The sequence below is a fragment of the Mesorhizobium sp. M0052 genome (assembly GCF_040323255.1).
Lineage (GTDB): Bacteria > Pseudomonadota > Alphaproteobacteria > Rhizobiales > Rhizobiaceae > Mesorhizobium.
The window spans coordinates 114,274-169,114 of the sequence record NZ_JAMYUS010000004.1 but is presented as its reverse complement, the minus strand read 5'-3'; the positions used below and the strand labels follow the sequence as shown (position 1 = coordinate 169,114).

The following is a 54,841-nucleotide window of genomic DNA, read 5'->3' as shown; positions in this document are numbered from 1 at the left end:
CAAGGTCTTCTTCGGTGTAACACTCAACGTCTTGTCGTCGCCCGATTTCGTATCGCTCATTCCATATCCTCTGCAGCATCATCTTCGTCAGCAACGGCCGCAAGCATTGCCAGATCGTCGGGGGTTCCGCCCCGATATCGGTCGAGCGCAACCATGCGCCTCTCAACCGCCTTGCCCGCGTCTCCCGCGAGAACGGCAGCATGTATCACATTTGTACCCCCCAATGCCAAGCTCAACTCGGCCTCGGAGAAAAGTTTGTAGGCAAGGACTGCCGGCCCGCCGAGGTGGACAGTTGCCCGCCGCGCCTGACTGATCTTGCGCACGCCATCGTCGGATGCCTCGGTCGCGTGGAGCACGAAAAGCGCCAACCCCGAGCGCACCGCGCTCTCGACCTTGGTTGCGCCGAGTGCGATCGAGCCAGCCTTGCGGGCAAGGCCAAGCATACCCAAAGCGGATCGTGCAAGCAGTCCGTCGACCATGCCGCCGAGATCGGGCGGCACGACGACCTGCGCCTTGAAGGCGCGGGCAAACAGGTTCTTCGCCGCCGCCTTGTCGATATGTAGGCGGTCGGCGCTCACCCAACAACCACGGCCGGGCAGATTTCTCTTCAGGTCAGGAACGACGGCCGAATCCGGGCCGACGACGAAACGGATCAGCTCATCCGGCTCGGCTTGCTTGCGCGTGACGATGCAGGTGCGATCGTTCATCTCGTCCTGGGGCGGGTTGTGTGCGATGCGGTTTCACCTCACACACCAACGGCTTCGTCAGCCGGGACCTGTTCGGCTGCAAGCTCGTCTTCGGTGATCCAGCCGGCCTTGAGGCGGGCTGCCAGAACCATCTGCTCGGCGTCGGCGCGCGACACGCCGTGATTGGCGAGCACACCCGGGAATACCTTGGTCTCGCCGTCCTTGCGTTCCTTCCAGCCGGTCAGGTCGTCGGCGGCATAGCCGGCGAAATCCTCGATCGTCTTCACGCCATCCTCGCCGAGCGTCACCATCATGGCGGTGGTGACGCCAGGGATCTCGCGCAGTTCGTCGGTGACGCCCAGCGCCTTGCGCTTGTCGTCATGCTCGGCTTCGATCTTCTCCAGATATTCGCGGGCGCGGGTCTGGATCTCCGAAGCGGTGTCTTCGTCGAAACCGTCGATCGAGGCGATCTCGCCCGAATCGACATAGGCAACTTCCTCGACGCTGGTGAAGCCTTCGGAGGCCAACACCTGGCCGACCATCTCGTCGACATCAAGGGCTTCCATGAACAGCGACGAGCGTTCGACGAATTCCTTCTGGCGGCGCTCAGACTCCTCGGCCTCGGTCAGGATGTCGATGTCCCAGCCGGTGAGCTGCGAGGCAAGACGCACGTTCTGGCCGCGACGGCCGATGGCCAGCGACAGCTGGTCGTCGGGAACCACCACTTCGATGCGCTCGGCATCCTCGTCGAGCACCACCTTGGCGACTTCCGCCGGCTGCAGCGCGTTGACGATGAAGGAGGCGGCCGAAGGCGACCACGGAATGATGTCGATCTTTTCGCCCTGCAATTCGCCGACCACGGCCTGGACGCGGCTGCCGCGCATACCGACGCAGGCGCCGACCGGATCGATCGACGAGTCACGCGAAATGACGGCGATCTTAGCGCGCGAGCCTGGGTCGCGGGCGACCGACTTGATCTCGATGATGCCGTCATAGATTTCCGGCACTTCCATGGTGAAGAGCTTGGCCATGAACTGCGGATGGGTGCGCGACAGGAATATCTGCGGGCCGCGCTGTTCGCGGCGCACGTCGTAGACATAGGCGCGGACGCGGTCGCCGTACTTGTAGTTTTCACGCGGGATCAGCTCGTCGCGGCGGATAATCGCCTCGCCACGGCCGAGATCGACGATGACGTTGCCATATTCGACGCGCTTGACGGTGCCGTTGACGATCTCGCCGATGCGGTCCTTGTATTCGTCATACTGGCGGTCGCGCTCGGCCTCGCGCACTTTCTGCACGATGACCTGCTTGGCTGACTGGGCGGCGATGCGGCCGAAATCCATTGGCGGCAGCTGTTCGGCGATAAAGTCGCCAAGCTGGGCGTCCGGATTGCGCTCGCGGGCCGAGGAAATGGCGATCTGGGTGGCGTAGTCGTCGACCTTCTCGACCACTTCCATCAGCCGCTGCAGCTTCATCTCGCCGGTGTTGGCGTTGATGTCGGCGCGGATGTTGGTTTCCTGGCCGTAGCGCGAGCGCGCGGCCTTCTGGATCGCATCAGCCATGGCGGCAATGACGATCGACTTGTCGATCGACTTTTCACGCGCCACCGCGTCGGCGATCTGCAGCAGTTCAAGTCTGTTGGCGCTTACAACCATCTTATTTCTCCCGAGCTTGTTGCCGAGCTTTTAGGCCCGGCCGCTCATCATAGTTCCTGTTCGATTTCGTCTTCCGCGCCGCCTTCAGCACCTTCGGGTGCATCATCAGCTTCGCCGCGGCGTTTCTTGGCTTCCTTGCGTTCCCGGTTGTCCTTCGAAAGGGCATCGCGAATAAGGTCGTCGGTGAGGATCAGCCGCACATCGGCGATCGCGTCATAAGGAATGCGAACCGTCGGCTCTTCGCCGTAGGCGGCCTTGTCGCGCTCGAGCAGCATGTCGTCTTCGCCGGCTTCGGCGATCTTGCCCTTGAAGCGCTTGCGGTCGGCGACCGGCACCGAGGTTTCCATCTTCACCAGATGGCCGGTCCAGGTGACGAAATCCGACTTGCGTACCAGCGGCCGGTCGATGCCCGGCGACGACACTTCGAGATGATAGGCCTTCTCGATCGGGTCATCGACGTCGAGCGCCGGCGACACAGCGCGGCTGACCTCTTCGCAATCCTCGACGGTCATGGTGCCGTCTTCGCGTTCGGCCATGATCTGCAGCGTCAGGCCGTTCTGGCCCGACAGATGCACCCGCACGAGGCGGAAGCCAATGCCTCGCAACACCGGCTGAACGATCAGCGCGATGCGCGCATCGATACCGCTTTCGCGGATGATGCGGTCGTCGGCTTCGCTTGCCGTTGCAGTCATGCGGTTCCTGTCGTTCTCTGGATCAGGATGATCGTCGTCCCGAACCATCTCTTTGCTGATGGCTGACCGGCAGGTAATAAAAAAGAGCGGGACCGGGTGGACCCACTCTTCGTCATACCGACCAAGAATTTGAGGCTGATATAAACGATCCCGGCCAGTGTTTCAAGTCTGTTGACGGGCCGGGCAGAGTGCAGCCGGCGACGGCTGGCAGGATTGCGCGGGGCGCATGCCGGCTATGCGGTAACGGCCCTGTGATCCCGGATGTCACATCGCTATCTATGGTGCACTGCACAAATCAAAGATGAGCGCGCGTTGGCGCGCGAAAGGTCAAGACAATGAGCAACCGTACCGTGTTTTCCGCCATAGGCGAGGCCTTTGCCCTGTTCGGCAGCGCCGTTGCCGCCTCGCGGGCCGTCGAAGCCGGCCGCAAGCCGCGCGCCAACGATCTGCGCCGGCTCGGCATGGACCCGACCGCTTTCGGCAAGATCGGCCGTTTCTGAAGCCAGACCGGCTGTCGATGCGGGACACTTTCCCGCATCGAACTATTTTCTGATGAAGGTGAGATAGGCCGGCCGTCGGCCCTCGCGAAAGGCTTTTGCCTCGTAGCGTGTGCCCGGCCAGCTCTCATAGGGCCGGTGCCAGTCGGCCGCGTCCTCCGCTTGCCATAGGAGCGCACCATGCGCCCGGCAGTGCAACAAGGTCCAGTTCACATAGGTGTCGATGTCGGATGCGAAGCGGAAGCTTCCGCCCGGCTTCAGCACGCGCGCGAACCGATCGAGGTTGAGCGGGCTGACAAAACGCCGCTTCCAGTGCTTTTTCTTCGGCCAGGGATCGGGGTAGAGCAGATCGATGCCGTCGAGCGACGCCTGCGGCAACCAATCGAGCAGGCGCGTGGCGTCGTCGTCATAAACGCGAAGATTGGCAAGCGGCTTTTCCCGCACCGCCATCATCAGCTTGGCCATGCCGTTGACGAACGGCTCGGCACCGATGAAGCCGGTCGCCGGTGCCTCCGTGGCACGGTACAGCAGATGCTCACCGCCGCCGAAGCCGATTTCCAGCCGAACCGTTGAAACATCCGCTGAGAATAGCGCGCGCAATTCTGCCGGTGCCTGGACGGAGAGGTCGAGGCCATACGCCCCAAGACCGCTTTCCAGCGCCGCGGCCTGCTGCGGGCGAATGGTCTTGCCGTGCCGGCGGCCGAAGAACCCTTCGGTCGCGCGGCTCCGCCTGTCCTGTGGATCCATGGCCTGGTCGCGCGCCGCGCTTAGATTGAGATGAGATTTGGGATTGAGATGAGATTTGGGATTGAGATGAGATTTGGCTGAAATCTCATCTCAATCTAATCCTTTGTTGGAGCATGATCTTTTCCAAAAAACCGGTACCCACTTTTTGGAATCATGCCTAAGCAGCGATCGCGTCCTTGAGCGCCTTGGCCAGATCGGTCTTTTCCCAGGAGAAGGACCCGTCTCGGCCGGCCTTGCGGCCGAAATGGCCGTAGGACGAGGTCTTTGCGTAGATCGGCTTGTTGAGGTCGAGATGCCTGCGGATGCCGGATGGCGACAAATCCATCACCGTGCGCAGCGCTTCCTCGAGCTTGGCCTCGTCGACCTTGCCGGTGCCGTGCAGGTCGACATAGACCGACAGCGGCTGGGCAACGCCGATGGCGTAGGACAGCTGGATGGTGCAGCGGTCGGCGAGCTTGGCCGCCACTACATTTTTGGCGAGATAGCGCGCCGCATAGGCGGCGGAGCGGTCGACCTTGGTGGTGTCCTTGCCGGAGAAGGCGCCGCCGCCGTGCGGGGCAGCACCACCGTAGGTGTCGACGATGATCTTGCGGCCGGTCAGGCCGGCGTCGCCGTCCGGTCCACCGATGACGAACTTGCCCGTCGGGTTGATGTACCACATGCAATCGTCGGCGATCTTGAGGTCGCCGAGCGCCTCACGGATGTAAGGCTCAACGACCTTGCGGACCTTCTTGGAATCCCAGGTCGCGTCGAGATGCTGCGTCGACAGCACGATCTGCGTCGCTTCGGCGGCTTTGCCATCGACATAGCGAACGGTGACCTGGCTCTTGGCGTCGGGTCCGAGCTTGCCGGCTTCGCCGTTGTTTTCGTGACGGGCAGCGGCGAGCAGTTCGAGAATCTTGTGGCTGTAATAGATCGGCGCCGGCATCAGGTCCGGGGTCTCGCGGCAGGCATAGCCGAACATGATGCCCTGGTCGCCGGCACCCTCTTCGCCCTGGCGGTCGGCGGCGTTGTCGACGCCCTGGCCGATGTCGGGCGACTGGCCGTGCAGCAGAACCTCGATCTTTGCCGTCTTCCAGTGGAAGCCGGCCTGCTCGTAGCCGATTTCGCGGATCGCCTTGCGGGCGACCGACTTGAACTTGGCCGGGTTGACGACCGAATGCCCGGCGGCGTCCTTGAGGATGTTGCCGGCTTTGTCCCGCTTCAGCAGAGTATCGGGAACCCTTACTTCGCCGGCGATGACGACGCGGTTGGTGGTTGCGAGCGTCTCGCAGGCGACGCGGACTTTCCATGGGTCCATGCCGGTCTTCTTGGCCTCGCGATAGACCAGATCTACGATCTCGTCCGAGATGCGGTCACAGACTTTATCGGGATGACCCTCGGCCACGGATTCCGAGGTGAAGAAGTAGTTCTGCCGCGTCACGGGTGTCCCCTCTTGAAAAAACGATCGGCAGGGCTGCCGATTTTGGCGCGCCACGTGTTAACGGTGCCGGGCGCCGCTCGTCAAGCGGTGCCGCGGTTCTGGCATGAGTGTCGCAGCAATATATCTTGTACCACCGGCGGCTTGGCGCCGCCGGCAGTCGAGCCTCTGGGCTACTCGGGCCCAGGGGATTACTGGGGCCAATGGGTCAATCGACCCACCGAATCACTCGGCATCTTCGGCAGAAAGGGACTTCACAAGGTCGATAATCCGGCGGCGCACCTTTACATCCGCGATCTTGACGAACGCGCGGTTGAGCTGAAGCCCTTCCGGACTGCCGCAGAATTCGACGGCGAAAGCCATCGAAGTGTCCTCGGCAAATCCTCTATTACCCACCGGCTCCTGCCCTGGCGCATCCTCGAAAAAGAAGGCGACAGGCACGCTGAGTATCGAGGCTATTGCCTGCAGACGGCTGGCGCCGACGCGGTTCGTTCCTTTTTCATATTTTTGGATCTGCTGAAACGTAATACCGAGATTTTCACCAAGCTTTTCCTGGCTCATTCCAAGCATATTGCGCCGAAGGCGGACGCGACTTCCGACATGGATGTCGATCGGATTCGGTTTCTTCTTGTTTTCTTCTGTCATTTTTTCCTCGCCGAATTTTTCCGGCCTTTTCTATTTTTCTCGCCCAAACGAAGCCGGAGCCAACTGCCCCAACAGAAACACCAACCGACTTCGAGAAAATTAGGCGGTAACAGTATGAGTTTCTAATGTGTCGACTGTCAATTCACCCGTAGCCGTTGCCTTACGTTCAAGCTGAGGGCGATTGCGGCAAACACCAACATGATCAGCATTCCGTTAATGCGCCGCCCCGCGGCGGAGATGAAGGCTTGGCCGGAGATCGGCACCCGCACGTCGATGGCGCCACGTGCATCGACCGCCAATGCGTCGACGATGCGTCCCCGCGTATCGACAACGGCGGAAATGCCGTTGTTGGCGGCGCGCAACAACGGCAATCCGTTTTCCACCGCGCGAATCTGAGCCTGCCTGAAATGCTGGTACGGCCCGGGCGTGTCGCCGAACCATGCGTCGTTGGTGACGTTCACAATAAGCTGGGATGACGTGGCGTCAACAGCCACCAGATCAGGAAAGATCACCTCGTAGCAAATAAACGGCAAGGCGCTGATGCCGCCGGGCAGAGCGATCGGATGGCGCTCGTTGCCGGCGGCGAAGTTCATCGGCCCGGCGACGAGTTGTCCGATGCCGAAGCGGCTGAGCAGACCGGAAAACGGCAGATACTCGCCGAACGGCACCAGATGGACCTTGTCGACGGCATCAGCGATTTCGCCCTTGTCGTCGATCGCCACCACCGAATTGTAGTAGCGGCTGTCGGAATCCGCCCCCGATCCGCGCTCCTCGCGCACGACGCCGGCAATCAGCATCTGACCAGGCTGCAGCATGTCGCCGAGCGCGGTCAGCGCGTCCGGACGCTCGGTGAACAGGAAGGGTACCGAGGTCTCCGGCCACAGGATCAACTGCGGTTTGTCATGACCGGGATCGGGCGCTGCGACCGACAGGCCCATCATGGTGGCGAAGATGCGGTCGCGCACCGAGGCGTCCCATTTTTCGCTGAGGTCGACATCCGGTTGCACGATGCGGACATCGAGAGTGCGGGTTGCCGGCTTGTCGGGGGTCGCGAGCCTGACATAGCCGAAGCCGGCATGAGCGGCGACGAGAATGGCAAGCAGGACCACACCGAGACGGACATGCCGGCGTGCTGCAAGCAAGGCCGGCATGGCGAAGACAAAGACCGCCAGCGCGTTCATGCCGACCATGCCGGTCACCGACACGCTTTGCATCAACAGCGGCACGGGCATCGCCGCGTAACCGACGGCATTCCAGGGAAAGCCGGTGAACAGGAAGCCGCGCAGCCATTCCGTCAGGCCAAAAGCAAAGGCAAGGGCGGCAACGCGGCCAATATCGTTGGTCCATAACAGCCGCGCGACGACGGTGGCGAAGCCGTAGAAAAATGCCAGCGCCAAAGGAATGCCTACGACCGCGAAGGGTAAGGCCCAGGCGAAACTGTCGGCCTCCACCAGAAGCGCCTCGCCGATCCACCATAGGCCGGCGAGGAAATAGCCGAAGCCGAACCACCAGCCGATGGCAAAAGCCGGCCGCAGGCGCCTGAGCCAGCCGTCGGAAGCCTCGCCGGTGGCGCCGTCGAGGAGCCAGACCAGCAGTGGAAACGAGACGAAACAGACGGCGAAGAAATCGTAAGGCGCCTGGGCGAGCACCGCCAGCGCCCCGGCAAGAAACGCCACCAGCGCGCGCCGCCAGCCCCAAAGCAGAATTATCCGGCCGGCAAGGCGCTCCATACAGACTTCCCAGGTCGCGCGAATCAAGAGCCAAGATTTATCAGATTTATTGAAACGCGAACCGGCCGATCGCTGCGCTATCGGTGCCATCCCTCGATGGGTAGCCCGCTCAGGTGCTCGGCCTCCTCGCGCGGCACGGTGCGCAAGGTCTGGGAGAAGGTCCAGACATGGCCTTCGGGGTCGCGTGCCCGATACTGCCGTTCGCCGTAGAAATGGTCGGCAGGCTCCTCGACGATTTGGGCTCCAGCCGCCATTGCCCGCCCACAATGCACGTCCAGGCCGTCTTTCAGACGCACACAGACCGACTGAGTGTTCTTGCCGCCGACGCTTACCGGACTGGCAATATGATCGGCCCATTCGGAATCGACGATGATGTAGCCGTCGCCAAAGCGCATTTCGGCATGGACCAGCCGTCCGTCGGCATCGCTGACCACCATGCTCGGCTCGAAGCCGAAGGCCGTTTCGAGCCATTTCAATGCGGCTCGCGGGTCCTTGTAGAAGACACCCGAGCCAAAGGTTGAGTGCTTGAAGGGATCGTCGATCGTCATCGGCCGGGCAACGTTCTGTCCTAGGCCTGCTCGGTGCGGGGGGCGGTCACGCGGCGGCGACGCTCGCCCTTCTGGTTCTGGACGATGCGCACCCGCTTGACGCGGCGCGGATCGGCGTCGAGCACGTGGAATTCGAAGCCGGGGATGGCTTGCACAACCTCACCACGCGCCGGCACGCGACCGAGCGTGTTGAAAATCATGCCGCCGATCGTGTCGACATATTCACCATGCTCACCGGCGGTAAAGTCCTCGCCGATCATCTTGGCGACCTCGTCGATCTCGGCCTTGCCGTCGACGACGAACACGCCCTCGCCGGTCTGGGTGATCAGCGGCTCGTCCTCGTCATGCTCGTCCTCGATATCGCCGACGACCATCTCGACGATGTCTTCCAGCGAGGCGAGACCATCGGTGCCGCCATATTCGTCGATGACCAGCGCCATCTGGGTTCGCGTCGTCTGCATATGGCCCATCAGGTCGGAGGCAAGCATCGAGGGCGGCACGAACAGCACCGGGCGGATCAGATTGAGGTCGCCGATGGTGCGGCCGAGATCGACCTGGGCGAGGTCGAGAAGCGTCGTTGCCGGCGTCTTCCTGGATGTTCTGCCCTTCTTGACCCGGGCGACGTTGGTGATGTGGGCCAGCACGTCGCGGATGTGAACCATGCCGCGCGGATCGTCGAGCGTCTCGGAATAGACCGGCATGCGGGAATGGCCGGACTGCTCGAACAGACCGAGCAGATCGCCCAACGTCGTGGTGATCTCGACGGCCTCAATATCGGCGCGCGGCACCATGACGTCCTCGACGCGTACCTCGCGCAGGCGCAATATGTTGTTGAGCATGGCGCGTTCGCCGGGCGAGAAAGACCCGGCATCGCTGGTCGTTTCGGCAAGCGCGCCGGCGATTTCCTCGCGCAGGCTGGTGCCGTTCCGCTGCCTGAAAAGGCCCAAGACGCGGTCGAACAGGGACGGACCGGCAGGCGATGGCTCGCTGGCAATACCACCAGAAGCGGGGCTGCCGGAACTGGGACTCGGACTCGATCCCTCTTCCGTCGTATCGGAAGGCTTTGTCGCACTGCCAGCCTCGGGGCGGGCGGCAGTTTCTGGTTTGTCGTTCATCGTCGTCCGGTCAATTGGTCTTTTGTCATTACGTGTAGGGATCGGGAATGGCAAGCCTTGCGAGCGCTGAGCGCTCGATGGCTTCCATCTCCTCGGCCTCTGCATCGGTCTCGTGATCGTAGCCCAGCAAATGCAGCAGGCCGTGGATGACGAGATGGGTGATATGGTTCTCGAAGGGCTTGTCTTCCAGGGCTGCTTCGCGCGCCACCGTCTCGGCGGCCAGCACGATGTCACCCAGCATGGGCGGCAGCTTGCCACCCCTGGGGAACGGAAAAGCAGGGAAAGACAAGACGTTGGTCGCCTTGTCCTTGCCGCGCCAGCCGGCATTGAGGGTACGGATATGGGCATCGTCGGAAAAGACGATGCTGAGTTCGGAAGGACCGGCAGCAGCGGTTTCGGCAAAGGCAGCCGACACGGCGCGATTGACCAGACGCGTCAGCGCCGCCTCGTCGGGCCAGTCGCCGGCCCCGACCGACATATCGATCTCGACGGGAACCGAACTATCCCCGCCGCCAGGTCTTATGTCTTCAGGCATGAGCCCGCATCGTCACATCAGCTCTCGGCGCCGAGGCCGCGCGCCAGCTTGGCGTCGCGGTCATAGGCCCTGACGATTTCGGCCACCAGCGGGTGGCGCACAACGTCGACATCGTTGAAGCGCACGGTTACCGCGCCCGCCACGCCGTCAAGGACACGCAAGGCTTCGACGAGGCCCGACTTGGTGCTTGGAGGCAGATCGATCTGCGTCGGATCGCCGGTGACGATCATGCGCGAATTCTCGCCGAGGCGGGTCAAAAACATCTTCATCTGCATCGGCGTGGTGTTCTGCGCCTCGTCGAGGATGACGGCGGCATGCGCCAGCGTGCGGCCGCGCATGAAGGCCAGCGGCGCGATTTCGATTACCTCGGCAGCGATAGCACGCTCGACCTTGTCGGCCGGCATCATGTCGTAGAGCGCGTCATAGAGGGGCCGCAGATATGGATCGACCTTTTCCTTCATGTCGCCGGGCAGGAAGCCCAGCCGCTCGCCGGCCTCGACCGCCGGCCGTGACAGAATGATGCGCTCGACCATGCCGCGTTCGAGCAGCATCGCCGCATGCGCCACCGCCAGATAGGTCTTGCCGGTGCCGGCGGGGCCAATGCCGAAGACAAGTTCCGAACGCTCCAGCGCCCGCATATAGGCGTCCTGGTTGAGCGAACGGGCATAGATCGTCTTCTTGCGGGTGGAGATCTGGGCGGCCGAAACCTTGCCCTTGCGTTCCAGCGTCGGCAGCGTCAGCTGGTCGTCGGCGGCAATCGCCATGCGCACGGCGCCATCGACGTCGGACTGGCCGATATCGGTGCCCTTCTGGAGAATGCCGTAGAGATTGTCGAGTGCGCGGCGCGCCTGTTCGGCCGCCGAGGCCGAGCCCTTGATGGTCAACTGGTTGCCGCGCGAGCGGATGTCGACGCCGAGCTTCTGCTCGAGCCGGGCCAGGTTCTCGTCGAACTGGCCGTACAGGGCGCTGGCAAGCTTGTTGTTGTCGAAAGTCAGAACGATGTGCGCCATGTCAGAGGCCCCGGATGTCTGGTTCTGGGGCAGAGTCTTCACTTCAGCAGCGCTCAACCGTCTCTCCTCATCTGCCGAGGCCATCAAGCCAACTCGGCGAACAGGCTATTGTACCCCGTCTTCGTGATTCGCACCCGGATAATGTCACCGATTTCGCCGGCCTTTTCATCAACAATAACCGGCTGCAGCCAGGGCGAGCGGCCGACCTTCTGGCCGGCCTGACGGCCGGGCTTCTCGATCAGCGTGTCGATGGTGCAGCCGACCAGGCTCAGGCCGAAATCCTGCTGTTGTTTCAGCAGCAGCGCCTGCAGGCGTTGCAGGCGCTCGTCCTTGACCGCTTCCGGCACGTGATCGGGCATATCGGCGCCCGGCGTGCCGGGACGCGGCGAATATTTGAACGAGAAGGCCGAGGCGTAGTTCACCTGGCCCACCAGATCCATCGTCGCCTCGAAATCGGCGTCGGTTTCGCCGGGGAAGCCGACGATGAAGTCACCGGACAGCGCGATGTCGCCGCGTGCAGCGCGGATGCGCTCGAGCAGCGCCAGATAGTCCTTGGCCGTGTGCCTGCGGTTCATCGCCTTGAGGATGCGGTCTGACCCGGATTGCACCGGCAGGTGCAGATAAGGCATCAAAGCCGGGAGATCGCGATGGGCAGCGATCAATTCGTCGTCCATGTCGCGCGGATGGCTGGTGGTGTAGCGCAGCCGCGCCAAGCCGGGAATCTCGGCTAGCCGGAACAGCAGACGGCCAAGCCCCCATTCCATGCCATCCTCACCCTTGCCGTGCCATGCATTGACGTTCTGCCCCAGCAGCGTCACCTCGCGCACACCGGCATCGGCCAGCCGCTCGGCTTCGGCGACGATCTGCGCCACCGGCCGCGACACTTCCGAGCCCCTGGTATAGGGCACGACGCAGAAGGTGCAGAATTTGTCGCAGCCTTCCTGCACCGTGAGGAAGGCGGTGACGCCGCGCTTGATCATTTCGGCACGCTTCGGCTGCGGCAGATGCTCGAACTTGTCCTCGATGGCGTATTCGGTCTCGACGATCTTCTCGCCGCCACGCACCCGGGCCAGCACATCGGGCAGCCGGTGATAGGTCTGCGGGCCGATGACCAGATCGACAGCAGGCGAACGGCGGATGATTTCCGCGCCTTCGGCCTGCGCGACGCAACCGGCGACGCCGATCAGCATTTCGCGCCCAACTGCTGCGCGTTCAGCCTTCATGTCGCGGATGCGGCCGAGCTCAGAATAGACCTTTTCCGCCGCCTTCTCCCTGATATGGCAGGTGTTGAGCAGCACCAGGTCGGCGTCGGCGATGACATCGGTCGCGGTGTAGCCGTCGGCTGCCAGCGCATCGGTCATGCGCTGTGAGTCATAGACATTCATCTGGCAGCCATAGGTCTTGACGAAGACCTTTTTGGCCGAGGCGGACGCCACAGCAGCGCTTTGCAAGGCGCTGTCGGTTTCGTTCCGCTCTATCGTGTTCAAATCCATCCGGCGGCTTCTAACGCCTTTCCGTGACAAAAAACAGACGATTCTAGGTTGCGCTACCGACTCTGGCGCGGGTCGGCGAGCGCGGCCTGCATCATGGCGCGCACCTGGCTTTCCATCAGCCTCGACGTTTCCTTGCGGTTCGAGCCCTTGGAAAAGGCGATGGGCTCGCCGAAATGCACCTCGACGTCAATGGCGCCTTCGGCCATCAGCACCTTGAGATGCGGCATCAGGTCCTGATCGCCGATCCAGGCAGCGAGCGGCCGGTGGCGACGGCCGAGAGGCACGCCGTGCACCCGCGTGTAGGCAATCGCCAGCGGCTGGATGAAGACCTGCTCGGCCGCGCCTTCCGAAATCGCCATCGAGGCGGCGCCGAACAAGGTGCTCTTGAACGGCAGGATGGTGTTGCCGTCGCCGGTAGAGCCCTCGGCAAACAGCACCATGGCGTCGCCCTTGGCCATGCGGCTGGCGATCTCGCTGGCCTGGTCGCCAGCTGTCCGCTTGCGCTCGCGTTCGATGAAGACCGTACGCTGCAGTTTCGACAGCCAGCCGATCAGCGGCCATCCCTCCATGTCCGCCCGAGCGATGAAGGTCACATCGGCAAAGGAGCCCAGCACCATGATGTCGGTCCAGGAGATATGGTTCGAGGCGACCAGCAGCGGGCGCTGGCTGGACAGCGCACCTTTGACATGGATGCGCAGGCCGAGCGTCCGGACGATGAGGCTGTGCCAGGCCTTCAGAATGACCGTCTCGCGCCAGATTCCGGTCTTCATCGACAGCAGCTGCAAAGGCACAAGGACCAGCGAACCGATGACAACGAGGCTCAGCGCCAGGAAAATCCTGATTTTTCCGATCATGCAGCTTGGCCCTGCCCCAAAACTTTGGCTAGCGAAGATCGCGGCGCATGACAAGCGCGCCGGTAGGACCATGTTCGGTCGAGCGGTAATAATTGGCGCGGTGGCCGACCTGGCGGAAACCCAGCCGCCGGTAGAGGGCGATGGCAGCGACATTGGTCTCGTCCACCTCAAGGAACAGCGCCTCGGCCCGCTGCGCATGCAATTCGCGCAGTACCGCGTCCATCAACTGCCAGCCGAGCCCCTGGCGGCGATGCGAGCGCGCCACCGCCACGGTCAGAATCTCGCCCTCGCCGGCTGCAAGCCTGGCCAGCACGAAGCCGACCGGCGGCTTGGCGCCCTGGCCGATTTCGCGCGCGGCATAGCCGAACACGGTTTCCTGTTCGAGCAACGCGGCGAACTCGCCATCGGTCCAGGGCCGGACGAAATCCTCGCGGTGCAGCACCGACGCTGCCGGGCTGTCGGCGATGGTCAGCGGCTCGAGCGCATAGTCCCTGCGGCGCGGCTGGAGGAAAGGGATGCGCATCACTTTTCCTGCCTCAACAGGATGAACCCGGCCTGCGCCTTGGCATCGGCGCCGCGCAGATAGAGTGGCTTCGGCTTGTCGCCCTCGCCTTTTGCAGCGGCGAGCCGGGCGTAGACGGCAATGTCGGCGGTGGCAGCCGTCGGGCCGATATCGAAATCGCGACCGGCCGCGGCTGCGATCTGCACGGCGGCCGTGCCGGCAAGCACCGGACGATTGTCCGCCGCCATTCCCGCGGCTTGCGCAAGTGTGGTCACCGCCGGACCATAGCGCAAAATCGCTTCCGCATCGTAAAGCGCGGCATGGATTTCCTCGCGGCCGGCATCGAGAGCGGCCAGGACCGGGCGGCCGGGAAATGCCGCCCTCGCCTCGGCCGCCAGCGCCTCCAGTGTCGTTACCCCGATCGCCGGGATCTTCAGCGCCAGCGCCAGGCCGCGCGCCGCCGAGACGCCCACCCGCAGGCCGGTGAAGGAACCCGGACCGATGGAAACCGCAACGGCGCCAAGGCCGGCATAATCGGTGCCGTCCGCTTTCAGCGCTTCGTCAATGACAGCCATCAGGTGTTCGGCATGGCCTTTGCCGAGATCGAGTACCGAGCGGCCAAGTTCTCTGCCGCCCGATGCGTCATAGACGCAAGCGGCGCAGAGATTGGCGGCACAGTCGATGGCGAGCAGTTTCATGGGCGACCGGTTCGAAAAACAGTCTCCCTCTGCCCGCCACGGCGCGCCGCCGCAAGAGCCAGCGCGTAAATTGTTAAGTGGCTTCGCTTCGATGCAGGCCGGACGGCTTACGCCGCCGGCGCGATGCGCAGCATGTGGTTGTCCCAGACATAGTCGGGCTCGGAGCGCGTCGCGCCGCTGCCTTCGATGATTTCGCCAGCACCCGTGGTTGCCATGAAGCCCGGGCCGTCGGGCGCCAGGCCGCAGACCTCGACCAGCGCCTTGGTGGCGACGATCTTGCCGCTGGCGGCGTCGATGACGGCCAGCGAATTGCCTTCCGGCGAAGACACCGCGACCGTGCCGGCAATCGGGTTGGCGGCGACCGAGCCGATGTAATTCCGGAAGCCGGATAGCACGTCCTGCGGCATGTCGAGCAGCTGCAGCCCCTTGCCGCGCGTGGCGCGGCCGACCAGCGGTGGCCGCTCGGTGCCCGGCCCGCGGTACTGGCAGCCGAACCAGATGGTGCCTGTGGGGTCGGCATCCATGTGGCGAATCGACAGCTGGTGCAGAGCCGGCGGCAGTTCGTGCTTTTCGATGAGATCGCCGGTTGTGCGATCGACCAGCACATAGGACGGCTTCATGGTGGCGATGTTGAGCTCGGCGCGGCCATAGTCGGGATGGGTCTCGATGCCGCCATTGGCGATGGCGATCGTCCGGCCGTCTCCGAGCAGCAAGAGCTCATGCGGCCCCATGCCATAGGTCGGAAACTCGCCGATGCGGCTGAACTTGGCCCGTGCGTCGTAGATCCCGACGACGCCGGCGGCATTGTCGAAATTGTTTTCGGTGGCGTAAAGCAGCGCGCCGTCGGTGGAAAACACACCGTGGCCGAAGAAATGCCGACCGGTGATGCTGGCGATGGTCAGCGGCGGCTCGCGGCCGGCATGGTCGAAGACCACGGCGAAGGTGCCGGGTTGCCGGGCGAAGACCACGGAGCGCTTTGAGGCCGGATCGAAGGTGACGTCGTGGCCACGGTCGGGCAGGTCGATCGCATGCAATACTTTTCCGGCTTCCGACAACACAGCGGCGCCAAAGCTGCCGTCGCGCTTGCCGAAGGCGGTGGCAAAGACGGCATCGGCGGCAAGCGTGTCCGCCCAGGCCCGCGGCGCCATTGACGCGACGAAGCCGGCGCCGGCAGCCCTGAGAAAATCGCGGCGGTCGATCAGCGGCGTCCTCATGATCAGTCTCCGTCGAGCGAGGAGAAGCCGGCGGTCAGGCCGAACTCGGCGGTCAGCCTGGTTCCGATCAGGCCCGACAGGCTGGAGGTGATCAGCGCGAAATGCTCGAGTTTTCCGCGCTCCGCGGGATCGGCCAGCGTCTTGTCGATCGGACCCTGGATGGATTTGGCAGTGGCAACGCCATTGATGAGCTGGATATGGATGGATTCCGCCATCCATCTGCTATCCTCGGGCAGCGCGTCGCCGAGCTTCGAGGCCTGGAACAGCGCATCAATGCCGGAGAGGTTGCCGGCTAATGACAGGCCGGTGTTTTGCGACCGCCAGTAGATCGCCTGCCTTGGCTTGTCAGCCTCCGGCTTGGCGCCGAAAAAACCTTTGAGGCGCACGTCGCGGACCATTTCCAGCTCGTTGATGAAGACGCCGACCAGTTCGGTCACCGCTTCGGTGCCGTCGCGGTAAAGCGCATTGTCGGGTCCGGGATTAGCCCACGAGGCTGCAAAACCGTCCGGTTTTTTCCAGGCCGCGTCGACATCGGCCGCCATGGTCTCGATGTTCTTGGCGACTGCCGCGCCATAGGCGCAGCGATAGGGCTCGTCCTTGCCGACGAGCGTCTCGGCGCCGTCGCCGTAAAGCACGAACTCAAGCGCCCCTAATCCCTGCATCGCGACACTCTTGCCCGCCAGCTGCGCCGGATCGGTGGCGGTCGGATCCTTGCCGGCCAGCGCCGCCTGCACCTGCTTCAGGCCGATGCTCTTTCGGTCCGGCCAGTAGAGCATGCGCTCCAGCCGGTTGTTCTCCTTGATTGGCCCGAAGCCGATGATTTCAGCCGACGACCAAGCTGCGACCGTGGCCGAGAATCCGGCATGCGCGGCATCGAGGTTGCCCTGCGACGGCGCCTGGCAGAGCGCGTCCATGGCCTTCGCCAAGGTGCCGGCATGGCCATGCAGGCTGGCATAGGCGGGGCGGACAAAGCCGTCGATCGCTCTTTGGATCACGTCGGAGGCTTTCACCGAGGCCGATGCCGGGGACGCACCGAACAGAGCCAATGGGAGGAGGAGAACAGGCAAAACCCGCTTGAGCATCAGAATGACTCCAGGAATTTGATGAGAGCATCGCGGTCGGCCGTATTGGCGGCGGCAAAGCGATCGCGCGCCTTCTGCCCCTCGCCGCCATGCCACAGGATCGCTTCGGTAAGCGTGCGCGCACGCCCGTCATGCAGGAAGAAAGCGTTGCCGTTGACGGTCTTTGTCAGGCCGATGCCCCATAGCGGCGGGGTGCGCCATTCACTGCCCGTGGCATCGCCCACCGCCTGGCCGTCGGCAAGGCCAGGCCCCATGTCGTGCAGCAGAAAGTCGGAATAGGGCCAGATCAGTTGGAACGCCTGCGCCTTGTTCCCGCGCATGGTGACGAATTTCGGCGTATGGCAGGCAATGCAGCCCATCTCGTAGAACAGCTTCTTGCCGGCGAGCACGGCGGGTGCGCCGACATCGCGCCGCGCCGGCACCGCAAGGTTCTGTGAATAGAAGGTGACGAGGTCCATCACCGGTGGTGGCGCCTCGACCGGGCCGAGCCGCTTCTGCACGCCATTGGGCATGGCTAAGCAGGCCTCTTCGGCTGCGGTGCAATCGCCCCAGTGGCTGGGCTCTTCCGGCGTCGAAATGCCGATATCGCCGGCAAAGGCGTCCGCCGCCTGCTGGCGGATCGATGCGGTCTGCGCCTTCCAACCGAAGCGGCCAAGCGTCAGTTGCCCGCTGCTGAGGTCACGCACCATGTTGGGCTTGCCGGAAATGCCGTCGCGGTCGTCGGGATCGGCATGGGCAAGGATGTCGGCCGGCGCGATCTGTTCGATCAGGCCAAGGCCGATCATGGGCGGGGTCAGACGTGGCGACAGCGTGGTGCGCGGGTCAAGCGGGCCGTAGCCAAGCCCGTCGAGCGAATAGCTCGGCTTGCGCAGCGAAACGATGCTACCGTCGCCGAGCGTGACCTTTTCCTTGCGATAATCGACATACATGCGGCCTTCGCCCTTGAGGCCGGGCACCGCCAGTTCCTGCAACTGCGCGCCGTAGACCGGATCGGGGAAGTTCAGCACCTTGTGCACGGCAATCTCGGCTTTTTCCTCGGCCGTGCTCGCATCGCGCGCCAGCCGCAGGAACATCGACGTGGTGCGGCTGTCGGCGGCCGGCGGGCGGCCGCGGCCATCCTTCAAATGGCAATTCTGGCAGGCGCGCTCGTTGAACAGGGGTCCGAGACCGTCCGAGGCCTGGGTCGAGGATGGCGACGACACCCAGTTCTTGCGGAAAAGCGCATTGCCGAGCTTGAAATTGCCCTGTTCCTCGAAGGTAATGTTTTCAGAGGGTTGCGAGAAGGCGTCGCGGTCGACCTGCTTGCGCGACGTGCCGGCGCCGCCTTGCATCGTTTCGAAGGATTCGGGCTTGGAGAAATCCTGGGTTGGCCTGGTAACTGCAAGGACGCGGGCCTGGTCCTTCGGCGTCAGGTCGGTGCGGCTCGTGGCGAGGCCGACCGGTTCCGACGATCCGGCCAGGGCCGGGGCCAAAATTGCCGCCAGGGTTACAACCGAAAGCCCGCGAAAGGCCTGATATCGCGGGTTTTTGAGGAGCAGCGGGCCGGCGGCCCGCCGCAAGCGGCGCAGAATATCTATGGGGCGCCGCATTCCTGCATGGTCCTATTCCGCCTCGTCCGCCGATGCGGCGTTGAGCTGGCCGTATTTTTCCTCGCCGATCGAGGCAAGGAGGTCGAGCTGCGTCTCGAGGAAGTCGATGTGACCTTCCTCATCCGCCAGCAATTCCTCGAACAGCTTCATCGTCACGTAGTCGCCGGCTTCGTTGCAGATCTCGCGCGAACGCTTGTAGGCGGTGCGTGCGTCATATTCGCCGGCGAGATCGGATTCGAGCACTTCCTTGACGTTCTGGCCGATGCGCAACGGCGCCACGGACTGCAAATTGGGATGCCCTTCGAGGAAGATGATACGGGCCACCAGCCGGTCGGCATGGTGCATCTCCTCGATCGATTCGGCGCGTTCCTTCTTTGCCAGCTTGGCATATCCCCAATCTTCGAGCAGGCGGAAATGCACCCAGTATTGATTGACGGCGCCAAGCTCCAGGAACAGAGCCTCGTTAAGCCGCTCGATGATCTGCGGTTCGCCTTTCATGGATTCTGCTCCCATATTGGACGCGCAGGCCTCTGACGCGATCCAGGTGTGAAACGATGTCCACGCCGCTCGCCTCCGAACGGGTGTGGTAATTTTCGGTGACCCGAATGATCGTTTCGACCACATTTGGGAAGCAGCCGCAACAGCGACCGCGCTTTTGCATCGTGTGATAGACCTTCGCCGGCACGATCAGTTGCCAGGGGTCCTGATCCAGCAGATCGACGATCGTCTGCTCAATCTCCTTTTCGGTGATGATGTTGCAATGGCAGATCAGCATGGATTGGCTCTGGCTGACGGCGCCCCTCCGCGCCGTTTGGCTGGTAGTTGGTTGGGGTGCTACTTGAACACCTTGTCCGGTGCGTCGAGGCTGTCGGACCCCTCGAAGGCTATGTTGTTCAGCTTCAGCGCGCCGACGGCGCGTTCGATCGACTTGGTCTGGTCGACCAGCGCGTCGATTGCCGCCTGCACGGTAGCATTGCCTTCGGTGTTGCCCTCGGCGATCTGCTGGTCGTAGGCCTCGCCGGCCACTTCCCGCGCCTTGATCGCCTCCATCTTGCCGACCGAGACATCGAGCTTGTCGGACAGTTCCTTGTCGATCGCCGGATCGGCCGCCTTGACCATATCGTGCACCGACGGGCCTGAAACGACGGTGCCGTCGATGCGCGTGTAGCTGGCGAGATAGGCGGCGCGGATGCCGATGGCGTCATAGAGATGCGAGTTGTAGGTATTATCCGAGAAGCAGTCGTGCTCCTCTTCGGGATCGTGCAGCAGCAGGCCGAGTTTCATGCGCTCCCCGGCCAGTTCGCCGTAGGACAGCGAGCCCATGCCGTTGAAGATCACCGAGATAGCGGTGTTCGGCTGGCCATCGACGAGGTTCTTGCGGGCGGCGCCGTCTTCCTTCCAGTTGCCGACCATCTCCTGCAGGTCGGAGACCAGAAGATCGCTGGCCGACTTCAGATACTCGGCCCGGCGATCGCAATTGCCGCCGGTGCAGTTCTTGAGGTCGTAGTCGGTGTACGGACGCTCGCCGGCGCCCGGGCCGGTGCCGTGCAAATCCTGGCCCCAGAGCAGGAATTCGATGGCGTGATAACCGGTGGCGACATTGGCCTCGATGCCGCCGGCCTCCTGCAGCGTGCCGGCGAGGAACTCCGGCGAAAGCTTCGAGGCGTCGACCTTCTTGCCGTCGATCTCGATGTCCTTGTTGGCGATGACATTGGCGGTGTAGAGCGCGTTGGCGTCGGACTCGGTGCCGTAGCTCTTGGCGACGTAGTCGATCAGGCCTTCGTCGAGCGGCCAGGAGTTCACCTTGCCTTCCCAGTCGTCGACGATCTTGTTGCCGAAGCGGTAGACCTCGGTCTGCTGGTAGGGCACGCGCGACGCCTTCCAGGCATCGCGGGCGGCATTCAGCGTGTCCGCCGACGGGTTGGCAAGCAGCGCGTCGACAGCCTTGTCGAGCGCCTGCGCCGTGGTCAGCGAATCCTCGTACTTGGCCAGCGCGATGTCGGAATAGGTCTTGATGACCGCCTTGGCATCGATCTCCGCCGCCTTGGCCGGCAGGATGAAAACCGCCGCCGTCAACATAGCCGTGGCACCGATCGCAGCCAGTCTGCCGCCATATCGCGCTGTCATCATCAGTCTCCAGTTCAAAGGGGATTCGGTAAAAGGCGCGCGTGCCAAACGGTGCCGGGACATAGGCATGCCGTAGGACACCACAGATGCCGCGCCGCTCTGCGGCTCACGGGAGAAAGACACCAAATGCCTCCAATCGAACGGGTTCAAGGCCCAAACATCAAAGGGATGCGCTGACGCGCGAGCCTCCATAAAACGATGGCGAGGCCGGAAGTCAACTGGTGAACCCTAGAAAATTCAATTGAAACAACAGTTTAGAATTATTCTAAACTAGGACTGTCAACTTTAAATCGTATAGCCAGCAGCCAAGATGAGAGACGCCGCGATTGACAAGCGACCGTTCCGGGTGCGACCCGGACCGGGGCTCTTGCGACGGCGGCAGACAATCGCCATCTGGCGGAACGGCTCACAATCAAAGCATGATGTCGTCCGAAAACCGCTTCACACTTTCGGCATCATGCTCCAGATTTGAAACAGGAATTCGGTTTGCGATGAAGAACGGGGTCGTCATTCTCGGTGCGGGTCATGCGGGCGTGCAAGCGGCCGCCAGCCTGCGCGAGGAAGGCTATGACGGGCCTGTCGTACTGATCGGCGACGAAACCGATCTGCCCTATCACAAGCCACCGCTGTCGAAGACCTTCATCAAGGACGCCGATGCCAAGCCGCAACCCTTGCGCGGCGAGGCCTTTTACACCGGCAGCGCCATCGACTTCAGGCCGGGCGTCCGAATCGACAGCATCGATACGGCAGGCCGCAAGCTGGACATAGCAGGCGGCGGCGTGCTGCCGTTCGACCGGCTCATCCTGGCCACCGGTTCGCGGCCGCGGCTCCTGCCGCTGCCGGGCGCCGACCTCTCGGGCGTGCTGTCGCTGCGCTCGATCGCCGATGCGCGGCTGATCCGCCAGCTCAGCGCCCAAAGCGAAGACGTGGTCATCCTCGGCGGCGGCTTCATCGGGCTGGAGATCGCGGCTACGCTGAGGGCCGCCGGCCGCAACGTCACCCTGGTCGAGGCTGTCGACCGGCTGCTTGGCCGCGCCGTGGCGCCGGTGGTGGCGAGCCATGTCCGCCAACGGCTGGAGGCGATCGGCGTGCGTATCCTCACCGGCACCACCATTGCCAGGCTGGAAGGGGAAAACGGCCATGTCTGCGCTGCCATCACCTCCACCGACGAAAGGCTGCCCGCGCGCATGGTCATCGTCGGCATCGGCGCCGTGCCGAATGTCGAACTTGCTCAGGCTGCCGGACTGACTGTCGCCAATGGCATCCGCGTCGACCAACAGATGCGCACCTCAGTGCCTGATATTCTGGCCATCGGCGACGCCGCTTCCTACCGCCACTGGTCGACCGGCGGCGACGTGCGGCTGGAATCGGTGCAGAACGCCACCGATCAGGCGCGGCTTGCCGCACGCACGATCACCGGCCATACGGACGCCTATGCGGCGGTGCCGTGGTTCTGGTCTGACATCGGCGACATGAAACTGCAGATGGTCGGGCTGACCTCGGGCGGCGACAGCCATGTCGTGCTGGGCGACCTCGCTGAGAACAAGTTCTCGATCTACCACTATGCTGGAAGCCGGCTGCTCGGCATCGAATCCGTCAACAGGCCGGGCGACCATATGCTGGGCCGCAAGATGCTCGGGGCCGGGTTTTCGCCGATGGCGCAGACTGTTGCGGAAGGGCCTGATGGGCTGAAGGCGGCGCTGGCCGCGTTCCAGCAGGATGAGCCGGCACGGGCTGCGGGCTAGACGCACTTACCCTCCCCCTTGTGGGGAGGGTAAGTGCGAAGCAGCGGGGTTGGGGTCGGCGCGAGGCCCCCACCCGGACCTGCGGTCCGACCTCCCCACAAGGGCGAGGTAGGGGTTTGCGCTAGGCAGCGCAGACTTCGCGGATCGAGCTTTCCAGAATGTCGAGCGCCTCGTTCATGACATTGTCCTGGATGGTGATCGGAGCCAGGAAACGGATGACGTTGCCGTAGACGCCGCAGGTCAGCAGGATCAGCCCCTTGTCGAGCGCCTTCAGCCGGATCGCGTTGGCGATCTCGGCCGACGGCAGGCCCTTCTTGACGTCGTTGAACTCGACCGCGTTCATGAAGCCGAGACCCCTGATGTCGACAATCTCGGGCACATCGTCGCGGATCGACTGCAGCCGCTGTTTCAGCCGGGCGCCCAGCGTATTGGCGCGGTCGCACAGCTTTTCGTCCTCGATGACGTCAAGCACGGCGTGTGCTGCGGCGACACCGATCGGGCTGCCGCCATAGGTGCCGCCGAGCCCGCCAGGACCGGGCGCATCCATGATGTCGGCGCGGCCGGTGACCGCCGCCAGCGGGAAGCCGCCGGCCAGGCTTTTCGCCATGGTGGTAATGTCGGCCGCGACCTCATGATGATCCATGGCGAACATCTTGCCGGTGCGGGCAAAGCCGGTCTGCACCTCATCGGCGATCAGCAGCATGCCGTGCTGGTCGCAGAGCTTGCGCAGCGCCGTCAGGAATTCGCGCGGCGCGTCGTAGAAGCCGCCCTCGCCCTGGACCGGCTCGATGATGATGGCGGCAACGCGAGCCGGATCGACATCGGCCTTGAAAAGTCTGTCGAGCGCGGCAAGCGAATCGGCAACCGACACGCCATGCAGCGGCACCGGGAAGGGCGCGTGGTAGACGTCGCCCGGCATGGCGCCGAAGCCGACCTTGTAGGGCACGACCTTGCCGGTCAGCGCCATGCCCATGAAGGTGCGGCCGTGGAAGCCGCCGGCAAAGGCGATGACGGCTTGGCGGCCAGTGGCGTTGCGGGCGATCTTGATGGCGTTCTCGACGGCTTCAGCGCCCGTGGTGACGAAGATGGTCTTCTTCTCGAACTTGCCGGGCAGCATGCCGTTCAGCCGTTCGGCCAGCCGCACATAGCTCTCATAGGGCACGACCTGGTGGCAGGTATGGGTGAAGCGGTCGAGCTGTGCCTTGACCGCCTCGATCACCCTGGGATGGCGGTGGCCGGTGTTGACGACGGCGATGCCGGAGGAGAAATCGATGTATCGGCGGCCTTCTACATCCCAGATCTCCGAATTCTCGGCGCGGTCGGCATAGATCTGCGTCGTCATGCCGACGCCGCGCGAGATCGACTGGTTCTTGCGCTCGGAAATGGCTGCGTTCTTCATTTCGTCCCTCATCGGGCCGACGCCCGTTCTCGTTAGATGAATGCCAAGGCCTCTTCTGACCTTATTTCACGTTTTCCTCAAGTTGGCACCGCCGCCGGGCGATTGGGCCTGTCGTCGATGCGGGCCACTTCGACAGACCGGTCTTAACCAGCCGACCGATACACGTACGGCGCAGTCCGTGACAGCTCACCCGTCACCGGGAACGGCGAAGCGATCCCGCTCGCGGCAGTGGCGACTTCCGCTACGACCTCGAACAGCCGACGGTGTGGCGGCGCAACCGCATCCCGACGATCACCGTTCGCGCCTCGTTGGCGACGTGCTGCCGGCCACCGTCGTCAACGAATTGAAGCCGTCGGTCGACGCCTTCATCGCCAAACTGCCGCCCGGCTATTCCGTTGCAACCGCCGGCTCGGTCGAGGAAAGCGCCAAAAGCCAGGGACCGATCGCAGCGGTGGTGCCGCTGATGCTGTTCGTGATGGCGACCATCCTGATGATCCAGTTGCAAAGTTTTCAGCGCCTGTTCCTGGTGGTGCGGTGGCGCCGCTCGGCCTGATCGGCGTGGTCGCGGCCCTGGTGCCGAGCGGCGCACCGCTCGGCTTCGTCGCCATTCTGGGCGTCCTGGCGCTGATCGGCATCCTGATCCGCAACTCAGGTGATCCTGATCGTGCAGATCAAGGATCTGGTGGCCGAGGGCCAAGACCGCTGGGAAGCCGTATCGAAGCGACCGAGCACCGCATGCGGCCGATCGCGCTGACGGCCGCGGCCGCCAGCCTGGCGCTGATCCCGATCGCGCGCGAAGTGTTCTGGGGCCCGGTGGCCTACGCCATGATGGGCGGCATCATCGCCGGCACGGCGATCACGCTGCTATTCCTGCCGGCGCTTTATGTGACGTGGTTCAGGATCAAGGAGCCTAAGCAGGGGGACGAACCATCTGTTCCGGAGAACGGCGAACTGGCGCAAAGCTCGACTTAGCCCTGCTGCATCACTCGTTGTCGTTGGAGGGTACAGGGAGTGATTTAGCGCGCTGCCAGGGCGACAATTTTGAATCGCGCCAAGCATGCCAGCCTTTTGGCAAATCGGCCAATTCCAGGATGCTCTCATCCCGCTGAACCACATTCTGGAGGCTGACGAGCATTATCTCGGGTTCATCTCGATTTTTCTTGTCGCTGCTATGAAATTGCCAACTGCCACCCTCATCGTTGTGGTTATCGTCGTCATCAGCTTCGTGCACAACGTATGCGATCCAGTCACCACGTTTAAATATGCTTGTGTCCGACCACACCGCGACGTTGGGTGGGTCTTCGAACTTCCATTCCGCCATAGGAAACCCCAGATTCAAGCGGTCCGCACAAACCCCTCGCTCGCCCTCAACAGATTGCGCGTATAATCCTTCTCCACCCGATGCCCGATCAGCTGGCCCGCGGTGAGATTTTCCACCGCTTCGCCATTCTGCATCACCATCAGGCGCTCGCACATATGGGTGATGATGGCGAGGTCGTGGCTGACCATCAGGAAGGTCAGCTTGCGCCGCCGGCGAATTTCTTCGAGCAGGTTGAGCACTTCGGCCTGCACCGAAGCGTCGAGCGCCGATGTCGGTTCGTCGAGCAGCAGTATCGACGGTTCGAGGATGAGCGCCCGCGCGATCGCCACGCGCTGACGCTGACCTCCGGAGAGCTGGTGCGCGTAGCGGAAACGGAAACCGTTGCCTAATCCGACCTCGTCAAGGGCGCGCTGGATGCGTTGCTCGCCATCGGCAAAGCCGTGAATGGCGAGCGGTTCCTGCAGCAGGCGGTCGACGGTCTGGCGCGGGTGCAGCGAACCATACGGGTCCTGGAAGACCATCTGCACTTCGCGATAAAAAGCCTTGTCGCGGCGCGCTCCCAGCGTCTTGCCGTTGACCGTGATAGTGCCGGATTTGGCCGGCACCAGGCCGGCAATGGCTTTGAGCAGCGTCGACTTGCCGGAACCGCTCTCGCCGACCAGGCCGAAGGATTCGCCGGACTTCACCTCGAGGTTCGCCCCTTTCAGCGCGCGAAAACGGTCGAACACCACCTCCAGCCCTTCAATCGAAATGGCTGGCGTCATGCCGCCCACTCCGGCTTGCGGTCGAGCACCGGCAGCGGGTGGCGTTCGTAACCGATCCTGGGCATGCAGTTGAGCAGGCCGCGCGTGTAGGGATGCTGGGCGTCGCGCAGCTCCGACGCCTTGAGCTGCTCGACCACCTTGCCGGCATACATGACGATGACGCGGTCGCAGAAGGAGGCGACCAGCCGCAGATCGTGCGAGATGAAGATCAGACCCATGCCGCGCTCACTGACCAAGCGGTCGAGGATGCCGAGCACATCGAGCTGAACGGTGACGTCGAGCGCCGAGGTCGGCTCGTCGGCGATCATCAGTTCCGGTCCGGCGATCAGCATCATTGCGATCATGGCGCGCTGGCCCATCCCGCCGGACACCTCGTGCGGATGCAGGTCGAAGACACGCGAGGGATCGCGGATCTGCACAGCTTCCAGCATGGCCAGCGCCCGCTCGCGCGCTTCGGCCTTGGAGACCTTTTCATGCGTGCGCAGCGTCTCGACGATCTGGCGGCCGATGCTCATCACGGGGTCGAGCGAATATTTCGGATCCTGCAGGATCATGGCGATGCGTTTGCCGCGCAGCGCCCGGCGCTGACGGGCCGGTATGTCCAAAAGATCGATGCCGTCCAAGGCAAGCTTCTTGGCCGACACCAGAGCCTGCGGCGGCGTCAGCCCCATGATGGCGCGGCCGGTCTGCGACTTGCCGGAACCGCTTTCGCCGACAATGCCCAGCCGCTCTCGGCCGAGCGAAAAAGTGACGCCGCGCACCGCCTGGATGAGGCCGGTCCGAGTCGGGAAATCGACGCGCAGGTCGTCGACATCGAGAAGTGCGCCACTCATTGGTCACCGCTCATTGGTCGCCACTCCGGGGATCGAGCGCATCGCGCAGGCCGTCGCCAAGCAGGTTGAAGCCGAGGCTGACGATGAGGATGGCGAAGCCCGGCGCGCCGGCCACCCACCATTGGTCGAGCACGAAGCGGCGGCCGGACGCGATCATCGTGCCCCATTCCGGCAGCGGCGGCTGGGCGCCGAGGCCGAGGAAGCCGAGGCCGGCGGCGGTGAGGATGATGCCGGCCATGTCGAGCGTCACCCGGATGATGAGCGAAGAGATGCAGAGCGGCATGATGTGGCGCAGCACGATGCGGAACGGCGAGGCGCCCATCAATTGCACCGCCTTGATGTAATCGGAATTGCGCACGGTCATCGTTTCGGCGCGGGCAATTCGGGCGTAAGGCGGCCACGAGGTGATGGCGATGGCCATCACCGCGTTTTCGATGCCGGGGCCAAGGGCCGCGACAAAGGCCAGCGCCAGGATCAGCTTGGGGAAGGCGAGGAAGATGTCGGTAATGCGCATCAGAATGGCATCGGTCCAGCCGCCGGCATAGCCGGCGACGGTGCCGACCAAAAGGCCGATGGGGGCCGCTATGACGGCGACGAGAATGACGACATAGAGAGTCCAGCGTGAGCCGAAAAGAATGCGCGAATAGATATCGCGGCCGAGATCGTCGGTGCCGAACCAATGCGCCGCACTCGGCGCCAAAAGCCGGGCATTCTTGAGATCGCCGATGGTCGGCGAATAGGGCGCCAGCACATCGGCAAAGGCGGCGACCAGCAGCAGCGCGATGATGATGAGCAGGCCGAGAAACGCCAGCCGGTTGGCGGAAAAGCGCCGCCAAGCGACGTAGGCGCGGCCGAGCCGTGCCTGCATGCGCGAGGCCGGCCGATCGCTGAGCAGCCAATCGCGGCGCGTTTGGATTGCTTCGGCGCTCATCCTGTCTTCGTCCTCGGATCGAGCACCTTGTAGAGAACGTCGGACAGGAGATTGATGCCGATGAACACCGAACCGATGACGATGGTGCCGCCGAGCACGGCGTTCATGTCGGCGTTCTGCAGCGAATTGGTGATGTAGAGGCCGATGCCGGGCCAGGAGAACACCGTCTCGGTCAGCACCGAACCTTCGAGCAGCCCGGCATAGGACAGCGCGATCACCGTGACCATCGGCACCGCGGCGTTGCGCAGCGCATGGCCCCAGATGATTCGCGTTTCAGACAGGCCCTTGGCGCGCGCGGCGACGATGTATTCCTGCGACAGCTCGTTCAGCATGAAGGAGCGCGTCATTCGGCTGATGTAGGCGAGCGAGAAATAGCCCAGCAGCCCTGCCGGCAGGATGATGTGGCGGTAAGCGTCGTAGAAGACATCCCACTGGCCCTGCAGCGCGGCGTCGAGCAGGTAGAAGCCGGTGATCGGTGTGAATGTGTACTCGTAGACGATGTCGAGGCGGCCGGGAAAAGCTACCCATTGGAGCTTGGCGTAGAACAGGACAAGCCCCAAAAGCCCGATCCAGAAGATAGGCACGGAATAGCCGATCAGGCCGACAATGCGAACGATCTGGTCGATGAGACTGCCGCGTTTTACCGCTGCCAGCACGCCGAGCGGCACGCCGATCAACGAGCCTATCAGAGTGCCCAAAGTCGCCAGTTCGATCGTTGCCGGAAAGGCACGGCGGATGTCGGTCATCACAGGATTGGTGGTCAGCACAGAGGTGCCGAAATTACCGTTCAGCGCATGCTTGAGATAGATATAGAATTGCTCGATCAACGGCAGGTCGAGCCCCATCTCGCGGCGGGTGCGCTCGACGACATTGGCCGGTGCGCGGTCGCCGAGCACCGCCAGCACCGGATCGATCGGGATGACGCGGCCGATGAAAAAGGTCACCGCGAGCAGGCCGAGATAGGTGGTGACGGCGATGACCAGGAAGCGGCCGATCGCCAACAAGATAGCGACGGCGCGGGCGCTTCCCTGCCCCGCCGTCGCCTGGTTTTCAATCGCGCTCATCAGGGCGCATCCGCCGGCGCTATTCCTTGGAGACCGGGCCGACGAAGTTGGTGTCGAAGCTCGGACCGAGCGCAAAGCCTTTCAGGTTTTTGCGCAGGCCTGCCACTTCCAATTGCTGGTGGATGATGACGAAGGGGCTGGTGTCGAGGATCGTCTTTTCAAGGCTCTTGTACATATCGGCGCGCTTGCCGGCATCCTTCTCCAGCAAGGCTGCTTCGGTCTGCTTTGTCAGGTCCGGGATGTCCCAGGCATTGCGCCAGGCCAGCGTCTTGGTCTTGCCTTCATCCGAATTGTCCGGGTTTGAGGCAAAGGTCTGGGCGTTGGAGTTCGGATCGAAATAGTCCTGGCCCCACTGGCCGATATAGATGTCATGATTGCGGGCGCGGTATTTGGTCAGCGTCTGCTTGCCGTCGCCCGGGATAATTTCCAGCTTGATGCCGGCTTGGCCAAGCGTCTGCTGGATCGATTCCGCCATGCCCGTTGTCGGCTGTCCCGTGCGTACGTCCATGGTTACGCTGAAGCCGTCGGCCAGGCCGGCCTTGGTCAGCAGTTCCTTGGCCTTGGCGACGTCGAACTTGAACGGATTTTCGTCCAGTTCGCCCAGCACGCCCTTGGGCAGGAAGGTCTGGTGAATCTCGCCAATGCCCTTGAGGATGGTCGTGCTCAGCGCATCGTAGTCCACCAGATATTTGAACGCCTGGCGAACCTCGGACTTGGCGAGGTTCGGATTCTTCTGGTTGAGACTGATGTAATAGACCGTGCCCTTCGGCGCGCTGGTCGTGGTGAGATCGGCATTCTTGGCGATGGCGTCGAGATCGTTCGGCTCGAGGTTGCGGGCAACGTCGATGTCGCCTGCTTCGAGCGCCAGGCGCTGTGCCGAGCTTTCCTTCATGTTGCGGTAGATGACGCGGGCGAGCTTGGCCTTCTCGCCATTGTAATTGTCGTTGCGCTCCAGCACGACGACCTCATTGGCCCGCCATTCGCGCAGCTTGTAGGCGCCGGAGCCGGCATAACCGGTCTTCAGGAAGGCGTTGCCGAAATCGTTGTCCCATTTGTAGTCGGCACTCGGCGTCACCGCGGCGACATGTTCCTTGACCAGCTTTGCGTCGACGACCGAAGCGACCGTTGCCGACAGGCAGTTTAACACGAAGCTCGGCGCATAGGCCTTGTCGACGGTGAACTGGAAGGTGGTGTCGTCGACGGCCTTGGCCTTGTCGGCGACGTTGTCGCCGCTGATGCCGAACTGGTTGATGATGAATGCCGGCGGCTTGTCCAGCTTGATGGCGCGCTCGAAGGAATAGGCGACATCGCCGGCCGTCAGTGGATTGCCCGAAGCGAACTTTAGGCCGGGCTTGAGCTTGAACGTATAGACCAGGCCGTCGTCGGAAACGGTCCAGCTCTCGGCAAGGTCGCCCTTGACCTTGGAGGTGTCGCTGAGGTCGAGTCGGACCAGCAGATCATAGGTGTTGCCGGTGACCTCTGCGGTCGACAGTTCGAACGCCTCGCCCGGATCCATGGAGATGATGTCGTCGATGGCAAAACCTTCGACCAGCGTGTCGGCGGGGGTCACGGCAAAGGCCGGCGCGACGCCAATGAGCAGAGCGGACATGGCAGCACCTGCGAGCCAGACGCGCGAACGTAGAGCAAACTTTTCCATCATCATGATGATTGTTCCCTGTTTTGTTGATTGTTGACCCCGAGTTCCCGGCTCAGGGCTGCAGTAATCTTTTTCGCGGCCGGAGGACGACCGTTAGACCCCATACCGTGTTGATTTTTTTCCAGTTGGTCAACACCCTATCCGGCAGCCCTCCAACCGGCAACGGGCATTTTTGCGAGCCGGCATACTGGACCGGAATATGCTGTGCGCGTCTAAGCATGGGCGAGCCAATTGCAGCCGCCGATGGGGAAAAATCTGCTCTTTTCGGTGTTACTTGATGGCAGCAACCAGATCGGCGTCGGGGAAGCAGGTGGCGGGGCGGCCATTCTTTTCCTGCCAGCTGCCGATCGAGCGGCGGGTCTTGAAGCCGGGCAGGCCGTCGGCGCTGCCGACATCGTAGCCCTTGGCCTCCAGCGCCCGTTGCAGCGCGGCGATGTCGGAACGATGCAGGCCGCCAACCGCACCCCAGCTGCCGACGAAATCAGCATCGCCATGGGCGATGCGGTCAGCGCCATGGCCGATGAACAGGGCGTACAGGTCGCTGGTGTTGTACTGTTTCAGCACGTAGAAATTGGGCGTGGCGATGAAGGCGGGGCCGCTGCGTCCGGCCGGCATCAAAAGGAATCCTTCCGCTTTCAGTTCGCCGGCCGGAAAGGCTTTGCCGCCGACGCGGCTGATTCCCATCGCCGCCCAGGCTGAGATTTTCTTGCCCTGGTCGGGACCTTCGAGCGAGCAGGAAACGCTTTCCGGCACCGTCACCTCGAAACCCCAGCCACGCCCCTTCACCCAGCCATAGTGGACGAGATAGTTGGCGATCGAGGCCAGCACGTCCGGCGTCGAATTCCAGATGTCGGGGTGGCCGTCACCGTCGTAGTCGACGGCGTGCTTCAGGAACGAGGTCGGCATGAATTGCGGCTGGCCGAGCGCGCCGGCCCAGGACGATTTCATGGCGCCGACCGGCGCCAACCCATGCTCGACGATCTCGAGCGCCGCCAGCACTTCGGTGCGGAAGAAGTCTTTCTTGGTCGACATGAAGGCCTTGGTGCCGAGCACTTCGAAAGCGTCGTAGGGCATTTTCGCCGCGCCGAAGCCGGTCTCGCGGCCCCAGATCGCCAACAGTATCTCGCCCGGGACACTGTAGCGCTTTTCGATCGCAGCCAGCGTCTTGGCGTTGGCCGCCTCGCGCGTGCGCCCACCTGACGTGACGGCGCGCACCGTCTTTTCGGCGAAATAGGCGCCGGGCGAACCGAACTCCGCCTGATGCTGCTTCTGCGGCGTGTTGGGCTTTTCGCCGGGCGGAACGAGGTCGGGCAGTTTGAGGTTCGGCTTCACGCCGTCGAAAGCGGCGTCGAAGGTGGATTTGGAGATGCCTTTGTTCTGGGCTTCCGGCCAGAGATCGGTTTGCAGCCAGGCGCGGAACTGGTCGTCGATTTTGGCCGCGGAGGCTGGGGAGATGAGGAAGAGGGCGAGCAGGGCTGCAAGGAATGAAAATAGTAGCAGCCTTGGAAGCTTGCGTTCCTTCACACCCCCCTCTGCCCTGCCGGACATCTCCTCCTCAAGGGGGGAGATCAGCAGCTTCTCGGACGGCATCATTCTTTCAACGCTGGTGGTTGGCGAAAACCGAAGCGACAGCCAATCTCCCCTCTTGCGGGGGAGATGTCCGGCAGGACAGAGGGGGGCCCGAAGGAATGCTGTCATCTCCGGAGCATCCCCGCCATTTGCGTCAAAACGCCGTCCGCGATCGCAACGCGGCTGCCAGCGTACCCTCATCCAGATAATCAAGCTCGCCGCCAACCGGCACGCCATGGGCAAGTCGTGTCACCTTGACCTCGAAGCCCGACAACTGGTCGGTGAGATAATGCGCCGTCGTCTGGCCCTCGACCGTGGCGTTGACGGCGAGGATCACCTCCTTCACCTCACCGCCGGCAACGCGGTCGACCAGCGAGCGCACGTTGAGCTGTTCGGGACCGATGCCGTCGAGCGGCGACAGCGTGCCGCCGAGCACGTGGTAGCGCACATTCATGGCCGCCGCCCGCTCCAGCGCCCAGAGATCGGAGACATCCTCGACGACGATCAGCGTCGAGGCATCGCGGCGCGGATCGGTGCAGATCATGCAAGGGTCGGAGGTATCGACATTGCCGCAGGTCGTGCAGATGCGCACCTTGTCGGCGGCTTCAGCCATGGCGGCGGCGAGCGGTGACAAAAGCTGCTCCTTCTTCTTGATCAGGTGCAGTGCCGCACGCCTGGCCGAACGAGGCCCTAGCCCCGGCACCTTGGCCAGGAGCTGGATCAGGCGTTCGATCTCGGGACCGGCGATTCGCTTTGACATCGCACTGATCTAGGATTTTTCCGCGCGCTTTGAAACATGCGCATACGCACCGAGCCCGCCATGCTGCCATGGCGGGCTCGGAAAATGTTCTGGGCGTCAGTAGGCTGAGAGCGGCCGGGTTTGATCGACGATCATTGCGCCGATATCGTCGGTGTTCTCAGGCGTCGACTGGAAGCCCATCGACGCTTCCTGCGTCGCCGATGGCACCAAGGTGACGTAGCGGGCGTTCAGCGTGCCGCCGAAACGCGAGGCATCCGGCTCGGCCATCGGCTCCTGCATCGCCACCTCCGTCTGCTTGGCGGCGACGCGGGCGCTCTTGGCGGGCGCCGCGGAAGCCGTCACATAGGTCTGCTCGGCCGGGGCACGTGTCGCCTTGGCTGCGCGAACCGCCGCGGCCTGCTTGGCAGGATCTGGACGGACAATGGTCTTCACCACCGGCTCGGCGTAGGCAACCTGCACCGGCGCTTCAGGCACAGGAGCGCGCGGCTGCGCCGAGGCAACCATGGTCGTGGATTCATCCGGCAGCGGCTGCCAGTTGCGGCCGCGCTTCTCGTAGAAGGCGTTGCCGCCGGCAACCATGGTGTAATGCATGTTCTTGTAGGGGAACCTCAGGCCGGCGGTGTGGAAGTACATCGTGTTCTTCAGCTTGGCCTTGCGCTCGCCCTTGAGCACCGCATCGGCGGCCTCCTCGACATCGGGCATCGCTTTCGAATTCATCGCCCGCGTCATCACGCCGGGCGCGAACTGGCCCGGTTCGCCAACCACTTGGCAAATGGTGCTGCCATGATTGCCGGAGCGCAGCCGGTTCATCACCACCGTGCCGACAGCGATCATGCCGTCACGGCTCGAGCGGTTGGACTCGAAGAACATCGCCCGCTCCAGGCATTCCTTCTCCTTCGGCGTGTTGCGGTAGGCGCGCGTCGAAAGGAAGCTGGGCGTGATGGCGTCGGTCAGGCTGGCGACCGACAGGCCGTGCGAAGACGTGGTCTGGCTGCAACCGGCCAGGAACATAGGGGAGAAGATGATGCCGAGCAGAAGCGGCGTCTTCCATCGCGTCGCGATCAACAAAAATGCCTCATTGTCCAGATGCCAGCCCGCCCCGAGAGGAGGCAAGAATGAGACTCTTAAAGGCAAAAAGATGGCTAAAGGATTAGCTTTCGTGCAGCATAGGTAAAACTTTATAAATGCCCGGATATGTCCGCGTGAGCAAAGCCGGAGAAAGTCTTAACAACAGCCTCCGCAGCCGATTTCCCTTCATAATCAATTAACTGGTTGGAGCCGGCTCAGAACGGCAATTTCATTCCGGGCGGGATCGGCAAGCCTGCCGTCAGCGCCTTGGTCTTCTCCTGCATAATCTGCTCGACCTTATTTTTGGCGTCATTGTGAGCGGCCAGCAGCAGGTCTTCGAGAATCTCGACCTCGTCCTCCTTGAACAGCGACGGATCGATCTTCAGCGACTTCATTTCGAACTTGCCGGTCAGCGTGACATTGACCAGCCCGCCGCCCGCCTGCCCGCTTGCTTCAATCGTCGCGATCTCGTCCTGCATGGCCTGGAACTTGGCCTGCATTTCCTTCGCCTTGCCCATCAGGCTGAGAAGATCTTTCATGGTCGGGTCCTTTGCGGATTCGTGGCTATGGTCAGGTTTCGTCGTCGTCGGACGGCGGCTCGACCGGCGCTTCGGCCTTGTCGGTGTCGACTTCCGGTGCGTCGGGAATGCGCACGTCGATGATCTTGGCGCCGGGAAAGCGCGCGAGGATGGCGGCCACCGCCGGATCGCTTTTCGCGTCGGAGAAAGCGGTCTCGCGCCTGGTCGATTCCATCTCGGCTAACGTCTGGCCGCCCTCTTCCTTTGACAATGACACCAGCCAGTTGCGGCCGGTCCAGGCCCGCAGCTTCGTCGTCAAGTCGTTGAGCAGCATCTTGGGCGCATCGGCGGTCAGGCCGACGTCGATACGACCGGGCTCGATGCGCACCAGGCGAATACAGCTCTTGACCAGCACCTTGAAGGCGATGTCACGCTGCGCGTCGGCAAGAGCGACAATATCGGCCAGCGATTTCAGCGGCGGCGATTGCGGCTCGACGACCGGCTGCGGAGGCGCGACAAAGGCGACCGGGGGCGCGTCGACCAATCGCATGGTTTGCGCACCGGCTGGCCCGGACGGCATCCGGGTCTGCGCTACCGCGCTGGCGCCGCCGCCATTGCCGTAATTTACCGGCGCACCATTCGGGCGTGAAACACCACCGGACGCCGGAGCGCCGCTCTCTAGAGATTTCAGCGCCTCGTCCAGCGTCGGCAGGTCGGCGGCATGCGCCAGCCGGATCAGCACCATCTCGCCGGCGCTGACCGGTCGGTTGGATGACTGCACCTCGGGAATGCCTTTCAAGAGCATCTGCCAGGTTCGCGACAGAACCTTGACCGACAGCGTGCTGGCGAAGTCGGCGCCGCGGCGGCGCTCATCCTCGGACAGGGAAGCGTCGTCGGCAGCCGTCGGCACGAAGCGCAGCCGGGTGACGAGGTGGTTGAATTCGGCCAGATCGGTCAGCACGGCAGTCGGATCGGCGCCGGTGTCGTACTGGTTGCGGAATTCGGCAAGGGCGGCCGCCACATCGCCCTTCATGACATGTTCGAACAGGTCGACGATGCGGGCGCGGTCGGCGAGACCCAGCATGGCGCGCACCGCTTCGGCGCTGACGGCGCCGCCGCCATGGGCGATCGCCTGGTCGAGGATGGAGAGCGAATCGCGGGCCGAGCCTTCGGCGGCGCGCGCGATCATCGCCAGCGCGTCGTCGTCGACCGATATGCCTTCCTTGCCGGCAATCGAGGAGAGGTGCGCGACCAGTGCGCCGGCATCGATGCGTCTCAGGTCGAAACGCTGGCAGCGCGACAGCACGGTGATCGGCACTTTGCGGATTTCGGTGGTGGCAAAGATGAATTTGACGTGCGGCGGCGGCTCTTCCAGCGTCTTCAACAGGCCGTTGAAGGCCTGGGTGGAGAGCATGTGCACTTCGTCGATGATGTAGACTTTGTAGCGCGCCGACACCGGGGCATAGCGCACGCGCTCGATAATGTCCCTGATGTCGTCGATGCCGGTATGCGACGCGGCGTCCATCTCGATGACGTCGACATGGCGGCCTTCCATGATCGCCTGGCAGTGCTCGCCCAGGAGGGCGAGGTCGACCGAGGGATGGTCGACCGTCGGCGTCTTGTAGTTGAGCGCCCGCGCCAGGATGCGCGCCGTCGTGGTCTTACCGACGCCGCGCACGCCGGTCAGCATCCAGGCCTGGGCGATGCGGCCTGTGGAGAAAGCGTTGGTCAAAGTGCGGACCATCGGCTCCTGGCCGATCAGTTCCGAGAAATTCGACGGACGATATTTTCGCGCCAGCACGCGATAGGCGACGGCCTTTTGCTTCTCCAGGTTTTCGGGGTCCGAATTTCCGGCTTCGCTCATTCGCCCGTAAAGCTCCAAAAGGCCGCGTCTCAGCGTAGCCGATTCTTGCTAGATCGTTTCACCGTTTTCTGAAACGGCAAACCGCTCTACCCTTTGCTTTAACGCAATTCCGGACGGGAAACCGCTCACACTTTCCCTGGAATTGCTCCAATAGTCTCGCCCGCGCTGCAATGCGTCGTCAATGTCGCGAGAGGGGCCGATGAGGTGGGAGGCTGGAACAATGACCCGTTCCGGGCTCGTTAGGGCTGCTTCCTTCCGGACCTGACCCGGTTGGCGAGTGGATCGTCCACCACCAACCTCCCGCGTTCCATATCGGCAATTCAGCGATCAAATGCAAGGGTGCATTGAGAATCGGATGCCCTTGAACTCCGCCGCTCAATGAATCGCTTGCAGCCCCCGTGCAGCCGCTCTAGCGTCATGAGTTTGGGAATAATGCGAGAAGCGCAAGGGAAACGCCAATGCTACCGGGCCTCAAGGCCGGATTCACGCTCGACTCCAGGCTGGAGGCGGATAGCGAGCAGCTGATGTGGCTCGGCCTGTGCGAGCTCAGGGTGATGAACGATAGCCGCTGGCCATGGCTTATCCTGGTGCCGCAGCGGCCGGGGGCCGAAGAAATCCACGACATGACGCCGCTCGACCAGGCGATGTTGACCTTCGAGACCAACATGGTGGCGCAGGCGCTGAAAAGAACCACGGGCTGCACCAAGATCAACACCGGCGCGCTCGGCAACATCGTTCGGCAATTGCATGTCCATGTCATCGCCCGCTCGGAAGGCGATCCGGGCTGGCCGGGGCCGGTGTGGGGGCACGGCATGCGCGAGCCCTATGAGCGTTCAGGCATCCGCCAGTTTGCGCAACAGATCAAGGCGGCGCTATAAGCCGCCTGTGTCCATTCCTAGACGTTCGAGCTTCCATGACCTTTCGCCTTTTTGACGCGCCCTTGCGCGAACCGAGCCAGTTCGTCGGCTTCGCCGGAAACACGATTGATCGGCAATCCGAGAACCGCGCCGACGATTCCGTCGAAAAGGCGTTGGCCGATCCCTCGGCACGTTTTTTGCCGATGCATGGCGGACGGCTGTATCTGAAATTGCACGATGGCAGCTTCGACCCTTGGTTCGATCTGGCTGAGGGCCAGAAGCTGCAGCCATCACTCGCACAAGGCGTGCTGCTTGGCTTTGCCGAGAGCGGCCCGGTACTTGCCGTGCCGGTCGGCCTCGATCCCGAACAGCTACCGGAGACCATGAAGGCGATCGATTATCGCTCGGTCTATATGCAGGGGCTGATCGACGAGGCGGCAGCGGGCGCGCTGGCGCAAGGCGCCGCCCTGCTTGCCTGGCATGCCACCCATCGCTTCTGCAGCAAATGCGGCCATGAATCGCAAATGCGGGCCGGCGGCTACAAGCGCCATTGCCCAAATTGCGGCACCGAGCACTTTCCACGCACCGATCCGGTGGCGATTATGCTGACGGCGACGCGGGAAAAATGCCTGCTCGGCCGCGGCCGGCATTTCGGGCCCGGCATGTACTCGGCGCTTGCCGGCTTCATCGAGCCGGGCGAGACGATCGAGGCGGCGGTGCGCCGCGAAACGCTGGAGGAAGCCGGCATCCGGCTCGGCCGCGTCGTCTACCATGCCAGCCAACCCTGGCCGTTCCCCTATTCGCTGATGATCGGCTGTTTCGGCGAACCGCTCAATGACGACATCCAGGCCGATCTCAACGAGTTGGAAGATTGCCGCTGGTTTTTTCGCGACGAGGTGCGTTCCATGCTGGAGAGGACGCACAAGGACAATCTGGTCACGCCGCCGAAAGGCGCGATCGCGCATCATCTGATCCGCGCCTGGGTCGACAGCGAATAAGACTTGTTATTTTACGCAATTCCGGACGGAAAACCGCTTCACACTTTTCCTGGAATTGCTTAACGGGAGCAAAAAATGATCCGTCACACCGTGGTTTTCACCCTGAAGCACCCGCAGTACTCGCTGGAGGAAAAGCGGTTCCTCTCCGATGCCAAGCGCATTCTCAGCGCAATCAAGGGCGTCACCCATTTCGAGCCGCTGCGGCAAGTCAGCCCGAAGAACGACTACCACTTCGGCTTCTCGATGGAGTTCGTCGATCAGGCCGCCTACACCAGATATAACGAGCATCCCGACCACGTTGCCTTCGTGCGCGACCGCTGGATCCCGGAAGTCGAAACCTTCATGGAAATCGACTATGTGCCGCTGACCCTTCTGGTTTAGGGGAACCTTAGTCCGCGACCTTCCACTGCTCGCGCGACTCGCTGGCGGGATAGACACCCAGAATGCGCACTTCGCGCGAGAAGAAGCGCAGTTCGTCCAGCGCCAGCTTGACCAGTGGATCGTCGGGATGGCCCTCGATATCGGCGTAGAACAGCGTCGCGGTGAAGGCGCCCAGTTGATAGCTCTCCAGCTTCGTCATGTTGACGCCGTTGGTGGCGAAACCGCCCATTGCCTTGTAGAGCGCAGCCGGCACGTTGCGGACACGGAACATGAAGGTCGTCATCATCTTGGTGTCGGCCGAGGGCCGTTCGGCCAACCGCTTGTCCTTGGTCAGGACGACGAAGCGGGTGACATTCGAGTCCGTGTCCTCGACATTCTTCTCGATGATGTCGAGGCCATAGAGTTCTGCGGCGAGCGCAGGCGCCAGCGAGGCCATGCTGCGGTCCTTGAGCTCGGAGACCAGCTTCGCCGAACCCGCCGTGTCGCCGGCAATCACCGGCTTCCAACCATTCTTGCGGATGTATTTGCGGCACTGTCCCAGCGCATGGATATGGCTGTGCACGGTCTTGATCTCTTCGCGTTTAACGCCGGGCAGCACCATCAGCTGGAAATGGATCGGCAGGAAATATTCGCCGACGATGTGGAGTTTCGATTCCGGCAACAGATGATGGATGTCGGCGACGCGGCCGGCGATGGTGTTTTCGATCGGGATCATGGCGAGGTCGGCCTTGTTGGTCTCGACCGCGTTGAAGGCGTCCTCGAAGGTCGGGCACGGCAACGGCTCCATCGAGGGGAACATGTTGCGGCTGGCGGTGTCGGAATTGGCGCCCGGTTCGCCCTGGAAGGCTATTCTGTTGGTCTTGTCAGGCATGCCGATATCTCAGGTTTGAAAGGATCTGCGGTGTCAGGAAAGAATTTATCTTCTCAGCAAAGAATTTGTCTGGCGCGTTCGAGGTCTTCCGGCGTGTCGACGCCGAGCGGCAGCGATTGCACGATCTCGGCATCGATGCGCATACCGGCCTCCAGCGCCCGCAACTGCTCCAGCCGCTCGCGCCGCTCCAGCGGCGACGGCTTCAAAGCGACGAAGCGTTCGAGGGCTGAGCGCCGATAGGCGTAGAGGCCGACATGGTGATAGAGCGGCCCCTCGCCCCAGGGCGCGGTGGCGCGGGTGAAATAGAGCGCCTTCAGCCGCGTCGCCGACAACGGCGAACCGACGATCTTGACGACGTTGGGGTTGGCCTTTTCCTCGTCGCGGACGATCTCGACGCCGAGCGTGGCGATGTCGACCGCAGCGTCCTCGAACGGTTTCAGCGCCGCACCGATGATCTTGGGATCGATGGTCGGCAGGTCGCCCTGCACATTGACGATGGTTTCGACCTTGCGATCGGGGTCGAGCGCGGTCAGCGCCTCGAAGATACGGTCGGAGCCGGATTCGTGGTCGGTGCGCGTCATCACCGCCTCGAAACCGTGCGCGCGCACCGCTTCGGCCACGTTGCGCGTGTCGGTTGCCACCACCACCCGGCCAAGCCCAGCCTCAGCGGCGCGGCGGGCGACATGGACGATCATCGGCGCGCCGGCTATGTCGGCCAGCGGCTTGCCCGGCAGGCGCGTCGAGGCCATGCGGGCCGGGATCAGGATGAGCGTGGACATCGAGGTTGCAAGGCGTTCGAAAGAGGATGGGGAAAGTGGCAAAAGGTCTCACTGGAAGCGCCCTTATAGGTGTTGCAACGCCCAAGCAAAAGACCTAGTTTCCGCCCGATTTGACCGGCTCGACGGGGTGGGTCACGATACCGACGGACGGAGTGGACGGAGAGGTCCGCCGGAAAAGGGAGCCCTGGGGCGTATGGATTCCAACGAAGTCAACAAACTGCTCGCCGGGTTGCTTGGAACCTGTTTCGTCGTCTTCTCGGTCGGTTTGGTGTCCGACGCCCTGTTTGCCTCGCCGGCGCCGGAAAAGCCCGGCTTCGCCATCGAGGCGACGGAGCCTGCCGAAGGCGGCGCCGCCGGACCCGCGGCAGAGGCCAAGCCGATCGCCGACCTTTTGGCCACCGCCAATGTCGAGCAAGGTGCGGCCGTCTTTAAGAAATGCCAGGCCTGCCATTCCGGCGAAAAAGGCGGCCCCAACAAGGTCGGCCCGGATCTCTGGGACATCGTCGACCGCCCCGTCGCCGAGCATGAGGGCTTTGCCTATTCGGCCGGCATGAAAGAGTTTTCCAAGGGCGGCGCGGAGAAGTGGACCTATGACAACCTCAACCACTTCATCACCTCGCCGAAGAAATTCGTGAAGGGCACTGCGATGGGCTTTGCCGGCCTGCCGAAGGACGAGGACCGCGCCAACGTCATCGCCTATCTGCGAACGCTGTCGGACAGCCCAAAGCCGCTGCCGACGCCAGGTGCCGCCGCTGATGCAACCGCGCCGGGCAAGCCGGCCGAGGGTGCTGCTCCGGCCAAGCCGGCTGAAGGGGCAGCTCCAGCCCCTGCGACGCCGGCACCGGCGCCCGCCAAATAACCGAATTGTCATCTCCATGATCTCAAAAAAGCCGGGTTCAGCCCGGCTTTTTGTTAGGAAAATCGCATATGCGGCGACAAAGCCGCCGCATGGCGGTTTTCACCGGCGTCAAATCATTTAGGATTGCCGGGCATCGCGAAGAGGAGAACGCATGACGGTTGGCCGAACGCTTCTGAGGTCCTTTCTGGTTGTGGGCGCCCTCGCAGGCGGCCTGCAGGCAGCCTTCCCCCAGGAATGGCACACCACCTCTTCGCTGATCGGCCCCTCCAAATATGGCGAGAACTTCCAGCGCTACGATTATGTGAATCCGGATGCACCGAAGGGTGGCACCTACAATTCGGTCGTTTCCGGCACGTTCGACAGCTTCAATCCCTACATCGTGCAGGGCTCGCCGGCGGCCGGCCTGCAGCCATTTGGCGGCGGCCTGCTCTACGACACGCTCATGGATCAAGCGACTGACGAAGGCAGCGTCAGCCACCCGCTCATCGCCGATGCCTACAAGTACCCTACCGACTATTCCTCGGCCACCTACCGGCTCGACCCACGGGCGAAATGGCATGACGGACAGCCGATCACCACTGACGACGTGATCTGGTCGTTCCAGGTGCTGAAGGCCAACAGCCCGATGTACAGCCGCTATTTCGAAAACGTCACCGACGCCGTCGCTGTCTCGGACCGTGAGGTCGAGTTCCACTTCGACCAGAAGGGCAATCGCGAACTGCCCAAGATCCTCGGCGACCTTGTCGTGCTGCCCAAGCATTGGTGGGAAGGCACCGACGCCAATGGCAAGAAGCGCGACATCACCAAGGGGACGCTGGAGCCGCCGCTGGGCTCGGCTGCATACAAGATCGCCAGCTTCAAGGCGGGGTCGGAAATCGTCTGGCAGCGCGTCCCCGACTATTGGGGCGCCAAGCTGGCTGTGAAAATCGGTCGGGAGAATTTCGACACGCAGCACTTTACCTACATTCTTGACGACAACGCCTCCTGGGAGGCGTTCAAGAAAGGTGGCCTCGACGATATCAAGCCGGAAAACAGCTCGAAGCGCTGGGCGACATTTTATGATTTCGCGGCGATCAAGGCCGGCGATGTGATCAAGCAGGAGTTCAAGACCACCTCGCCCGAGCCGATGCAGGCTTTCATGCTCAACCAGAGACATAGGTTGTTTGCCGATCGTCTGGTCAGGGCCGCGCTCACCTACCCGTTCGATTTCGAATCGATGAACCGCACGCTGTTCTTCGGTTTCAACACTCGCACCCACAGCTATTTCCAGGGCACGGACCTAGCCTCCAGCGGCTTGCCGCAAGGCAAGGAATTGGAGATCCTGGAGAAGTACCGCGACAAGCTGCCGCCGGAAGTATTCACCCAGGAATTCAAGTTGCCGGTCTACGATTCGCCGCAGGCGGAGCGCAAATATCTGAAGCAGGCGGTCGACCTGTTCGCCCAGGCCGGCTGGGTGATCAAGGGCGGCAAGATGGTCAACGCCAAGACCGGCGAGCCATTCAAGTTTGAAATCCTAGGCTCGAATGAAACCGACCAGGTCATTTCCAGCCCCTGGATCGCCAATCTGCGCAAGATCGGCGTCGATGCGACACTGCGCATCGTCGACCCGAGCCAGTACACCAACCGCGTCAGAAATTTCGATTACGACGTCATCACAGGACAGCTCCAACAGTCGGAATCGCCCGGCAACGAGCAGCGCGATTTCTGGAGCTCCAAGGCCGCCGACACACCGGCATCGCGCAATTATTCCGGCATCAAGAACCCGGTCGTTGACGCCCTTGTCGACCGCATCATTTTTGCCACGGATCGCGATGACCTCGTCGCCACCACCCATGCGCTCGATCGCGTGCTGCTGTGGAATTACTATGTGGTGCCGCAATACTATCGCGCCGTTGTGTGGCTGGCTTACTGGAACAAGTTCGGCATCCCGGAAAAGCAGCCCGGCTACCGTGGCGCCGATATCGATTCCTGGTGGATCGATGCGGACAAGGAAAAGGCCCTGGCCGCCAAGTACAAGGGCAGCAATTGATGGCGGGGCTCCCTCGCCGCGATTTCCTGGCCCTCAGTGGCGCCGCGGCCGTTGCTGCGCTGCTGCCGGGCAAGGCTTTCGCCGCCAGCCCAACCGGCGTGAAACTGCATGGACTGTCGGCTTTCGGCGACCTCAAATACAAGCCGGACTTCACTCATTTCGACTATGTCAATGTCGATGCGCCGCAAGGTGGCGTCTTCAACTTCCTGCCGCGCAACTGGCTTGCCAACCAGACGCCGCTGACCTTCAACACGCTGAATTCGTTCGTTCCCAAAGGCGATTCGCCCCAGCGCACGGAGATGTGCTTCGATTCACTGATGGTGAGAGCGTACGACGAACCTGACGCCGTTTACGGGCTGATCGCTGACGGCGTGACGATTTCCGACGACCGCAACGACTTCACCTTCTCGCTGCGCCCGCAGGCCCGCTTCCATGACAGCACGCCATTGACGGCAGAGGATGCCGCCTTCACCTTCAAGCTGCTCAAGGACAAGGGGCACCCGTACTATTCCCTGCCGCTAACGCATCTGAATGACGCGATTGCCGTGGATGCCCACACGCTGCAGCTTAGGTTTTCCGGCAAGCAGACAAGCCGCACCATCCTCAACGTCGTCGAGTTCCCGGTCCTGTCGAAGGCGTTCTACACGGCCAACCCGTTCGATTCCTCGCAGATGAACCCGCCGTTGGGGTCAGCCGCCTACAAGGTCGGTCGCTGGTCGGCAGGGGCCTGGATCGAATATGAGCGTGTGGCTGATTATTGGGGCAACGACCTGCCGGTCAATCGCGGCCAGAACAATTTTCAGCGGATTCGCGTTGAGTTCTATCAGGACCGTAGCGTTGCCTTCGAAGCGTTCAAGAAGGGAGAAATCCTCTACAGGGAGGAATTCACCTCGCGCGTCTGGGCGACCGGCTACGACTTCCCAGCCTTCACTGCCGGCAAGGTGGTGAAGCACGAATTCCCGGCCGAAACGGTGCCTTCGATGCAGGGCACCGCCGTCAACCAGCGGCGCGAGCAGTTTCGCGACTCGCGCGTGCGGCAGGCGATCGGGCTGTGCTTCGACTTCGAATGGACGCGGCGCAATTTCTTCTACGGTTCCTATGAGCGCTCGCAATCCTGCTTCGAGAAATCCGAATTTCGCGCCGAGGGCAGACCGTCGCCACAAGAATTGGCTCTTCTTGAGCCGCTGCGTGAGCAGATTCCCGCCGAGGCTTTTGGCGAAGCCGTGATCCAGGACGCGTCGAACGGCTCCGGCCGCGACCGGCAGTTGCTTGGCAAGGCGGCCAAGCTTCTGGCCGAGGCCGGCTGGAAACGGTCCGGCAATTTCGTCGTGAACGACAAGGGTGGTCGGTTGTCCGCAGAGTTTCTTGTCGACGACGAAGTCTTCGAACAGGTCTACTCGCCCTGGGTCGAAAACATGAAGGCGGTCGGCATCGATGCCTCGATCCGGCTGGTGGATGCCGCGCAATATCAGCTGCGGCAGAATTCGTTCGACTACGACCTCGTCTCGGTCGCGGCCTCGTTTCCGGCGACGCCAACCCGTGATGACCTCGAAACCATTTTCCATTCGCGAGCAGCTACCGTATCGGGCTCTCGCAATCTGCCGGGAACGTCGAGCCCGGCCATCGACGCCCTGGTTGACGCCGCAGGTGCCGCCGAGGGTCGCGAAAGCCTGACAATTGCCATGCGCGCGCTCGACCGGGTCTTGCGTGCACGGAGGGATTGGATTCCAAGTTGGTTCCTGGCGAATCATCGAAGCGCCTATTGGGACATGTTCGGTTTTCCCGAGCGGAAACCCGATTTCGACTTCCCGGTCGAAGCGCTGTGGTGGGTCGACAAGGGCAAGGCGGCAAAAATTGGCAAAGGGTAGGCTGTTGCGCGGCACTTTACCCTCCCCCTCGTGGGGAGGGTCGGTGAGCACTTCGTGCGCAGCACGAATGGCGAACCGGGGTGGCGGTGTGACGGCGTACGCCGGATCGAGACTACCCCCACCCCGCTCCGCTTCGCGGATCGACCCTCCCCACAAGGGGGAGGGTGAAAGCTGATGGGCGCCTACATACTGCGCCGTATCCTGCTGATGATTCCGACCCTGTTCGGCATCATGGCGGTTGCTTTCGTCGTCACTCAATTCGCACCGGGTGGACCGGTCGAGCAGGTCATTGCCAGCCTGACCAACCAGGGCGGCAACGATCGGCTCGGCAGTGGCGGCGGCGATGCAGGAGGTGGCGGCAATTTCGATGTGGCCGGCGATGTCGGTTCGAAGTACCGCGGCGCGCAAGGGCTCGATCCTGAATTCATCAAGAAGCTGGAAAAGCAGTTCGGCTTCGACAAACCGCCTCTCGAACGCTTCGGCATGATGCTGTGGAACTACGCGCGCTTCGATTTCGGCGACAGCTATTTCCGTGACATTTCGGTACTCAACCTGATCCTGGAGAAGATGCCGGTTTCAATCTCGCTCGGGCTGTGGATCACGCTGCTCTCCTATCTGATTTCGATTCCCCTTGGCATCCGCAAAGCGGTCAAGGACGGCTCCGCCTTCGACATCTGGACCAGCGGCGTGATCATCGTCGGCTATGCCATACCGGCCTTCCTGTTCGGCATATTGCTGATGGTGCTTTTCGCCGGCGGCTCGTTCTGGGACTGGTTCCCACTGCGCGGCATCGTCTCCGACAATTGGGACCAATTGTCGTGGCCTGACAAGATCGTCGATTATTTCTGGCACATGACCTTGCCGCTGACGGCGCTGGTGCTGTCGGCCTTCGCGACGACGACGCTGCTGACCAAGAACTCCTTCCTGGAAGAGATACGCAAACAGTATGTGGTGACGGCCCGTGCCAAGGGCCTGTCGGAGCGGCGGGTGCTTTACGGACATGTGTTCCGCAACGCAATGCTGATCGTCATTGCCGGCTTTCCAGCGGCCTTCATCTCGGCCTTCTTCACCGGCTCGCTTTTGATCGAGAACATCTTTTCCCTCGACGGTCTCGGGCTGCTCGGTTTCAGGTCCGTGTTGGCGCGCGACTATCCGGTCGTGTTCGCCAACCTCTATATATTTTCGCTGCTTGGCCTGTTCGTGACGCTGTTGTCCGACCTGATCTACACATGGGTCGATCCGCGCATCGATTTCGAGCGGAGAGACGTCTGATGACGCAGGCTGCAGCCGAGATCACACCGACAAGGATCGCCCGCCCCTGGCTGTCGCCGCTCAACAAGCGGCGCTGGCAGAACTTCAAGGCCAACAGGCGCGGCTACTGGTCGTTGTGGATATTCCTCGCTCTGTTCGTGCTGTCGCTGTTTGCCGAACTGATCGCCAACGACAGACCGATCGTCGCCTACTACAAAGGCGAGATCCTCTTCCCGGTGGCGGTCGCCTACCCCGAGGAAAAATTCGGCGGCTTCTACGCCGTCACCGACTATCGCGACCCGGTCATCCGCGACGAGATCAACGCCAATGGCTGGATGATCTGGCCGCCAATCCGCTATTCCTACCGCACCGTCAACAATGCGATCCCCGACGCCGCTCCCGCAAAACCGTCATGGGAATACGACGCGCAGAGGCGATGCAGCCAATATCCGCAAGGCGCTGCCGATCCTGACTGCATTGTCGGCAACTGGAACTGGCTGGGTACCGACGACCAGGCGCGCGACGTGCTGGCGCGCATCATCTACGGGTTCAGGATTTCCGTGCTGTTCGGGTTGATCCTGACCGCGGGTTCGTCGGTTATCGGCGTCGCCGCCGGCGCGCTGCAAGGGTATTTCGGCGGCTGGACCGACCTTCTCTTTCAACGCTTCATAGAAATCTGGTCGGCGATACCGCTGCTGTATCTGCTGCTGATCGTCGCCGCCATCCTGCCGCCGGGCTTCTTCATCCTGCTTGGGCTGATGCTGCTCTTCTCCTGGACGTCGCTTGTCAGCGTGGTGCGCGCCGAATTCCTGCGCGCGCGCAACTTCGAATATGTCAACGCGGCCCGCGCGCTTGGTGTGTCCAACCGCACCATCATGCTGCGCCATCTTCTGCCCAATGCCATGGTGGCGACGCTGACCTTCATGCCTTTTCTGGTCAGCGCCTCGATCTCGACACTGACCTCGCTTGACTATCTCGGCTTCGGCCTGCCGCCCGGCACCGCGTCGCTCGGCGAACTGCTAAAACAGGCGCAGAGTAACCTCAATGCCCCCTGGCTCGGTATATCGGGCTTCATCGTCATCTCGCTGATGCTGTCGCTGTTGGTGTTCATCGGTGAAGCAACGCGCGATGCTTTCGACCCGCGCAAGGCGTTCCGATGAGCAGCGAACTCCTGCTCTCGGTCCGCGATCTCAGCGTTGCCTTCACCCAAGGCGGCAACGAGTCGACCGCCGTCGACCACATCTCCTTCGATCTCGCCAAGGGCGAGACGGTGGCGCTTGTGGGCGAATCCGGTTCCGGCAAATCGGTCTCGGCGCTGTCGGTGCTGAAGCTTCTGCCCTACCCGACGGCCAGCCATCCCTCGGGCAAGATCCTGTTCCAGGGCGCCGACCTTTTGGCGATGAACGAAAAGCAGTTGCGCAGCGTGCGCGGCAACAAGATCACCATGATCTTCCAGGAGCCGATGACCTCGCTCAATCCGCTGCACACGATCGAGCAGCAGATCGTCGAGATCCTGGCGCTGCATCAGGGCATGGGCGACCGCCAGGCCAAGGCGCGCACGCTGGCGCTGCTCAACGAGGTCGGCATTCGCGAACCGGAAAAGCGGCTCGACGCCTATCCGCACCAATTGTCCGGCGGCCAGCGGCAGCGCGTCATGATCGCCATGGCGCTGGCCAACGAACCGGAACTGCTGATCGCCGACGAACCGACGACGGCGCTCGACGTCACCGTGCAGGCGCAGATCCTCGAATTGCTGGCGGAGTTGAAGAGCCGTAAGGGCATGTCGATGCTGTTCATCACCCATGATCTCGGCATCGTCCGCAAGATCGCCGACCGCGTCTGCGTGATGACCAAGGGCAAGATCGTCGAGACCGGACCGACGAAGGACATCTTCGCCAACCCGCAGCACGCTTATACCAAGCACCTGCTCGCCGCCGAGCCGAAAGGCAAGCCGCCGGCCGCCAACGACGCCGCCAAGCCGGTTATGACCGGCAAGGACATCAAGGTTTGGTTCCCGATCAAAAAGGGTTTCTTTCGCACCACCGTCGACAATGTGAAGGCGGTGGACGGCATCGACGTCACCGTGCGCGCCGGCCAGACCCTCGGCGTCGTCGGCGAATCCGGCTCCGGCAAGACGACGCTCGGCCTGGCGCTGGCGCGGATGATCTCATCGACCGGCACCATCCAGTTCAACGGCAGCGACATCGACCAACTTTCCTTCAACGCCATGCGGCCGCTGCGCCGCGAGTTGCAGATCGTTTTCCAGGACCCGTTCGGCTCGCTCAGCCCGCGCATGTCGGTCTCGGAGATCATCGAGGAAGGCTTGAAGATCCATGAGCCGAAGCTGTCGCCCGACCAACGCGACGACAAGGTCGTCGCCGTGCTGAAGGAGGTCGGGCTCGATCCGGCGACCAGGAACCGCTATCCGCATGAATTCTCCGGCGGCCAGCGCCAGCGCGTCGCCATTGCGCGCGCCATGGTGCTCAATCCGCGCTTCGTCATGCTGGACGAACCGACCTCGGCGCTCGACATGAGCGTGCAGGCGCAAGTGGTCGACCTCTTGCGCAATCTGCAGGCCAGGCACGACCTTGCTTATCTGTTCATCAGCCACGATCTGAAAGTCATTCGCGCCCTTGCCAATGACGTCATCGTCATGCGCAATGGCAAGATCGTCGAAGCCGGCCCTTCCGAACAGATTTTCGAGCGCCCGCAGACCGACTATACGAAGGCGCTGATCTCGGCCGCGTTCAAGATCGAGACGGCGCCAGTCGGTATCGTTAGCGAATAACAGGGAATACAATCCGCAAATGGAAAAAGGCAAAATCCTGCTTGCCGTCACCGGCTTTCATCCGCAGCGCTGGCGCGAGCTGCTGTCGGCCGAGCGCGAAGTGGTGCTGGAGCCGGACGGCGCCTCTGACCCGTCGATCACCTATGCGGTGGTGTGGAAGCAGAAGCCGAACCTCTTGAAATCGCTGCCGAATCTACGCGCAATCTTCTCGATCGGGGCCGGCGTCGACCATATCTTCGCCGATCCCGGCCTGCCCGATGTGCCGATCGTCAAAGTGGTCGCTGACAACCTGACGCAGTACATGACCGAATATGTCGTCTGGCGCGTGCTCGACCATCACCGCCAGGGCATGCTCTATCGTGCGCAGCAGCCGAAGAAGACCTGGCACGAACCGCCGCAGCGGCCGGCCGGTGACATCTCGGTCGGCATTATGGGGCTCGGCAATCTCGGCCGCGCGGCGGCATCGGTGCTGTTGTCGCTCGGCTTTGCCGTCAATGGCTGGTCGCGCAGCGACAAGGCCATGAAAGGCGTTGCGACCTATGCCGGAGAGGCCGGGCTGATCCCCTTCCTCAACGCCACCGACATACTGGTGGTGCTGCTGCCGCTGACGCCGGATACGCACGGCATCATCAATTACGGCGTGCTGAAGGAATTGCGCAAGCGCAACGGCCTCGGCGGCTCGGTGCTGATCAATGCCGGGCGCGGCCGGCTGCAGAAGGACGCCGACATCTTGCGCGCGCTGGGCGACGGCACGCTGAAGGAGGCGAGCCTCGACGTGTTCGAGGTCGAGCCGCTGCCGAAGACCAGTCCGCTATGGAGTCACCCGAAAGTGTTCGTGACGCCGCACGCGGCGGCGACCTCCGACCCTGTCCACCTGGCGCCGAGCATGTTGCGGCAGATGGCTGGCTTCGAGCGCGGCGAAAAGCTTGATAACGTGGTCGACCGCAAGGCGGGGTACTGAGGAAGTCCAGGTTCAGCTCGGCAGACTGAACTTCTTCTGCTTGTTGGGCGTGCCGCAGTCGCGGCGGACGATCGAGCGGTTCATGGCATCGATCTGGCCGCTTGCCAGGTCGGTGTCGCGCTTGCTTTTGGAGCGCATATCCGGCGTGAACGGGCCGAAGCCCATCGCCGGATTGGAGAAGCTCGGCTTGGCGTCCGTCGACAGATGGTATTGCTGCGCCAGTTCGTTGCGCTGCGCCAGCAACTGGTCGCAAGGCACGTTGTCATATTGCAGCGACGATTGCACGTCCTGGTCCTGCCGCTCCGACATCGAACTGCCCATGCAGCCGGTCATTGCCAGGCAAGACACCAAGACCATCATGTTCCAGCGCATGTGTTCCTCCTCAATGCCTGCCGAGGGCTTTTCTCGGCTTGTATCCTACCTGATGCCGCGCCAGCCGCAAAAATCCTATTCACGTTTTCGAACAAGACGAGACATCAACCCTTGGACGAGGGCACCGCCAGCGCGGCAAGCCCGTCGACCGGCTGGCGGCGATCCCAGCGGATGACGGTCGGCTGCATCGACAGCACCGACAGGCCGTTTGCGGCAAGCACCCGCTCGACATAGGCTTGAGAATGGGCGTAGCGACGAGACGGCTGCAGCGCGAAACCGGCGTCGCCGCCCGCCCGGCCCTTGGCTGGCTTTTCGACGGAAAAGGCAAACAGGCCATTGGTGGCCAGAATGCCCGCGACGGTCTTCATCACGCGATCGAGCGCGCCGACATAGATGAACACGTCGGCCGCCACCACCAGATCGGCTTTCGGTCCGGCATAGGCGAAATCCTGCAGATCGGCCTTGGCGAGCAGATCGTAGACGCCTTTGGCGCGAGCCTTTTTCAGCATGGCGGCGGAGATATCGTAGCCCTCCAGCCGTTCGGCGACCGCCGCAGTTTCTCGCCCATCAGACCGGTGCCGCAACCAAGGGCCAGGGAAGGGCGGTTTTCCGGGCAGCGGACGAGTTTCGGCCGCCGCAACTGATGGCCGAAAACTGCTGCACCTGCCACGGCTACTCCACGATGCGGTAGATGTTCCAAAGGCTGGTGCCTGAAACGACGTAGGGCTCCATCTCCTTGCCCCATTTGGCGTGGGCGTCGATCATGCCGATCCTGGCGAAGAAGCCCTCCAGCTGGGCAAGGCTTTCGACCTGATGATGCGATTCGACCGTCGCTTCCCGAGCTCCGATCGAACCGGTCATGATCTGGAACTCGAGATCGGCAATGCCGACCTGAGAGCCGATCTCGCGTTCCCATTTCTTCAAAAGGTCGAGCACGGTCTGCTTGTGCCCGAACTTGGCGTCGATCTGCCATCTGGCGCTGAACATTTTTGTCTCCTCCAGTTTTGCGGCCCAACCGCGGTTGATCTTTTCGCGGTGCAACTACTCGTCCCAAGCCTGCACGACCGTCTGTCGTGCAATCCGCCCATTCTTCAGCTCCAGCACCGCTGCGCAGAACACTTTCGTTCCGTCCGGATAGGCGCAGGCCTGGGTGAAGGCGAGATTGTCGCCATCGGCGATGGTGGTGTCGACCTTGTGGGTCATCGCCCGGCTGCAGATGTCGTCCCAGAAGGTGCTGATCGCCGCCCGGCCGCGGATCTCGCGCGGCTTGCTCGGCGGATTGTTGCGGTCGATCACCCGCACCAGTGCGTCGTCGGCATAGAAGCTAGCGAGCATCCTGCCGTCCCGTCCTTCGATCGCTTTCTTGATCGCCGCGCCGTCCACGCTCTGCGTCTTGGTCAGCATCTTCTCCTCCATGGCCCGTTGATCGGGCGGTTGAATGATCACAAGCAATGCCCGGCGCACCGCCCGGCATTTTCTTTCACTGCGACTTGGCTTTGACGGCTGCGAACACACCGTCGGTCTGCTGTTTGAAGGTCGCGAAATCGACCTGGCTGCCGTTGAGCATCGTCGACCAGTGGCGCACGATGGCCGCCATCGCGATCGCCTCCTTGATCTCCTCGTCGGTCGCGCCATTGAGCCTGGCGGCCTCGGTATGGAAATAGATGCAATACTGGCAGGGGATCTGCGAGGCGACGGCCAGCCCCAGCAGTTCCTTGGTCTTGCCGTCGAGCGCGGTCTTGGGGTTGAGCTGCACGCCCTTGATCTCGGCCCAGGCGCCGGCAACGGCGACATCGGGCAGCGTCTTGAGCATGTCCGGCACCGAGCCGAGCGTCGCCTCGATGTCCTTGTAGGCGGCCGCCGCCGAGGCATCCTCGGCCCTGGCGGGAGCGATCATGAACAGCGCGCCAACGCTTGCCGCTATCACCAGCGATTTGATCGACCTGTTTGACTTCAGCATTGCATCCTCCATCCGCAGTGCCTTTCCCGGCGACATCCGCCTGGCCTGCATGGAGAGAATTGGTACGCCTCGACCCCACCTGGCCGCTTCGCCCGAAAGCGCCATGGTCCCTATGGCCCGTCCGGGCCAGCCTGCCTGGCGGAAAATGCCGCTGCCGCCGCCCGTGACGGCAAATCGAGCTTCAGCAATATGTTGGCGACATGACGCTTGACCGTATGCTCGCTGAGCCTCAGCTCGGCGGCGATCGCGGCATTGCTCTTGCCGTCGGCGATCAGGATCACCACCTCGCTTTCGCGCGCCGTCAGTTGAGCCGGCTCGGCGGGTTTCGCCTTGGGGCGGCAGGCCGGCTCCAGGTGCTGTTCCGACGTCGCCTGGACCAGCGCCAGCGGCTCGTCCAGCTCATCCACCGTGACACGCCCGGCATCGATGAAATACAGGCCGGACCCCGCCGCCAGATCGGCCGCCAGCCGCGACGCCAGAATATCGCCGCGCCCGGCATGGGCGGCGATCTGCATCGTCACCCGTGCCATCAGCCCCACCGGCGGCCCGCGCATTTCGACCTCGCCGACATGGGCGCCCTGGGCGCTTGCAATGCCCATATGTTGCGCCGCATCGCGCAGTGCCGCCGCGCAGCGTATGGCCCGCGCCGGCCCGTCGAAGCGCGAGATCATCAATTCGCCATGGATGCCGGCAACGCGTCCGCCATGACGGCCGACCAGCTGCCGCCAGCTCTCCTGGAAGCGCTCGCTGCGTTCGCTCCACATGCGGTCGCCAACCCTCGCCGTGTCGTAGATGCGTGTCGCCAGAAGAGCGGCAAGCACGCGCTCCACTTCGGCCACGGCACGCTCGCCGGTCAGGAATTCCTCGATCAGGTCGGCCACCCGGTCGACATCGCCGGTCCAGATCGGGTGGTCGCGCCCGGGGACCTCGACCAATCGCGCATTGGCGATCTCTTTCGCCAGGAAGCGGCTGGCGTCCGGGTCGACCCGCGCGTCGTTGCGGCGATGAATGAGCAGTGTCGGTGCGCCGATCGCCGACAGCACGCCGCGCACATCGATTCCGGCATTCATCCGGGCAAGGGCTGCCGCTGCCGTCGGACTGGCCGACAGCCGCTCGAAGCGGGCCCACCACTGGGTGAAATGCGCATCATCTACCCGGCCGGGAGCGAAGTTGGGCAGTGTGGCGCCCGTGCCCCATTCCGTGCCGGCCGTCGCGATGAAGGCCTCGAGGCGCTCCGGCGACATCACCCATTTGTGGAAATGCGCATAACCGCCATAGAGCGCCAGCGCTCGTGTCCGTTCCGGATAGGTGGCGGCAAACAACATTGCCATCGGCGCGCCTTCCGAAGCGCCGAGCAAGGCCGCGCGGCCGCTGCCGGTGGCATCCATCACCGCGCGCACATCGTCCATGCGGGTTTCGAGGCTGGGCAGGTGGCGTGGGTCGACGCGGTCGGACAGGCCGGTGCCGCGCTTGTCGAACAGGATCAGCCGCGAGAACGCCGAGAGCCGTTTCAAGAGCCTGGCGTAGCCCTCGTCTTCCCAATGCAGGTCGAGATTGGAGATGAAGCCGGGCACGAAAACCAGGTCGAACGATCCCTGGCCGACCACCTGATAGGCGATCCGCACGTCGCCGCTGAGGGCATATCGCGTCTCGATCGGCCTCACGTTGCTATCCCGCCCGGCCAGACGATTTCTGATCGCCGACCATAGCAGACGCCTGGCGGATGCGGCAGCCAAACTTTAGAAGACAGGAATATAGCCCGCGGCGAACCGTGTTCGCCCGCCATTTCTGGGGGAGGCTATTTCTGGGGAGCGGCGCTCTCTGCACCCGTGGGTTGGACGTAGCCGATGCTCACATCGGCCTGCTCCTCGGTCTTCGGCCGCTTGATCCTGGCCGAGGCCACGACGACGAGTTCGTCAAAACCTTCGCCGCCACTGTCCAGCATCTCGAAGAACTGCCGGCGCATCCTGGGCTCCCAGAACTTGTTGATGTGCTCGGCCACGCCCGCCACACCTTCCTCGCGGGGCCTTGAATGGAAGAAGGCGGCGATCTGGTTGGCCATGCGCACCAGCTTTTCCCCGGTGCTCGTGATGTGTTCTTCGTCATGCGACATGCTGGGCAACTCCCAAGACCACCCGTTCCGGGTGGGTGAAAACATCGAAATCGTCGCCGCGCACCAGCGCCACCAGCGTCATGCCGGCCTCTTCGGCGGTGCGGATGGCAAGGGCTGTCGGCGCCGACACGGCGATGATGAAGGCGGAGCCGATCGCCGCCGTTTTCTGCACCATCTCCACTGAGACGCGTGATGTCACCACCACCGCGCCCGATGCACCGTCAATGCCGGCCTTGGCCAGCGCGCCGGCCAGTTTGTCCAGCGCATTGTGCCGGCCGACATCCTCGCGCGCCATGACGATGCCTTTGCCGGGAATGTAGAAGCCCGCTGCATGCACGGCGCCGGTTTCTGAATGCAGAGGCTGCACCTTGGACAAAAGCTTTACCGAACGGGTGATGTCGTCGGCTTCAAGCGTAAGCTTG

At 62.9% G+C, this 54,841-nt stretch carries 58 protein-coding genes and 1 other RNA gene (2 of these 59 running past the window's edge); 14 read left to right on the top strand and 45 right to left on the bottom strand.

The genetic code is table 11. The features are described from left to right. The 4 genes in view from infB to rimP are tightly spaced (at most 47 nt apart) and all read right to left on the bottom strand, a layout consistent with a single transcriptional unit that may run on beyond the window. Window positions 1–60, bottom strand: the beginning of a protein-coding gene (gene infB / locus NKJ77_RS06655; RefSeq protein WP_023826822.1) for a translation initiation factor IF-2. It extends 2,502 nt beyond the left edge of the window; 60 of the gene's 2,562 nt are visible here — the first part of the coding sequence; the start codon lies at window positions 58–60; the stop codon falls past the left edge of the window. Beyond that, complete coding sequence (locus tag NKJ77_RS06650; RefSeq protein WP_023669556.1) at window positions 57–707, bottom strand: RNA-binding protein; 651 nt, start codon at window positions 705–707, stop codon at window positions 57–59. The genes infB and NKJ77_RS06650 overlap by 4 nt, the downstream gene beginning before the upstream one ends. 38 nt (window positions 708–745) lie before the next feature. Beyond that, window positions 746–2,341: a transcription termination factor NusA gene (gene nusA / locus NKJ77_RS06645; protein ID WP_352534618.1), complete on the bottom strand. Its 1,596-nt coding sequence runs from the start codon at window positions 2,339–2,341 to the stop codon at window positions 746–748. A 47-nt stretch (window positions 2,342–2,388) separates the two neighbouring features. Then, window positions 2,389–3,033, bottom strand: a complete 645-nt coding sequence (gene rimP, locus NKJ77_RS06640) for a ribosome maturation factor RimP (RefSeq protein ID WP_023669554.1) — start codon at window positions 3,031–3,033, stop codon at window positions 2,389–2,391. A 335-nt stretch (window positions 3,034–3,368) separates the two neighbouring features. Between rimP and NKJ77_RS06635 the strand changes: the two genes are divergently transcribed. Next, window positions 3,369–3,533, top strand: coding sequence for a hypothetical protein (locus NKJ77_RS06635; RefSeq protein WP_023831942.1), 165 nt, complete (start codon window positions 3,369–3,371; stop codon window positions 3,531–3,533). A 42-nt stretch (window positions 3,534–3,575) separates the two neighbouring features. Here NKJ77_RS06635 and trmB read toward each other — a convergent pair whose 3' ends face one another. The 18 genes from trmB to NKJ77_RS06545 form a co-directional block, all read right to left on the bottom strand. After that, the gene (trmB, locus tag NKJ77_RS06630) at window positions 3,576–4,277 is read right to left on the bottom strand and encodes a tRNA (guanine(46)-N(7))-methyltransferase TrmB (RefSeq protein WP_023831941.1); all 702 of its coding nucleotides are present in this window, start codon (window positions 4,275–4,277) and stop codon (window positions 3,576–3,578) included. Between the two features lie 157 nt (window positions 4,278–4,434). Continuing rightward, a complete protein-coding gene (gene metK / locus NKJ77_RS06625) occupies window positions 4,435–5,700 on the bottom strand; it encodes a methionine adenosyltransferase (protein WP_023669551.1) in 1,266 nt (421 codons plus the stop codon). A gap of 222 nt (window positions 5,701–5,922) precedes the next feature. Then, window positions 5,923–6,342 (bottom strand): helix-turn-helix domain-containing protein, encoded by a 420-nt coding sequence (locus NKJ77_RS06620; protein ID WP_023669550.1) that lies wholly within the window; start codon window positions 6,340–6,342, stop codon window positions 5,923–5,925. Between the two features lie 137 nt (window positions 6,343–6,479). After that, on the bottom strand, window positions 6,480–8,072 hold the full coding sequence (gene lnt / locus NKJ77_RS06615) for an apolipoprotein N-acyltransferase (protein WP_023831940.1): 1,593 nt from the start codon (window positions 8,070–8,072) through the stop codon (window positions 6,480–6,482). A gap of 77 nt (window positions 8,073–8,149) precedes the next feature. Beyond that, entirely contained in the window at window positions 8,150–8,620 is a 471-nt protein-coding gene (locus NKJ77_RS06610) for a VOC family protein (protein WP_023831939.1), read from the bottom strand. A 20-nt stretch (window positions 8,621–8,640) separates the two neighbouring features. After that, entirely contained in the window at window positions 8,641–9,735 is a 1,095-nt protein-coding gene (locus tag NKJ77_RS06605) for a hemolysin family protein (RefSeq protein WP_023831938.1), read from the bottom strand. Window positions 9,736–9,763: 28 nt separating this feature from the next. Beyond that, window positions 9,764–10,270: an rRNA maturation RNase YbeY gene (gene ybeY / locus NKJ77_RS06600; protein WP_023692587.1), complete on the bottom strand. Its 507-nt coding sequence runs from the start codon at window positions 10,268–10,270 to the stop codon at window positions 9,764–9,766. Window positions 10,271–10,287: 17 nt separating this feature from the next. After that, entirely contained in the window at window positions 10,288–11,280 is a 993-nt protein-coding gene (locus tag NKJ77_RS06595) for a PhoH family protein (RefSeq protein ID WP_027049340.1), read from the bottom strand. An 83-nt stretch (window positions 11,281–11,363) separates the two neighbouring features. Further along, the gene (gene miaB / locus NKJ77_RS06590) at window positions 11,364–12,773 is read right to left on the bottom strand and encodes a tRNA (N6-isopentenyl adenosine(37)-C2)-methylthiotransferase MiaB (RefSeq protein WP_023831937.1); all 1,410 of its coding nucleotides are present in this window, start codon (window positions 12,771–12,773) and stop codon (window positions 11,364–11,366) included. Window positions 12,774–12,826: 53 nt separating this feature from the next. Further along, entirely contained in the window at window positions 12,827–13,627 is an 801-nt protein-coding gene (gene olsA / locus NKJ77_RS06585) for a lyso-ornithine lipid O-acyltransferase (RefSeq protein WP_023696735.1), read from the bottom strand. Window positions 13,628–13,655: 28 nt separating this feature from the next. Continuing rightward, window positions 13,656–14,150, bottom strand: coding sequence for a ribosomal protein S18-alanine N-acetyltransferase (gene rimI / locus NKJ77_RS06580; RefSeq protein WP_023669542.1), 495 nt, complete (start codon window positions 14,148–14,150; stop codon window positions 13,656–13,658). Beyond that, the gene (gene tsaB / locus NKJ77_RS06575; RefSeq protein WP_023669541.1) at window positions 14,150–14,827 is read right to left on the bottom strand and encodes a tRNA (adenosine(37)-N6)-threonylcarbamoyltransferase complex dimerization subunit type 1 TsaB; all 678 of its coding nucleotides are present in this window, start codon (window positions 14,825–14,827) and stop codon (window positions 14,150–14,152) included. Before tsaB ends, rimI begins: the two co-directional genes overlap by 1 nt. A 107-nt stretch (window positions 14,828–14,934) precedes the next feature. Beyond that, a complete protein-coding gene (locus NKJ77_RS06570) occupies window positions 14,935–16,041 on the bottom strand; it encodes a DUF1513 domain-containing protein (RefSeq protein ID WP_023692588.1) in 1,107 nt (368 codons plus the stop codon). Window positions 16,042–16,043: 2 nt separating this feature from the next. Continuing rightward, window positions 16,044–17,123 carry an imelysin family protein gene (locus NKJ77_RS06565; protein ID WP_023692589.1) on the bottom strand — a complete coding sequence of 360 codons (1,080 nt, stop codon included), beginning with the start codon at window positions 17,121–17,123 and terminating at the stop codon, window positions 16,044–16,046. Then, window positions 17,123–18,712, bottom strand: a complete 1,590-nt coding sequence (locus NKJ77_RS06560) for a di-heme oxidoreductase family protein (RefSeq protein WP_023692590.1) — start codon at window positions 18,710–18,712, stop codon at window positions 17,123–17,125. The genes NKJ77_RS06565 and NKJ77_RS06560 overlap by 1 nt, the downstream gene beginning before the upstream one ends. A 12-nt stretch (window positions 18,713–18,724) precedes the next feature. Then, window positions 18,725–19,210 (bottom strand): bacterioferritin, encoded by a 486-nt coding sequence (bfr, locus tag NKJ77_RS06555; RefSeq protein WP_023669537.1) that lies wholly within the window; start codon window positions 19,208–19,210, stop codon window positions 18,725–18,727. Then, window positions 19,176–19,487, bottom strand: a complete 312-nt coding sequence (locus NKJ77_RS06550) for a (2Fe-2S)-binding protein (protein WP_023669536.1) — start codon at window positions 19,485–19,487, stop codon at window positions 19,176–19,178. The genes bfr and NKJ77_RS06550 overlap by 35 nt, the downstream gene beginning before the upstream one ends. Window positions 19,488–19,546: 59 nt before the next feature. Then, complete coding sequence (locus tag NKJ77_RS06545; RefSeq protein WP_352534693.1) at window positions 19,547–20,839, bottom strand: imelysin family protein; 1,293 nt, start codon at window positions 20,837–20,839, stop codon at window positions 19,547–19,549. A 491-nt stretch (window positions 20,840–21,330) separates the two neighbouring features. Here NKJ77_RS06545 and NKJ77_RS06540 point away from each other — a divergent pair, with 491 nt between their 5' ends. Next, window positions 21,331–22,584, top strand: a complete 1,254-nt coding sequence (locus NKJ77_RS06540; protein ID WP_286461320.1) for an NAD(P)/FAD-dependent oxidoreductase — start codon at window positions 21,331–21,333, stop codon at window positions 22,582–22,584. A gap of 121 nt (window positions 22,585–22,705) precedes the next feature. Here NKJ77_RS06540 and NKJ77_RS06535 read toward each other — a convergent pair whose 3' ends face one another. After that, on the bottom strand, window positions 22,706–23,983 hold the full coding sequence (locus NKJ77_RS06535) for a 4-aminobutyrate--2-oxoglutarate transaminase (RefSeq protein WP_023692593.1): 1,278 nt from the start codon (window positions 23,981–23,983) through the stop codon (window positions 22,706–22,708). Window positions 23,984–24,248: 265 nt separating this feature from the next. On the opposite strand from NKJ77_RS06535, the gene NKJ77_RS06530 reads away from it, so the two are divergent. Together NKJ77_RS06530 and NKJ77_RS06525 are read left to right on the top strand one after the other, a co-directional pair. Beyond that, window positions 24,249–24,536 (top strand): hypothetical protein, encoded by a 288-nt coding sequence (locus NKJ77_RS06530; protein WP_352534612.1) that lies wholly within the window; start codon window positions 24,249–24,251, stop codon window positions 24,534–24,536. Further along, on the top strand, window positions 24,518–24,955 hold the full coding sequence (locus NKJ77_RS06525) for an efflux RND transporter permease subunit (protein WP_023831930.1): 438 nt from the start codon (window positions 24,518–24,520) through the stop codon (window positions 24,953–24,955). The genes NKJ77_RS06530 and NKJ77_RS06525 overlap by 19 nt, the downstream gene beginning before the upstream one ends. A 10-nt stretch (window positions 24,956–24,965) precedes the next feature. On the opposite strand, the gene NKJ77_RS06520 is transcribed toward NKJ77_RS06525, so the two are convergent. The 12 genes from NKJ77_RS06520 to ffs form a co-directional block, all read right to left on the bottom strand. After that, entirely contained in the window at window positions 24,966–25,304 is a 339-nt protein-coding gene (locus tag NKJ77_RS06520) for a DUF2185 domain-containing protein (RefSeq protein ID WP_023831929.1), read from the bottom strand. Window positions 25,305–25,318: 14 nt separating this feature from the next. Next, window positions 25,319–26,068 (bottom strand): ABC transporter ATP-binding protein, encoded by a 750-nt coding sequence (locus NKJ77_RS06515; protein WP_023688757.1) that lies wholly within the window; start codon window positions 26,066–26,068, stop codon window positions 25,319–25,321. After that, window positions 26,065–26,901 (bottom strand): ABC transporter ATP-binding protein, encoded by an 837-nt coding sequence (locus NKJ77_RS06510; RefSeq protein ID WP_023831928.1) that lies wholly within the window; start codon window positions 26,899–26,901, stop codon window positions 26,065–26,067. The genes NKJ77_RS06515 and NKJ77_RS06510 overlap by 4 nt, the downstream gene beginning before the upstream one ends. 10 nt (window positions 26,902–26,911) lie before the next feature. Then, the gene (gene nikC, locus NKJ77_RS06505) at window positions 26,912–27,832 is read right to left on the bottom strand and encodes a nickel transporter permease (RefSeq protein ID WP_023831927.1); all 921 of its coding nucleotides are present in this window, start codon (window positions 27,830–27,832) and stop codon (window positions 26,912–26,914) included. Beyond that, window positions 27,829–28,896, bottom strand: a complete 1,068-nt coding sequence (locus NKJ77_RS06500) for an ABC transporter permease (protein ID WP_352534609.1) — start codon at window positions 28,894–28,896, stop codon at window positions 27,829–27,831. Before NKJ77_RS06500 ends, nikC begins: the two co-directional genes overlap by 4 nt. 19 nt (window positions 28,897–28,915) lie before the next feature. Further along, window positions 28,916–30,559, bottom strand: coding sequence for an ABC transporter substrate-binding protein (locus NKJ77_RS06495; RefSeq protein ID WP_352534607.1), 1,644 nt, complete (start codon window positions 30,557–30,559; stop codon window positions 28,916–28,918). Window positions 30,560–30,823: 264 nt separating this feature from the next. After that, the gene (locus tag NKJ77_RS06490) at window positions 30,824–32,101 is read right to left on the bottom strand and encodes a lytic murein transglycosylase (protein WP_352534691.1); all 1,278 of its coding nucleotides are present in this window, start codon (window positions 32,099–32,101) and stop codon (window positions 30,824–30,826) included. A 175-nt stretch (window positions 32,102–32,276) separates the two neighbouring features. Then, window positions 32,277–32,882, bottom strand: coding sequence for a recombination mediator RecR (gene recR / locus NKJ77_RS06485; RefSeq protein WP_023688760.1), 606 nt, complete (start codon window positions 32,880–32,882; stop codon window positions 32,277–32,279). Window positions 32,883–32,978: 96 nt separating this feature from the next. Continuing rightward, window positions 32,979–33,947: a cell wall hydrolase gene (locus NKJ77_RS06480; protein ID WP_023703499.1), complete on the bottom strand. Its 969-nt coding sequence runs from the start codon at window positions 33,945–33,947 to the stop codon at window positions 32,979–32,981. A 218-nt stretch (window positions 33,948–34,165) separates the two neighbouring features. Then, complete coding sequence (locus tag NKJ77_RS06475; RefSeq protein ID WP_023682030.1) at window positions 34,166–34,489, bottom strand: YbaB/EbfC family nucleoid-associated protein; 324 nt, start codon at window positions 34,487–34,489, stop codon at window positions 34,166–34,168. Window positions 34,490–34,520: 31 nt separating this feature from the next. Further along, window positions 34,521–36,332, bottom strand: coding sequence for a DNA polymerase III subunit gamma/tau (locus tag NKJ77_RS06470; RefSeq protein WP_352534605.1), 1,812 nt, complete (start codon window positions 36,330–36,332; stop codon window positions 34,521–34,523). Between the two features lie 204 nt (window positions 36,333–36,536). Continuing rightward, an RNA gene (gene ffs / locus NKJ77_RS06465) (signal recognition particle sRNA small type) lies at window positions 36,537–36,633 on the bottom strand. A gap of 157 nt (window positions 36,634–36,790) precedes the next feature. Here ffs and NKJ77_RS06460 point away from each other — a divergent pair. The 3 genes from NKJ77_RS06460 (at window position 36,791) to NKJ77_RS06450 (ending at window position 38,568) form a co-directional block, all read left to right on the top strand. Next, complete coding sequence (locus NKJ77_RS06460; protein ID WP_023823776.1) at window positions 36,791–37,210, top strand: HIT domain-containing protein; 420 nt, start codon at window positions 36,791–36,793, stop codon at window positions 37,208–37,210. Between the two features lie 35 nt (window positions 37,211–37,245). Then, window positions 37,246–38,187: an NAD(+) diphosphatase gene (gene nudC, locus NKJ77_RS06455; protein WP_352534603.1), complete on the top strand. Its 942-nt coding sequence runs from the start codon at window positions 37,246–37,248 to the stop codon at window positions 38,185–38,187. A gap of 75 nt (window positions 38,188–38,262) precedes the next feature. Then, window positions 38,263–38,568, top strand: a complete 306-nt coding sequence (locus tag NKJ77_RS06450; protein ID WP_023669515.1) for a Dabb family protein — start codon at window positions 38,263–38,265, stop codon at window positions 38,566–38,568. Window positions 38,569–38,575: 7 nt separating this feature from the next. Here NKJ77_RS06450 and NKJ77_RS06445 read toward each other — a convergent pair whose 3' ends face one another. After that, on the bottom strand, window positions 38,576–39,439 hold the full coding sequence (locus tag NKJ77_RS06445) for a prephenate dehydratase (RefSeq protein WP_023696750.1): 864 nt from the start codon (window positions 39,437–39,439) through the stop codon (window positions 38,576–38,578). A 53-nt stretch (window positions 39,440–39,492) separates the two neighbouring features. Beyond that, the gene (locus NKJ77_RS06440) at window positions 39,493–40,218 is read right to left on the bottom strand and encodes a 3-deoxy-manno-octulosonate cytidylyltransferase (protein ID WP_023688766.1); all 726 of its coding nucleotides are present in this window, start codon (window positions 40,216–40,218) and stop codon (window positions 39,493–39,495) included. Window positions 40,219–40,411: 193 nt separating this feature from the next. On the opposite strand from NKJ77_RS06440, the gene NKJ77_RS06435 reads away from it, so the two are divergent. From NKJ77_RS06435 to NKJ77_RS06405, 7 genes are all read left to right on the top strand, one after another. Further along, complete coding sequence (locus tag NKJ77_RS06435) at window positions 40,412–41,077, top strand: c-type cytochrome (RefSeq protein ID WP_023688767.1); 666 nt, start codon at window positions 40,412–40,414, stop codon at window positions 41,075–41,077. Between the two features lie 151 nt (window positions 41,078–41,228). Next, window positions 41,229–43,106, top strand: a complete 1,878-nt coding sequence (locus NKJ77_RS06430; protein WP_023745252.1) for an extracellular solute-binding protein — start codon at window positions 41,229–41,231, stop codon at window positions 43,104–43,106. Then, window positions 43,106–44,974 (top strand): extracellular solute-binding protein, encoded by a 1,869-nt coding sequence (locus NKJ77_RS06425; protein ID WP_023821514.1) that lies wholly within the window; start codon window positions 43,106–43,108, stop codon window positions 44,972–44,974. Before NKJ77_RS06430 ends, NKJ77_RS06425 begins: the two co-directional genes overlap by 1 nt. A 174-nt stretch (window positions 44,975–45,148) precedes the next feature. Beyond that, the gene (locus NKJ77_RS06420; RefSeq protein ID WP_023688770.1) at window positions 45,149–46,246 is read left to right on the top strand and encodes a microcin C ABC transporter permease YejB; all 1,098 of its coding nucleotides are present in this window, start codon (window positions 45,149–45,151) and stop codon (window positions 46,244–46,246) included. Beyond that, a complete protein-coding gene (locus NKJ77_RS06415) occupies window positions 46,246–47,385 on the top strand; it encodes an ABC transporter permease (protein WP_023682037.1) in 1,140 nt (379 codons plus the stop codon). Before NKJ77_RS06420 ends, NKJ77_RS06415 begins: the two co-directional genes overlap by 1 nt. Continuing rightward, a complete protein-coding gene (locus NKJ77_RS06410) occupies window positions 47,382–49,013 on the top strand; it encodes an ABC transporter ATP-binding protein (RefSeq protein ID WP_023831925.1) in 1,632 nt (543 codons plus the stop codon). The genes NKJ77_RS06415 and NKJ77_RS06410 overlap by 4 nt, the downstream gene beginning before the upstream one ends. 19 nt (window positions 49,014–49,032) lie before the next feature. Beyond that, window positions 49,033–49,974 (top strand): 2-hydroxyacid dehydrogenase, encoded by a 942-nt coding sequence (locus NKJ77_RS06405; RefSeq protein ID WP_023831924.1) that lies wholly within the window; start codon window positions 49,033–49,035, stop codon window positions 49,972–49,974. Between the two features lie 12 nt (window positions 49,975–49,986). Here the strand turns inward: NKJ77_RS06405 and NKJ77_RS06400 are convergent, their stop codons facing one another. From NKJ77_RS06400 to fdhD, 8 genes are all read right to left on the bottom strand, one after another. Next, on the bottom strand, window positions 49,987–50,346 hold the full coding sequence (locus NKJ77_RS06400; protein ID WP_023831923.1) for a hypothetical protein: 360 nt from the start codon (window positions 50,344–50,346) through the stop codon (window positions 49,987–49,989). Between the two features lie 104 nt (window positions 50,347–50,450). Beyond that, the gene (locus NKJ77_RS06395) at window positions 50,451–50,855 is read right to left on the bottom strand and encodes an SAM-dependent methyltransferase (RefSeq protein ID WP_050589919.1); all 405 of its coding nucleotides are present in this window, start codon (window positions 50,853–50,855) and stop codon (window positions 50,451–50,453) included. Between the two features lie 163 nt (window positions 50,856–51,018). Further along, complete coding sequence (locus NKJ77_RS06390) at window positions 51,019–51,333, bottom strand: hypothetical protein (protein WP_023834344.1); 315 nt, start codon at window positions 51,331–51,333, stop codon at window positions 51,019–51,021. 54 nt (window positions 51,334–51,387) lie between these two features. Beyond that, complete coding sequence (locus tag NKJ77_RS06385; protein WP_023831922.1) at window positions 51,388–51,750, bottom strand: nuclear transport factor 2 family protein; 363 nt, start codon at window positions 51,748–51,750, stop codon at window positions 51,388–51,390. A 76-nt stretch (window positions 51,751–51,826) separates the two neighbouring features. Continuing rightward, on the bottom strand, window positions 51,827–52,306 hold the full coding sequence (locus NKJ77_RS06380) for a carboxymuconolactone decarboxylase family protein (protein WP_352534599.1): 480 nt from the start codon (window positions 52,304–52,306) through the stop codon (window positions 51,827–51,829). 110 nt (window positions 52,307–52,416) lie between these two features. Further along, a complete protein-coding gene (locus NKJ77_RS06375; protein ID WP_023831920.1) occupies window positions 52,417–53,970 on the bottom strand; it encodes an alpha/beta fold hydrolase in 1,554 nt (517 codons plus the stop codon). A gap of 134 nt (window positions 53,971–54,104) precedes the next feature. Further along, window positions 54,105–54,419, bottom strand: a complete 315-nt coding sequence (locus tag NKJ77_RS06370; RefSeq protein ID WP_023688796.1) for a formate dehydrogenase subunit delta — start codon at window positions 54,417–54,419, stop codon at window positions 54,105–54,107. After that, on the bottom strand, window positions 54,409–54,841 hold the 3' portion of the coding sequence (gene fdhD / locus NKJ77_RS06365; RefSeq protein WP_023692627.1) for a formate dehydrogenase accessory sulfurtransferase FdhD. 398 nt of this gene lie beyond the right edge of the window; the window shows 433 of its 831 coding nt (coding positions 399–831); its start codon lies beyond the right edge, outside the window — the gene reads right to left on this strand; the stop codon is at window positions 54,409–54,411. Before fdhD ends, NKJ77_RS06370 begins: the two co-directional genes overlap by 11 nt.

What these genes read in the sequence shown, in the direction of transcription:
- NKJ77_RS06570 (WP_023692588.1), bottom strand. Translation starts at nt 16,041, where the DNA reads ATGAGGACGCCGCTGATCGACCGCCGCGATTTTCTCAGGGCTGCCGGC.
- NKJ77_RS06540 (WP_286461320.1), top strand. Translation starts at nt 21,331, where the DNA reads ATGAAGAACGGGGTCGTCATTCTCGGTGCGGGTCATGCGGGCGTGCAA.
- NKJ77_RS06495 (WP_352534607.1), bottom strand. Translation starts at nt 30,559, where the DNA reads ATGATGATGGAAAAGTTTGCTCTACGTTCGCGCGTCTGGCTCGCAGGT.
- NKJ77_RS06430 (WP_023745252.1), top strand. Translation starts at nt 41,229, where the DNA reads ATGACGGTTGGCCGAACGCTTCTGAGGTCCTTTCTGGTTGTGGGCGCC.
- NKJ77_RS06475 (WP_023682030.1), bottom strand. Translation starts at nt 34,489, where the DNA reads ATGAAAGATCTTCTCAGCCTGATGGGCAAGGCGAAGGAAATGCAGGCC.
- rimP (WP_023669554.1), bottom strand. Translation starts at nt 3,033, where the DNA reads ATGACTGCAACGGCAAGCGAAGCCGACGACCGCATCATCCGCGAAAGC.
- NKJ77_RS06550 (WP_023669536.1), bottom strand. Translation starts at nt 19,487, where the DNA reads ATGCTGATCTGCCATTGCAACATCATCACCGAAAAGGAGATTGAGCAG.
- NKJ77_RS06460 (WP_023823776.1), top strand. Translation starts at nt 36,791, where the DNA reads ATGCTACCGGGCCTCAAGGCCGGATTCACGCTCGACTCCAGGCTGGAG.
- NKJ77_RS06420 (WP_023688770.1), top strand. Translation starts at nt 45,149, where the DNA reads ATGGGCGCCTACATACTGCGCCGTATCCTGCTGATGATTCCGACCCTG.
- NKJ77_RS06370 (WP_023688796.1), bottom strand. Translation starts at nt 54,419, where the DNA reads ATGTCGCATGACGAAGAACACATCACGAGCACCGGGGAAAAGCTGGTG.
- NKJ77_RS06400 (WP_023831923.1), bottom strand. Translation starts at nt 50,346, where the DNA reads ATGCGCTGGAACATGATGGTCTTGGTGTCTTGCCTGGCAATGACCGGC.
- NKJ77_RS06535 (WP_023692593.1), bottom strand. Translation starts at nt 23,983, where the DNA reads ATGAAGAACGCAGCCATTTCCGAGCGCAAGAACCAGTCGATCTCGCGC.
- NKJ77_RS06385 (WP_023831922.1), bottom strand. Translation starts at nt 51,750, where the DNA reads ATGCTGACCAAGACGCAGAGCGTGGACGGCGCGGCGATCAAGAAAGCG.
- NKJ77_RS06650 (WP_023669556.1), bottom strand. Translation starts at nt 707, where the DNA reads ATGAACGATCGCACCTGCATCGTCACGCGCAAGCAAGCCGAGCCGGAT.
- bfr (WP_023669537.1), bottom strand. Translation starts at nt 19,210, where the DNA reads ATGAAAGGCGAACCGCAGATCATCGAGCGGCTTAACGAGGCTCTGTTC.
- nikC (WP_023831927.1), bottom strand. Translation starts at nt 27,832, where the DNA reads ATGAGCGCCGAAGCAATCCAAACGCGCCGCGATTGGCTGCTCAGCGAT.
- NKJ77_RS06515 (WP_023688757.1), bottom strand. Translation starts at nt 26,068, where the DNA reads ATGACGCCAGCCATTTCGATTGAAGGGCTGGAGGTGGTGTTCGACCGT.
- NKJ77_RS06445 (WP_023696750.1), bottom strand. Translation starts at nt 39,439, where the DNA reads ATGCCTGACAAGACCAACAGAATAGCCTTCCAGGGCGAACCGGGCGCC.
- NKJ77_RS06620 (WP_023669550.1), bottom strand. Translation starts at nt 6,342, where the DNA reads ATGACAGAAGAAAACAAGAAGAAACCGAATCCGATCGACATCCATGTC.
- nusA (WP_352534618.1), bottom strand. Translation starts at nt 2,341, where the DNA reads ATGGTTGTAAGCGCCAACAGACTTGAACTGCTGCAGATCGCCGACGCG.
- NKJ77_RS06510 (WP_023831928.1), bottom strand. Translation starts at nt 26,901, where the DNA reads ATGAGTGGCGCACTTCTCGATGTCGACGACCTGCGCGTCGATTTCCCG.
- NKJ77_RS06450 (WP_023669515.1), top strand. Translation starts at nt 38,263, where the DNA reads ATGATCCGTCACACCGTGGTTTTCACCCTGAAGCACCCGCAGTACTCG.
- NKJ77_RS06470 (WP_352534605.1), bottom strand. Translation starts at nt 36,332, where the DNA reads ATGAGCGAAGCCGGAAATTCGGACCCCGAAAACCTGGAGAAGCAAAAG.
- NKJ77_RS06520 (WP_023831929.1), bottom strand. Translation starts at nt 25,304, where the DNA reads ATGGCGGAATGGAAGTTCGAAGACCCACCCAACGTCGCGGTGTGGTCG.
- NKJ77_RS06605 (WP_023831938.1), bottom strand. Translation starts at nt 9,735, where the DNA reads ATGAACGACAAACCAGAAACTGCCGCCCGCCCCGAGGCTGGCAGTGCG.
- NKJ77_RS06395 (WP_050589919.1), bottom strand. Translation starts at nt 50,855, where the DNA reads ATGCTGAAAAAGGCTCGCGCCAAAGGCGTCTACGATCTGCTCGCCAAG.
- tsaB (WP_023669541.1), bottom strand. Translation starts at nt 14,827, where the DNA reads ATGAAACTGCTCGCCATCGACTGTGCCGCCAATCTCTGCGCCGCTTGC.
- NKJ77_RS06595 (WP_027049340.1), bottom strand. Translation starts at nt 11,280, where the DNA reads ATGGCGCACATCGTTCTGACTTTCGACAACAACAAGCTTGCCAGCGCC.
- NKJ77_RS06610 (WP_023831939.1), bottom strand. Translation starts at nt 8,620, where the DNA reads ATGACGATCGACGATCCCTTCAAGCACTCAACCTTTGGCTCGGGTGTC.
- NKJ77_RS06415 (WP_023682037.1), top strand. Translation starts at nt 46,246, where the DNA reads ATGACGCAGGCTGCAGCCGAGATCACACCGACAAGGATCGCCCGCCCC.
- NKJ77_RS06435 (WP_023688767.1), top strand. Translation starts at nt 40,412, where the DNA reads ATGGATTCCAACGAAGTCAACAAACTGCTCGCCGGGTTGCTTGGAACC.
- NKJ77_RS06635 (WP_023831942.1), top strand. Translation starts at nt 3,369, where the DNA reads ATGAGCAACCGTACCGTGTTTTCCGCCATAGGCGAGGCCTTTGCCCTG.
- trmB (WP_023831941.1), bottom strand. Translation starts at nt 4,277, where the DNA reads ATGGATCCACAGGACAGGCGGAGCCGCGCGACCGAAGGGTTCTTCGGC.
- NKJ77_RS06390 (WP_023834344.1), bottom strand. Translation starts at nt 51,333, where the DNA reads ATGTTCAGCGCCAGATGGCAGATCGACGCCAAGTTCGGGCACAAGCAG.
- NKJ77_RS06500 (WP_352534609.1), bottom strand. Translation starts at nt 28,896, where the DNA reads ATGAGCGCGATTGAAAACCAGGCGACGGCGGGGCAGGGAAGCGCCCGC.
- NKJ77_RS06490 (WP_352534691.1), bottom strand. Translation starts at nt 32,101, where the DNA reads ATGTCCGGCAGGGCAGAGGGGGGTGTGAAGGAACGCAAGCTTCCAAGG.
- olsA (WP_023696735.1), bottom strand. Translation starts at nt 13,627, where the DNA reads ATGATCGGAAAAATCAGGATTTTCCTGGCGCTGAGCCTCGTTGTCATC.
- NKJ77_RS06440 (WP_023688766.1), bottom strand. Translation starts at nt 40,218, where the DNA reads ATGTCCACGCTCATCCTGATCCCGGCCCGCATGGCCTCGACGCGCCTG.
- lnt (WP_023831940.1), bottom strand. Translation starts at nt 8,072, where the DNA reads ATGGAGCGCCTTGCCGGCCGGATAATTCTGCTTTGGGGCTGGCGGCGC.
- NKJ77_RS06565 (WP_023692589.1), bottom strand. Translation starts at nt 17,123, where the DNA reads ATGCTCAAGCGGGTTTTGCCTGTTCTCCTCCTCCCATTGGCTCTGTTC.
- recR (WP_023688760.1), bottom strand. Translation starts at nt 32,882, where the DNA reads ATGTCAAAGCGAATCGCCGGTCCCGAGATCGAACGCCTGATCCAGCTC.
- NKJ77_RS06405 (WP_023831924.1), top strand. Translation starts at nt 49,033, where the DNA reads ATGGAAAAAGGCAAAATCCTGCTTGCCGTCACCGGCTTTCATCCGCAG.
- ybeY (WP_023692587.1), bottom strand. Translation starts at nt 10,270, where the DNA reads ATGCCTGAAGACATAAGACCTGGCGGCGGGGATAGTTCGGTTCCCGTC.
- miaB (WP_023831937.1), bottom strand. Translation starts at nt 12,773, where the DNA reads ATGGATTTGAACACGATAGAGCGGAACGAAACCGACAGCGCCTTGCAA.
- NKJ77_RS06380 (WP_352534599.1), bottom strand. Translation starts at nt 52,306, where the DNA reads ATGCTGAAGTCAAACAGGTCGATCAAATCGCTGGTGATAGCGGCAAGC.
- NKJ77_RS06425 (WP_023821514.1), top strand. Translation starts at nt 43,106, where the DNA reads ATGGCGGGGCTCCCTCGCCGCGATTTCCTGGCCCTCAGTGGCGCCGCG.
- NKJ77_RS06545 (WP_352534693.1), bottom strand. Translation starts at nt 20,839, where the DNA reads ATGACAGCGCGATATGGCGGCAGACTGGCTGCGATCGGTGCCACGGCT.
- NKJ77_RS06560 (WP_023692590.1), bottom strand. Translation starts at nt 18,712, where the DNA reads ATGCGGCGCCCCATAGATATTCTGCGCCGCTTGCGGCGGGCCGCCGGC.
- rimI (WP_023669542.1), bottom strand. Translation starts at nt 14,150, where the DNA reads ATGCGCATCCCTTTCCTCCAGCCGCGCCGCAGGGACTATGCGCTCGAG.
- nudC (WP_352534603.1), top strand. Translation starts at nt 37,246, where the DNA reads ATGACCTTTCGCCTTTTTGACGCGCCCTTGCGCGAACCGAGCCAGTTC.
- NKJ77_RS06410 (WP_023831925.1), top strand. Translation starts at nt 47,382, where the DNA reads ATGAGCAGCGAACTCCTGCTCTCGGTCCGCGATCTCAGCGTTGCCTTC.